The organism is Corynebacterium marinum DSM 44953, assembly GCF_000835165.1.
Taxonomy (GTDB): Bacteria; Actinomycetota; Actinomycetes; order Mycobacteriales; family Mycobacteriaceae; genus Corynebacterium; species Corynebacterium marinum.
Genome location: NZ_CP007790.1, coordinates 960,675 through 1,018,345 on the forward strand (window position 1 = coordinate 960,675; position 57,671 = coordinate 1,018,345).

45 protein-coding genes, 1 tRNA gene and 1 pseudogene (1 of these 47 only partly in view) are annotated in these 57,671 nt (G+C 65.3%); 22 read left to right on the forward strand and 25 right to left on the reverse strand.

All coding sequences use genetic code 11. The features are described 5' to 3' along the window. Positions 1–42: 42 nt before the first annotated feature. A complete protein-coding gene (locus B840_RS04690) occupies positions 43–1,398 on the forward strand; it encodes an NAD(P)-binding domain-containing protein (protein ID WP_042621176.1) in 1,356 nt (451 codons plus the stop codon). A gap of 71 nt (positions 1,399–1,469) precedes the next feature. On the opposite strand, the gene B840_RS04695 is transcribed toward B840_RS04690, so the two are convergent. From B840_RS04695 to B840_RS04715, 5 genes are all read right to left on the reverse strand, one after another. Beyond that, on the reverse strand, positions 1,470–2,525 hold the full coding sequence (locus B840_RS04695; protein ID WP_042622528.1) for a ParA family protein: 1,056 nt from the start codon (positions 2,523–2,525) through the stop codon (positions 1,470–1,472). Between the two features lie 162 nt (positions 2,526–2,687). Continuing rightward, a complete protein-coding gene (locus B840_RS04700; protein ID WP_042621177.1) occupies positions 2,688–5,624 on the reverse strand; it encodes a DEAD/DEAH box helicase in 2,937 nt (978 codons plus the stop codon). After that, complete coding sequence (locus B840_RS04705; RefSeq protein WP_042621178.1) at positions 5,621–6,019, reverse strand: (deoxy)nucleoside triphosphate pyrophosphohydrolase; 399 nt, start codon at positions 6,017–6,019, stop codon at positions 5,621–5,623. Before B840_RS04705 ends, B840_RS04700 begins: the two co-directional genes overlap by 4 nt. A gap of 256 nt (positions 6,020–6,275) precedes the next feature. Then, entirely contained in the window at positions 6,276–6,890 is a 615-nt protein-coding gene (locus tag B840_RS04710; RefSeq protein ID WP_268236876.1) for a right-handed parallel beta-helix repeat-containing protein, read from the reverse strand. A gap of 155 nt (positions 6,891–7,045) precedes the next feature. Beyond that, positions 7,046–8,461 carry an amino acid permease gene (locus tag B840_RS04715; RefSeq protein WP_084602794.1) on the reverse strand — a complete coding sequence of 472 codons (1,416 nt, stop codon included), beginning with the start codon at positions 8,459–8,461 and terminating at the stop codon, positions 7,046–7,048. 190 nt (positions 8,462–8,651) lie between these two features. On the opposite strand from B840_RS04715, the gene B840_RS04720 reads away from it, so the two are divergent. The 3 genes from B840_RS04720 (at position 8,652) to B840_RS04730 (ending at position 13,793) form a co-directional block, all read left to right on the forward strand. After that, positions 8,652–10,844: a DEAD/DEAH box helicase gene (locus tag B840_RS04720; protein ID WP_042621180.1), complete on the forward strand. Its 2,193-nt coding sequence runs from the start codon at positions 8,652–8,654 to the stop codon at positions 10,842–10,844. A 123-nt stretch (positions 10,845–10,967) separates the two neighbouring features. After that, positions 10,968–11,897 carry a hypothetical protein gene (locus tag B840_RS04725; protein ID WP_042621181.1) on the forward strand — a complete coding sequence of 310 codons (930 nt, stop codon included), beginning with the start codon at positions 10,968–10,970 and terminating at the stop codon, positions 11,895–11,897. Between the two features lie 99 nt (positions 11,898–11,996). Then, positions 11,997–13,793, forward strand: a complete 1,797-nt coding sequence (locus B840_RS04730) for a hypothetical protein (protein WP_042621182.1) — start codon at positions 11,997–11,999, stop codon at positions 13,791–13,793. A 52-nt stretch (positions 13,794–13,845) separates the two neighbouring features. Here the strand turns inward: B840_RS04730 and B840_RS04735 are convergent, their stop codons facing one another. From B840_RS04735 to putP, 3 genes are read right to left on the reverse strand one after another with little or no spacing between them, the layout of a single operon-like run. Then, positions 13,846–14,322 (reverse strand): hypothetical protein, encoded by a 477-nt coding sequence (locus tag B840_RS04735; RefSeq protein WP_042621183.1) that lies wholly within the window; start codon positions 14,320–14,322, stop codon positions 13,846–13,848. 36 nt (positions 14,323–14,358) lie between these two features. Beyond that, positions 14,359–15,009: an HNH endonuclease family protein gene (locus B840_RS04740; RefSeq protein WP_052491096.1), complete on the reverse strand. Its 651-nt coding sequence runs from the start codon at positions 15,007–15,009 to the stop codon at positions 14,359–14,361. A gap of 55 nt (positions 15,010–15,064) precedes the next feature. Continuing rightward, positions 15,065–16,642: a sodium/proline symporter PutP gene (gene putP, locus B840_RS04745; protein WP_042621184.1), complete on the reverse strand. Its 1,578-nt coding sequence runs from the start codon at positions 16,640–16,642 to the stop codon at positions 15,065–15,067. A 189-nt stretch (positions 16,643–16,831) separates the two neighbouring features. Here putP and B840_RS04750 point away from each other — a divergent pair, with 189 nt between their 5' ends. Genes B840_RS04750 through B840_RS04765 form a run of 4 tightly spaced genes read left to right on the forward strand, consistent with a single transcriptional unit; the run spans position 16,832 to position 24,569 of the window. Next, positions 16,832–19,930, forward strand: coding sequence for a DEAD/DEAH box helicase (locus tag B840_RS04750; RefSeq protein ID WP_042621185.1), 3,099 nt, complete (start codon positions 16,832–16,834; stop codon positions 19,928–19,930). Then, the gene (locus B840_RS04755; protein WP_042621186.1) at positions 19,931–20,758 is read left to right on the forward strand and encodes an SWIM zinc finger family protein; all 828 of its coding nucleotides are present in this window, start codon (positions 19,931–19,933) and stop codon (positions 20,756–20,758) included. Further along, a complete protein-coding gene (locus B840_RS04760; RefSeq protein ID WP_042621187.1) occupies positions 20,755–21,903 on the forward strand; it encodes a metallophosphoesterase family protein in 1,149 nt (382 codons plus the stop codon). The genes B840_RS04755 and B840_RS04760 overlap by 4 nt, the downstream gene beginning before the upstream one ends. A 5-nt stretch (positions 21,904–21,908) precedes the next feature. Further along, positions 21,909–24,569, forward strand: a complete 2,661-nt coding sequence (locus B840_RS04765) for an AAA family ATPase (protein WP_042621188.1) — start codon at positions 21,909–21,911, stop codon at positions 24,567–24,569. Between the two features lie 7 nt (positions 24,570–24,576). Here B840_RS04765 and B840_RS04770 read toward each other — a convergent pair whose 3' ends face one another. Both B840_RS04770 and B840_RS04775 read right to left on the reverse strand, forming a co-directional pair. Continuing rightward, positions 24,577–25,338, reverse strand: coding sequence for an amidohydrolase family protein (locus B840_RS04770; RefSeq protein ID WP_042621189.1), 762 nt, complete (start codon positions 25,336–25,338; stop codon positions 24,577–24,579). A 75-nt stretch (positions 25,339–25,413) separates the two neighbouring features. Beyond that, positions 25,414–25,950, reverse strand: coding sequence for a YceI family protein (locus B840_RS04775; protein ID WP_042621190.1), 537 nt, complete (start codon positions 25,948–25,950; stop codon positions 25,414–25,416). Between the two features lie 239 nt (positions 25,951–26,189). Between B840_RS04775 and B840_RS04780 the strand changes: the two genes are divergently transcribed. After that, positions 26,190–26,705: a MarR family winged helix-turn-helix transcriptional regulator gene (locus B840_RS04780; protein WP_042621191.1), complete on the forward strand. Its 516-nt coding sequence runs from the start codon at positions 26,190–26,192 to the stop codon at positions 26,703–26,705. 95 nt (positions 26,706–26,800) lie between these two features. Then, positions 26,801–27,007 (forward strand): PspC domain-containing protein, encoded by a 207-nt coding sequence (locus B840_RS04785; RefSeq protein ID WP_042621192.1) that lies wholly within the window; start codon positions 26,801–26,803, stop codon positions 27,005–27,007. Between the two features lie 78 nt (positions 27,008–27,085). On the opposite strand, the gene catC is transcribed toward B840_RS04785, so the two are convergent. Further along, the gene (gene catC, locus B840_RS04790; RefSeq protein ID WP_042621193.1) at positions 27,086–27,376 is read right to left on the reverse strand and encodes a muconolactone Delta-isomerase; all 291 of its coding nucleotides are present in this window, start codon (positions 27,374–27,376) and stop codon (positions 27,086–27,088) included. Positions 27,377–27,430: 54 nt separating this feature from the next. Continuing rightward, the gene (locus B840_RS04795) at positions 27,431–27,997 is read right to left on the reverse strand and encodes a DUF937 domain-containing protein (protein WP_042621194.1); all 567 of its coding nucleotides are present in this window, start codon (positions 27,995–27,997) and stop codon (positions 27,431–27,433) included. Positions 27,998–28,600: 603 nt separating this feature from the next. Between B840_RS04795 and B840_RS13455 the strand changes: the two genes are divergently transcribed. The 3 genes from B840_RS13455 (at position 28,601) to B840_RS04800 (ending at position 30,986) form a co-directional block, all read left to right on the forward strand. Continuing rightward, positions 28,601–28,912 carry a hypothetical protein gene (locus tag B840_RS13455; protein WP_156971843.1) on the forward strand — a complete coding sequence of 104 codons (312 nt, stop codon included), beginning with the start codon at positions 28,601–28,603 and terminating at the stop codon, positions 28,910–28,912. A gap of 6 nt (positions 28,913–28,918) precedes the next feature. Next, positions 28,919–29,764 (forward strand): hypothetical protein, encoded by an 846-nt coding sequence (locus tag B840_RS13460; protein ID WP_156971844.1) that lies wholly within the window; start codon positions 28,919–28,921, stop codon positions 29,762–29,764. 610 nt (positions 29,765–30,374) lie between these two features. After that, positions 30,375–30,986, forward strand: a complete 612-nt coding sequence (locus B840_RS04800; protein WP_229676577.1) for a hypothetical protein — start codon at positions 30,375–30,377, stop codon at positions 30,984–30,986. A 419-nt stretch (positions 30,987–31,405) separates the two neighbouring features. Here B840_RS04800 and B840_RS13465 read toward each other — a convergent pair whose 3' ends face one another. Beyond that, on the reverse strand, positions 31,406–31,585 hold the full coding sequence (locus tag B840_RS13465; protein ID WP_156971845.1) for a hypothetical protein: 180 nt from the start codon (positions 31,583–31,585) through the stop codon (positions 31,406–31,408). Between the two features lie 154 nt (positions 31,586–31,739). Here B840_RS13465 and B840_RS04805 point away from each other — a divergent pair, with 154 nt between their 5' ends. Further along, complete coding sequence (locus tag B840_RS04805; RefSeq protein WP_042621196.1) at positions 31,740–32,945, forward strand: adenine-specific methyltransferase EcoRI family protein; 1,206 nt, start codon at positions 31,740–31,742, stop codon at positions 32,943–32,945. Positions 32,946–32,948: 3 nt separating this feature from the next. Beyond that, positions 32,949–34,208, forward strand: a complete 1,260-nt coding sequence (locus tag B840_RS04810; protein ID WP_042621197.1) for an HNH endonuclease family protein — start codon at positions 32,949–32,951, stop codon at positions 34,206–34,208. Positions 34,209–34,322: 114 nt separating this feature from the next. On the opposite strand, the gene B840_RS04815 is transcribed toward B840_RS04810, so the two are convergent. The 3 genes from B840_RS04815 to B840_RS04825 all read right to left on the reverse strand — a co-directional run bounded on the left by B840_RS04815 (position 34,323) and on the right by B840_RS04825 (position 39,727). Continuing rightward, positions 34,323–34,967, reverse strand: coding sequence for a hypothetical protein (locus tag B840_RS04815; RefSeq protein WP_042621198.1), 645 nt, complete (start codon positions 34,965–34,967; stop codon positions 34,323–34,325). A gap of 102 nt (positions 34,968–35,069) precedes the next feature. Next, on the reverse strand, positions 35,070–37,610 hold the full coding sequence (locus tag B840_RS04820) for a DEAD/DEAH box helicase (protein WP_042621199.1): 2,541 nt from the start codon (positions 37,608–37,610) through the stop codon (positions 35,070–35,072). An 11-nt stretch (positions 37,611–37,621) separates the two neighbouring features. Continuing rightward, a complete protein-coding gene (locus B840_RS04825; protein ID WP_042621200.1) occupies positions 37,622–39,727 on the reverse strand; it encodes a site-specific DNA-methyltransferase in 2,106 nt (701 codons plus the stop codon). Between the two features lie 305 nt (positions 39,728–40,032). Here B840_RS04825 and B840_RS04830 point away from each other — a divergent pair, with 305 nt between their 5' ends. Then, on the forward strand, positions 40,033–41,001 hold the full coding sequence (locus B840_RS04830) for a site-specific integrase (protein ID WP_156971846.1): 969 nt from the start codon (positions 40,033–40,035) through the stop codon (positions 40,999–41,001). Between the two features lie 277 nt (positions 41,002–41,278). Here the strand turns inward: B840_RS04830 and B840_RS04835 are convergent, their stop codons facing one another. Next, positions 41,279–41,605 (reverse strand): hypothetical protein, encoded by a 327-nt coding sequence (locus B840_RS04835; RefSeq protein WP_042621202.1) that lies wholly within the window; start codon positions 41,603–41,605, stop codon positions 41,279–41,281. Between the two features lie 279 nt (positions 41,606–41,884). On the opposite strand from B840_RS04835, the gene B840_RS04840 reads away from it, so the two are divergent. Continuing rightward, positions 41,885–42,505 carry a site-specific integrase gene (locus B840_RS04840; protein WP_156971847.1) on the forward strand — a complete coding sequence of 207 codons (621 nt, stop codon included), beginning with the start codon at positions 41,885–41,887 and terminating at the stop codon, positions 42,503–42,505. A 50-nt stretch (positions 42,506–42,555) separates the two neighbouring features. Then, on the forward strand, positions 42,556–44,364 hold the full coding sequence (locus B840_RS04845; protein WP_042621204.1) for a hypothetical protein: 1,809 nt from the start codon (positions 42,556–42,558) through the stop codon (positions 44,362–44,364). Between the two features lie 280 nt (positions 44,365–44,644). Here the strand turns inward: B840_RS04845 and B840_RS04850 are convergent. Further along, a tRNA-Arg gene (locus tag B840_RS04850) sits at positions 44,645–44,720 on the reverse strand. Positions 44,721–44,802: 82 nt separating this feature from the next. Further along, positions 44,803–46,386, reverse strand: a pseudogene (locus tag B840_RS04855) (alpha/beta hydrolase). 143 nt (positions 46,387–46,529) lie between these two features. Here B840_RS04855 and argS point away from each other — a divergent pair. Both argS and lysA read left to right on the forward strand, forming a co-directional pair. Beyond that, entirely contained in the window at positions 46,530–48,176 is a 1,647-nt protein-coding gene (gene argS, locus B840_RS04860; RefSeq protein WP_042621205.1) for an arginine--tRNA ligase, read from the forward strand. Between the two features lie 4 nt (positions 48,177–48,180). Continuing rightward, entirely contained in the window at positions 48,181–49,509 is a 1,329-nt protein-coding gene (gene lysA / locus B840_RS04865; protein ID WP_042621206.1) for a diaminopimelate decarboxylase, read from the forward strand. A gap of 250 nt (positions 49,510–49,759) precedes the next feature. Here the strand turns inward: lysA and B840_RS04870 are convergent, their stop codons facing one another. Continuing rightward, positions 49,760–50,527, reverse strand: a complete 768-nt coding sequence (locus B840_RS04870) for a hypothetical protein (protein ID WP_042621207.1) — start codon at positions 50,525–50,527, stop codon at positions 49,760–49,762. A 184-nt stretch (positions 50,528–50,711) separates the two neighbouring features. On the opposite strand from B840_RS04870, the gene B840_RS04875 reads away from it, so the two are divergent. Together B840_RS04875 and thrB are read left to right on the forward strand one after the other, a co-directional pair. Further along, complete coding sequence (locus B840_RS04875; protein ID WP_042621208.1) at positions 50,712–52,043, forward strand: homoserine dehydrogenase; 1,332 nt, start codon at positions 50,712–50,714, stop codon at positions 52,041–52,043. A gap of 22 nt (positions 52,044–52,065) precedes the next feature. Then, positions 52,066–52,992 carry a homoserine kinase gene (gene thrB, locus B840_RS04880; RefSeq protein ID WP_042621209.1) on the forward strand — a complete coding sequence of 309 codons (927 nt, stop codon included), beginning with the start codon at positions 52,066–52,068 and terminating at the stop codon, positions 52,990–52,992. A 66-nt stretch (positions 52,993–53,058) separates the two neighbouring features. On the opposite strand, the gene B840_RS04885 is transcribed toward thrB, so the two are convergent. The 5 genes from B840_RS04885 to narJ form a co-directional block, all read right to left on the reverse strand. Further along, on the reverse strand, positions 53,059–53,784 hold the full coding sequence (locus B840_RS04885; RefSeq protein ID WP_042621210.1) for a helix-turn-helix transcriptional regulator: 726 nt from the start codon (positions 53,782–53,784) through the stop codon (positions 53,059–53,061). Continuing rightward, the gene (locus tag B840_RS04890; protein ID WP_229676576.1) at positions 53,738–55,702 is read right to left on the reverse strand and encodes an ATP-binding cassette domain-containing protein; all 1,965 of its coding nucleotides are present in this window, start codon (positions 55,700–55,702) and stop codon (positions 53,738–53,740) included. Before B840_RS04890 ends, B840_RS04885 begins: the two co-directional genes overlap by 47 nt. Continuing rightward, positions 55,699–56,442, reverse strand: coding sequence for a molybdate ABC transporter substrate-binding protein (gene modA / locus B840_RS04895; RefSeq protein ID WP_042621212.1), 744 nt, complete (start codon positions 56,440–56,442; stop codon positions 55,699–55,701). The genes B840_RS04890 and modA overlap by 4 nt, the downstream gene beginning before the upstream one ends. Positions 56,443–56,517: 75 nt before the next feature. Then, complete coding sequence (gene narI, locus B840_RS04900) at positions 56,518–57,303, reverse strand: respiratory nitrate reductase subunit gamma (RefSeq protein WP_042621213.1); 786 nt, start codon at positions 57,301–57,303, stop codon at positions 56,518–56,520. Between the two features lie 8 nt (positions 57,304–57,311). After that, positions 57,312–57,671, reverse strand: partial view of a nitrate reductase molybdenum cofactor assembly chaperone gene (gene narJ, locus B840_RS04905; RefSeq protein ID WP_042621214.1) — the 3' portion only. It continues 330 nt past the right edge of the window; the window shows 360 of its 690 coding nt (coding positions 331–690); its start codon lies beyond the right edge, outside the window — the gene reads right to left on this strand; it ends in the stop codon at positions 57,312–57,314.

Consider the following 57,671-nt stretch of genomic DNA (forward strand, 5'->3'; position numbering starts at 1 on the left):
TTGACTAAGCGTATTGCAATTATCGGGGCAGGTCCCAGCGGAATGGCGCAGCTGCGCGCCTTCGAATCCGCGGCGAAGAAGGGCCACGAGATGCCGGAGATCGTGTGCTACGAGAAGCAGGATGACTGGGGTGGTCAGTGGAACTTCACGTGGCGTAACGGAACCGACAAGTACGGCGAGCCCGTGCACTCCTCGATGTACCGCAATCTCTGGTCGAACGGCCCGAAGGAGGGTCTGGAGTTCGCAGAGTACACCTTCGACGAGCACTTCGGCCGCCCCATCTCCTCCTACCCGCCGCGCGAGGCGCTGTGGGACTACATTGACGGCCGCGCCCGGAAGTCCGACGTGAAGAAGTACGTCAAGTTCGCCCACGCCGTGCGTTGGGTCGACTTCGACGAAACCTCGAAGACCTTCACCGTCAACGTGGAGAACCTGCGCACCGGGGAGACCGAATCAGGCAAGTTCGACCACGTCATCGTGGGCACCGGCCACTTCACCTTCCCCAATGTGCCCGAGTTCGACGGCATGGAGACCTTCCCGGGTCAGATCATCCACGCCCATGAGTTCCGCGGCGCGGAGTCCCTGGCGGACAAGGACGTCCTGCTCATCGGCGCCAGCTACTCCGCGGAGGACATCGGCACCCAGGCCTACAAGATGGGTGCCCGCACCGTCACCTTCTCCTACCGCAGCGCGCCTATGGGTTACGAGTGGCCCGAGGGCATGGAGGAGCAGCCCCTGGTGGAGAAGTTCGACGGGTCCACCGCGTACTTCATCAACGGCCTGCAGCGCACGTTCGACGCCGTCATCCTGTGCACCGGTTACCAGCACCACTACCCGTTCCTGCCCAGCAACCTGGCGCTGAAGTCCCCGAACAACGTCTACCCGGCCAACCTGTACCGCGGCGTGGTCTGGGAGGGCAACAACCAGCTGTTCTACCTGGGCGCTCAGGACCAGTGGTTCACTTTCAACATGTTCGACGCCCAGGCCTGGTACGTCCGCGACCTCATCCTCGGCGAGCGTGAGCTGCCCTCCCGGGAGGAGCAGCGCACGTCCATCGACGCCTGGCTCGAGCGCTTCCACGCCCTGAAGGACTCCGACGACCAGATCGACTTCCAGGCCGACTACATCCGCGACCTCATCGAGCAGACCGACTACCCGATGTTCGACCTGGACACCGTCGCCGAGATCTTCAAGCGCTGGGGCCGCACAAAGAAGGAGGACATCCTCAACTACCGCGACGTCACGTACACCTCCGTGATGACGGGGACGAAAGCCGCCCAGCACCACACCCCGTGGATGCTCGAGATCGACGACTCCCTCGAGCGTTACCTGTCCACCCCGGAGGGCGACGAGGTCCGCGACATCTGGGAGGGCCGCGAGGCCGCTCAGCCCCGGTAGTTTGCTGCGCCCTCTTATCGACGCCCCCTTCTCCCTCACCGCAGATCGTTGCGGTGGGGGAGAAGGTTTTTCTAGGACATCAGACGTTTGTGAACCGTCTCAGCAACATTTTTTATTTTGTCGACGTACCCATCTCGCTGGTTTAGCTGGGTTCCCCGTACTCCGTCTTTGCCAACCAGTCCGGCAATTGGGGAATGGACATCCTGCGCTGTCGCCGGCATGGAGTGCATGTGAGGGATATGTCCGAGGAGGAACTCATCCTCTTTCTGACCCAAGCTACTGGCGATACGTTGAGCCTCTTCCGGGAAACGATCTCGGAATCGCTCGAAAGCGCCCACGAGCTGTTCGCCGCCGCCGGCCTTCTTCTTCATGTACTCAAGGGTGGTGTATCCGAGGTAATTGAGCTGACGGCCTTCATGACCGTGAAGGCGAAGGGTGCGGGATTTCTCTGCGAAGCTATTTGAATACTGTCTCCAAGCCGCGATGTTAGCTTCCTGCATTTCGCTGTATTCAGCGACCCAATTCTCGAACCAGCGGGAGAGGTTGTCAAAAGCGTGAAAGCTGAAGAGATCGGTAGCAGTTGGGGTAACGAAGGCGTCGCAACCCAACAAGACGGTTCGGTTGAAGGGACCCAGGCTCGGGCCGACATCAAACAGGATAATGTCGTAGCGATTTTGGTCCTCCATCGCGGTGGCTAGCTGGCCTGCCCAATGAACGCGTCGAAACGCAGCTGTCTCCCGGCCATGGGCAGATTGCCATGCATTGCTCATGACGTCCTCGATTTTGGACAAGGAAGGGTGCCCAGCCAGGACATCCACCTTGAAACGCTCGGATCGAACAGTGTGAATGTTCTTCTCGATCTCCGGCTCGCCCTCCAGCAGGGGGATAAAAAGCCCGTACACTGTGTTTGCCAGGGAACGCCGCAAAGCACTATCTGGGTCTCTGTCGGGAGCGTAGATCTGGGCGGTCTGGTCTTCGGTGAGCATCAGCTGCGTCGCGTTGCACTGTGGGTCGCAATCGACGTAGAGGACGCGGTAGCCACGCTCCGCGAAATCATGGGCGACATTCGTCGACAACGTTGTTTTACCGACGCCGCCCTTGTTGTTAAAGAAGCTCAGAGTGCGAATTTTAGAGGACATGACCTACCCTGGGGCGAAGTTATTTTACGTGTTTGAGAAAGCAAACCGACGCTCCAACTGTAACTGACGGCTTAGTAAGTCTCGTCGCCGGCGCTGGCAACTCAGAACTAAGCGTCCTCACCTCACCCCATTTCGCGGACCAAAGTGGATTCACGAGGCAGTGGAGGGGGCATTGTTGGTCAGATAATCGTAAAGGCTCTGCTCGACGGGGGTGAGCAGATCAAGATTCATCGTCACAACATTCAACATCTTACCGTCAGTGCCGGGCATCGTCTCGTCCTGCTGGTTGTGAGACTCGACTTTTCCCAAGTAATAAAAATCGTTCCCCTCAGCGTCATCCTTCTTAACGAAAAGGTGGAGGTCATCTTCATTGTTAATGATCGGCCGCAGTTCCGGGCTAATAAGGGTGCGTCTCGACCTGCTATACCAATGCATGGTTTGAGGACTAATGAACTCGTCGCCGTATTTAGTGCTTTCTGCTACATCTGCATGCTTGTGGTAAGTGACGAAGATTGGGCAGGTCGAAGTGATATTGTCCCGCTTGTATCCGTACAGAGTGCTTTCATGATTGCTCGGCCAGTTGAGAAGTCGGCAAACTTCACGCCGGGAGTACATTGACCCTTCCTTGAGATTTCCTGACCAATAACCCCTCTCGCGCGAGAGGAAAAGGCCAGTTTCGAGGATGTCATCCACGTGGCTCTTGAAGATCTCCGTGGGCATGCGGTCGTCGACTGATTCACTCTCATAGAGACGGCGGAAATCATCGCTGAGGCGGTATCCGCTCGCATCGGAGACTATGAGCGGGGAGCCCCCAAACTTCTTAACCTGGGCCTCGGTATAAAACGCTAGTGAAAGAACACGTTCGACAGATCGGAGTGTTAAGGCATCGGAGTTCACTCCCTTTGTATCAAGGAGGTTAACAAAATCCTCCCGGGACACGACCTCGTTAGCAGTGAGCTTCTGAAGCAAGAGGAGTTCATGAGGCCGTTTCCCGCTTAGTATCTCCGCCGAAAGGAATGTTAAGAAGGCTGCTTCTTCTGACGTGGGTGCTAGATCAACGAACTTGAGATCTTTCAGCAGTTGCCAATAACTCTTCGGCTTGGAAGTGTTGTCATAAGCCGATGCGAGGAGGACCGGATCGACCGTGTCGAAACGAGCGAAGTCAAAGAGCGTCGGTATCCGGCCCAAGCGGTTTATAAGCTGCTTGATATCGTTCTTGAAGATATGCTTCCCCACGAGACGCGCCTGGCTCAGCGATTCCAAAATTCTATTTTGAGAGATCTTATCGAAGTTCACGCTGGAAATGCCGGCGATGGTGTTTGTAGAGTTGCTTTCCAGTAGGTTCTTTCGAATCGAATCTTTATTCCGTGAGTTGTCACCGAAAAGTGCAACCGGAATGAGATAGTTGTTTGCATAGTTGCCGATGAAGTCAATGACCCGAAGGTGGTCTTTACCCGGCGTTTTTCGAAGGCCTCGACCAAGTTGCTGAGTGAAGATGATGCTGGATTGAGTCCTGCGAAGCATGACTACCTGGTTGACCGCTGGTATATCGATTCCCTCGTTAAAGATATCGACGGTCAGGATGTAATCGATCTCGCCGTTCTCAAGCTCCTCGATAACCAAGTCGCGTTTGTCAGCCGAATCCTCGCCGGTGAGCACCTTCGTCCGAAGCCGGCGATCGTTGAGGTAAGACTGATTGAACAAGCTAGAAAGTTCCTCGGCTTCGTCTTTCCGGCTGCAGAACATTAGCCCTTTCACATCAAGGGGGTGGCCGTACTGTCGAAGCATCTTGAGAATGTGCTTTACGCGCTCTTCGGCAATGAGTTTTCCCAGTTCAGCGAAATCGTCGATCGTCTCGTTTTCTGCGTTAACGAAGTCGGTTACACCGTAGTAGTGAAAAGGTGCGAGCATCTTTTCTTCGAGCGCCTCGTGCAGACGGATCTCGAAGGGAACGTTGTAATCGAAAAGCTCGAAAACGTTGAAACCATCAGTGCGTTCGGGCGTCGCGGTCAGGCCCAGAAGAAAGGACGGGGTGAAATGGTCGATGATTCTGCGATAGGTGTCAGCACCTGCGCGATGGACCTCATCGATGACGATGTAGTCGAAGGCGTCAGGGGGGAATGCCTCGAGAGCCGTTTCGCGAGACAGGGACTGCACTGTGGAAAAAAGGTACTTTCGATCCGTCTGACGCGTATTGCCGACGAGTTTTCCGAACTGGTTTGAATCTTTGTCCAGGACCCGTTGGAATTCGCTCCTAGCCTTATTAAGGATCTGTTCTCGGTGAGCGAGGAATAGGACCCGCTTTGGCTCTGCCGCACGAACAGCGAGGGCTGCGAGAATCGTCTTTCCGGTCCCCGTGGCGGAAATGATGACTGCTTTGTCTTCCCCCAGTTCTCGGCACTCGCGAAGTGCCTCGAGCGCTCGAGCCTGCATGTCGTTCGGATAGATCGGCCCCCCTGCAGGTGTTGTGACGGGAGAGTCTCCACCCGGGACGAGAACGGGGCGGAACGTGCGGTTCTTCTCGTAACGGGATATCCACTCTTCGGTGAGTTTGACGGATCGTCTCTTCTGCCGTTTAACTGCATCTTCCAGTTGCAGGGCGACGTCGCCGTCCGGGAAAGCAGAAAAGCGAAGGTTCCACTCTTGGTTAACCAGAAGAGCGTTGTCGGTGAGGTTTGAGCTTCCAACGATCGCTGTGATGCCGTCTTCACGGTGGAAGATGTATCCCTTGGCGTGGAATCCACGATCAACGTCTTCGTGGATGACGGTTCGAACGTTTTCAAGGAGCAGGAGCTCGTGGAATACAGCCGGGTCGTTGAAGTCTAGGTAGTTGGAGGTGATGATTTCTCCGGTTCCTTCGAACTGGAGAAGGGCCTCCTTCAGTAGTGCAAGGCCGCGGCTGCTGATAAACGCGACGGAAAATATGAAGTGACTGGCTCGAGACAGTTCCTGTCGAATCGCATGCAACATCTTCTCCTCATCGTTATTGGCGATGAGGAGCGGGTTTAAAAGCTGATCCGATCGGGTTCTGGCATCAAGAAACCCAAAAGCGGTGTCCTGTCCGAGCGGGGTGTTCAGGCGGTTCATCCGCCGAGCTGCGCGGCAATGATCTCGACCGCGGGAACGTCTGCGGGAGCCCAATTCAGCGTGTGTAGCTCAGCGGCCGGAATCCATCGAATCTCCTCGTGCTCGGTGAGCTGCGGATCCCCTTCGATGAGGGTGCAGAAGTAGGTAGAAAGAATGACGATGCCGAAGTCATACTCGTATTCAGTAGTAGTGATGTAGTCGCCGACGGCTGCCTGGCAGAGAAGTTCCTCTTTCAGTTCTCGAGCGAGTGATTCTTCGGGGGTTTCTCCGGCTTCAATCTTTCCACCGGGGAACTCCCAGAAACCGGGAAGCGCTTTATCCGGACCGCGCCGCGCTGCGAGGACCTTGTCGCCATCAGTCAGAACTGCCCCTGTCACGTTAATGCGCTTCTTCACCACTGCTCCTCGGCTCACACTGTTGGATCGGCTCATGCTAACACGGTGAGCAGGCCTTTCTTTCCGTATCACTTGTCCTGCCCCGCGCGTGGGTCGGTGATAAGCGTCTAGATACTTCAACCCCATCCTCCCGTAGTGCGCAGGAGAGAAGGGGGCGTCGAAAAGCAAGGCCCAGCCGCGGCGAATCCTTTAGGAAGATAGCCCCATCAACGACTGCTCGTACTTACGGTCGGACGCACAGCCGCCGTCGGTACGCTCAGCCCCCTTCAACCCGTTGAGGGTGCCCGCCGGTGGAGCAGGACATTCCGTAGTCACGGTTGGGGGTATTGGTGGTGTTGCCCTTGATCTGGGAGGGGGCCTCGTTGTTGATCGGATCGAAGTTGGCACTCGAGCCGTTGGCCACGTTGATGCCGTCGCCGGCATTGGCACTGATCTCGTTGTCGGAGACCTCCGCGGTGGAGGAGCGATCGACCTGGATGCCGTGGCCGGCATTGTTGGAGATGTCGTTGCCGGATATCCAGGCACCGGACCACTGCTTGACGATGATCCCGGGGCCCTGGTTGTCCTTGATGATGTCGGGCAGGTGTCCGCGGGTGGGGGCGGTGAACCCGATGCGGGCGTAGGAGTTCTCCTGAATGTTGATGCCGTAGCCGAGGTTGCCGGTGATGTTATTGCCGCCGATCTGCCCGGTGGGGTCCTTGTCCAGGTGGATTGCGCCGGCGCGGTCGATGATGGTGTTGTCGACAAGGGTGGCTGAAGCCGGGCCGGAGAGGTGCACGGCGTGGGCCCCGCCGGTGATCGTCAGTCCCTTGAGGGTCAGTCCCGTGCCCTCGACGAAGAAAGTGAAGAATGCGGGTCCGGTCGGTGGAATAGTTGACGGTCACAGGTAGGGGATACGGAAAAGGGCGCGTTCTCAACACCGCGATCACGGCCAGAAAGCTCCATATGTTCGAGAGCGTGTACTTGTCTGGTTGATCGCCTCGTTGAGATCGCGCCCTTTGGCTGCAGAGCCCGCAGTTCGAGGGCCTAAACCCGAGCCACCCCCTGCACCTTCGGCCTCCCCGTGGCGTAGTAGAGCGCCGTCATCAGCACCAGGAAGCCCACGCCGACGCCGAGCGCCAGGTGGTACTGGTCAAGCCAGGCCATGATGCCGAAGGTGAAGATGATGAAGGCGATAGCGAAGTACTGGCCGTAGGGCCAGAAAGGGACCGGGAACTTGAGCTCGGCCACTTCCACCGGACTCATGTGGCGTCGAGAAGCGACCTGCGCCAGCAGGATCATCAGCCACACGTAGATGGTGGCGAAGGTGGCCAGCGAGGCGACGATCTCGAAGACGCGGTCGGGCAGCATCGCGTTGAGGATGGTGCCCAGGACGAGGGTGAGCAGCAGGATGGCGGTGGTCATCACGGGGATGCCGCGCACGGTGCGGGCCATGGCGCGCGGAGCGAGGTTCTGCTTCGCCAGGCCGGTGAGTACGCGGCCGGCACCGAAGAGGTCGGCGTTGATGGCGGAGAGTGCGGCGGTGATGACCACGACGTTGAGCAGGGCTGCGGCCCAGTTGACGCCCAGGGTGTCGAAGATCTGGACGAAGGGGGACTCCTCACCGGTGATGGTGCGCCACGGGTTCAGCGCCAGGATGACCAGGATCGCGCCGACATAGAACAGCAGAATGCGGGCGGGGACGGTGTTCACGGCTTTGGGGATGGCCTTCTCCGGGTCCTCGGCCTCGACGCCTGCCACGCCGATGATCTCGGTTCCGCCGAAGGCGAAGAGCACGAGGATGAACGCGGCGATCATGCCCTCGACGCCGTTGGGGAGGAAACCGCCGTCGTTCCAGAGGTTGTCCAGGCCGACGTTCTGGGCGGAGTCGCCGAGGCCGAAGGTGAGGATGGCGGCGCCGCCGATGATCATGCCCACCACGGCCGTCACCTTGATGATGGTGAACACGAACTCCAGCTCGCCGAAGCTGTGTACGCTGGCCAGGTTCGCGGCGCCGACGATGAGCAGCGTCGCCGCCACCCACACCCACTGCTGCGTGTCCGGGAACCAGAAGCGCATGTAGATGGCGATGGCGGTGAGGTCCGCCAGACAGACGATCATCATCTCGAAGGCGAACATCCAGCCCGTGATGTAGCCGGCCCAGCCGCCGAGATGCGCACGGGTGTACTCGGCGAAGGAGCCGGTCACCGGCATGTGCACGGCCATCTCGCCGAGGGCGCGGAGCATGAAGTACACCACCGCGCCGCCGAGCAGGTACACCAGCAGCACGGAGGGGCCGGCCGCCTGGATCGCGCCGGCGGAGCCGTAGAACAGCCCCGTGCCGATCGCTGATCCCAGCGCGATGAAATGGATGTGCCGGGCTTTGAGGCCTTGTCGCTTGACGACGGTCGTGGACCTCGCCCCAGCGGGTCCGGCGGCGGGGACGGCAGTTGATTCGGTCACGGATGATCCTTTGCCGGAACAGGTGTCGGATACGGGGGATTTGCAGGTGACACCTTACGCCCGGACGAGGGTGGGGCGGAATCTGCCGGTGCGCGGGGACGATGGAGGGGGCGTCGATAAGCGGAATGCGACGTAGAACACCCCGGTGAGAATGGTGTTTCCTCTCGAGGTCGCGTACTCTGATCAGGCAATGAGCATCACCGATAACGCCACCGGCGGCGTAAATGAGCCGGATGACATGAATCTGTCGGAATTTCAGAAAAACCCGCAGGGTGACGCAGCGCAAGCTGTCTCCGCCTCCACCGGGCCGCTGACTGTCGAGGATCTGATTGATCCCGACGTCCCGGCTCAGGCGGATATGGACACCAGGGACGCGGATAATTCTGAGGCCGCCGACTCTGAGACCGAAAACAAGGTCCCGGACAACGCTGACAACGAAACTACTGCTGAAGCAGACAAGAAGAACGCCTCAGAGGATAAGACCGAGGGCAACGGGTTCGACAACCTGGGCCTGCCGGACGCCGTCCTCGCCGCGGTGAAGAAGGTGGGTTACGAAACCCCCTCCGCGATCCAGGCGCAGACCATCCCGGTCCTGATGCAGGGCAACGACGTCGTCGGCCTCGCGCAGACCGGCACCGGCAAGACGGCCGCATTCGCGCTGCCGATCCTCGCCCGCATCAACCCCAAGGAGCGCTCCCCCCAGGCGCTCGTGCTGGCCCCCACCCGCGAGCTCGCGCTCCAGGTGGCCGACTCCTTCCAGTCCTTCGCCGATCACCTCGGCGGGATCCAGGTGCTGCCGATCTACGGCGGCCAGGCCTACGGCATTCAGCTCTCGGGCCTGCGCCGCGGCGCCCAGATCATCGTGGGCACCCCGGGTCGAGTCATCGACCACCTGTCCAAGGGCACCCTGGACATCTCCAAGCTGCGCTTCCTCGTCCTCGATGAGGCCGACGAGATGCTCAACATGGGCTTCCAGGAGGATGTCGAGCGCATCCTCGAGGACACCCCGAACGACAAGCAGGTCGCGCTGTTCTCCGCGACGATGCCCAACGGCATCCGCAAGATCTCCAAGCAGTACCTCAACGAGCCGCGCGAGATCTCGGTCAAGTCCGAGACCCGTACCGCCACCAACATCACGCAGCGCTACATCAACGTCGCGCACCGCAACAAGTTGGACGCGATCACCCGCATCCTCGAGGTCACCGAGTTCGAGGCCATGATCGTCTTCGTGCGCACCAAGCACGAGACCGAGGAGATCGCCGAGAAGCTGCGCGCCCGTGGGTTCTCCGCGGCCGCCATCAACGGCGACATCGCGCAGAACCAGCGCGAGCGCACCGTCGATCAGCTCAAGAACGGCAAGCTGGACATCCTGGTCGCTACCGATGTCGCCGCCCGCGGCCTGGACGTCGACCGCATCAGCCACGTGCTGAACTTCGACATCCCGAACGACACCGAGTCCTACGTCCACCGCATCGGCCGCACCGGCCGCGCGGGCCGCAGCGGCGAGGCGATCCTCTTCGTCACCCCGCGCGAGCGCCGTATGCTCCGGGCCATCGAGCGCGCCACCAACGCGCCGCTGGCCGAGATGGAGCTGCCCTCCGTCGACGACGTCAACGAGGCCCGCAAGGAGAAGTTCGCCGACTCCATCACCGAGGCGCTCGAATCCAAGCAGCTGGATACGTTCCGCAAGCTGATTAAGCGTTACGCCGACGAGAAGGACGTCCCGCTGGAGGATATCGCCGCAGCCCTGGCCGCACAGGCCCAGGCCGGCGCCGACTTCCTCATGAAGGATCTCCCGCCGGAGCGCCGCCGCGAGCGCACCGACCGCTTCGAGCGCGAGGACCGTGGCGGCGACCGCCGCGGCGGCCGCTTCGAGGAGCGCGGCGAGCGCCGTGAGCGTGCCCCGCGTCCCGACCGTGACGGCGACTTCACCACCTACCGCCTCGCGGTGGGCAAGCGTCAGCACGTCCGCCCGGGTGCCATCGTCGGCGCCCTGGCCAACGAGGGTGGCCTGTCCAGCAAGGACTTCGGCCGCATCACCATCGCCGTCGACCACACCCTGGTCGAGCTGCCGAAGGACATGGACCCGTCCGTCCTGGACCGCCTGTCCGACACCCGGATCTCCGGTCAGCGCATCGACATCGAGCGTGACGCCGGTGCCGTGCACCCGCCGCGTGAAGAGCGCGGTGGTTTCCGTGGCGGCGATCGCGGCGGAGACCGTGGTGGTTTCCGTGGCGGCGATCGTGGCGGTGACCGTGGTGGTTTCCGTGGCGGCGATCGCGGCGGCTTCCGCGGCAACCGCGATGATCGCGGCGGTGACCGTGGTGGCTTCCGTGGCAACCGCGACGACCGTGGCGGTCGTGGCGGCGGCTGGCGCGACTAGTCCCACCTGACTCGACCCCCGTTTCCTTCCTGGTGGAGGAGACGGGGGTTTTGTCGTCCCGTTGTTCGACTCGGCGGGGGTCGGTGCCGGCCGGGTGTCGGGGGCGTGTGCTGGAATGGGCCCATGAATCTGCTGGACCATCTCCTGGAGGCCGCCCACGAGGTCGGCGGCATCGCGCAGCCGCGGCGGCGCGCCGCGGTAGAACGGTGGCTGCTCGAGTTCTCCGCCGTCAACGTCCAGCTCAACGCCCTCCAGGCGATGGTGGTGGCCGAGCAACTGGCGCGGCGCTACGGGTACTGGGCCATCATGGACGAGCGTTCCTGGGACCGGCTGGTCCGGGTTCCGCTGCGCACGGAACTCGAGTGGTCCTTCGGCGGGATGTGGCCGGCGGATTTCGCCCGCCCCCTCGCCGTGCCCGGCTCGCACGGGGACGAGGTGGCGCTCTTCCTGCCGGAGGACGTCCCGGGCGCAGCGCTGGATGAGCGGATCGAACCGGTGGAGCACCGCGAGGTCGGCCCGCCGGAGTTCGAGGTGCCCGAGTTCGAGGACTTCGCCGGCCACCTGGGGGAGCGCGAGCGGGCGATGCTGGGGAAGGTGGTCGAACTCCACGGCCTGGTGCGCTGGGACATCGACCTGCCGGAGGGAGTGGACTTCTTCCTGGATCTCAGCGACCCGGAGATGACGGAAACCTACGGCGGAGAGATCTATTTCCACCTCAACATCAGCCCACTGGCCGCCGAACCGGACATCATGGGCATGGTGCTGAGGATGACCGCCGAGCTGCTGCTCCTGTACATGGTCGGGGCGCTCGAGGATCCGGAGTGCGGGGAACCCGAGTGGGCCGACTGGGCCAGCCCCCTGGAGCTGGAGCTCGCCGTCTGGCTCGCCGCCCGGCGGCTGCGGCTGGACGTCCGGCCGGGGCGGGCGGCGGCGGGGTGGTTGATCTCACCGGAGCTCCCCGCCCCCGGTGAGCTGCGCTGGGCGCTGGTTTACGATGTGGCTGATGGGGTCGAGGGGGCGATGCTGGGGCACCGCTATCAGGTCAACGATTGACCCCGGGGGTGGGATAGGGCTCTTGTTCGGGGTAGGGCACATTCATGTCCCGGGCGCATGGTCCACTGGAATGAAGCAAGTTAACATGAGGAGTTTCCGGTGAATGTTTATGACGTGTTCCACGCGCAACTCAACCACTTCGTCCTGCCCGGGCAGCGGGTCCTCGTAAAGCGGTGGTTCGTGGATTTCCTCGTGGCCAACCCCCGCCTTCCCGCGTTTGCGGCGGCCCAGGCGGCAAGCCAGTTGCTCAGCCGGTGGGGGGCGGACGTTCTGACGGAGAGCCTCGGGGAGACCTGGACCACCCGTCCGCTTCCCGCCACACGCAGCGAATGGCAGGCCGACGGTTACCGGGTGCCCGATGACGCGCAGCCCCTGATGCTCTCGCATCTGGACGGCTCCCGGACGGAGATGTTCCTGCTTTTCGACGTCGAACTTGTCGACGAGCAGCTCGTGGGCACCATCGACCATCTCTCTCCGCGGGAACCGGCCGCCCCGTTCGGGCTGTCGCCTTCGTTGTCGGAGTTCTCCTTCCACCTGGGGGAACGGGAGCGGGTGGCGCTGTCGAATCTGTGGCGCATCTGCACCGTCCTCGAATGGTCCGCAGACGTAGATCCCGTTCGGGAGGGCCAGATCGAAAAGGCTGGCCGGCATCTGCGCTGCCGGCCGTGCTCGCAGCTGCGGAGCGAGGACGCCTGCTACCGCCTCCTCATCCACCCCGATGTCGGGCGATCCCGGGCCATGCCTCTGATCCTGGGCCTGATGGCGCGCCTGCTGGGCAGTTGGATCCAGGGGCGCCGTGAAGGAATCCCCCGGCGGAGCAACCCCGTCGAGCAGGTGTCGGATGCGGAAGTGGCCGTGGTGAGCCATATCGTCGGCCGGCGCCTGGGGCTGGGCGAACCACACGTTCGCGGGGCACCGGATGTGCCGGAGGACATTGACTGGGGAAGGGTGGTGGAGACCACCCAGGTCATGGAGGACCTGCTGGAGGGGAAGCAGAATCCGCTGCTGCCGGTCGGGACGACGGACGGGCAGACGCCGGTCACACCCCGTCTACTGGTGAAGGACCCGTACCGGGAGGTGGCCCGGGAGTTGAACGAGATAAGAGATGAGGGGGAGCGGCAGGTCGCGGAGCGCTGGCTCCTGGATTTCGTCGCCGGGAACGGCCGCTTCCCGGTGTCCACCGCGCTGGCACTGGGTAGCCAGCTCTACCACCGCTGGGGTGCGGACGTGGTCGGTGATCCCTCACGGCGTGACTGGTTGGACACCATCGAGCTGCGGTCGGTGGAGGAGTGGCGGGCCCGCGGTTGGGTGCCCCGCCCGGAGGCGGCGGAACTGCTGGTCCCGAGCGGGCAAGGACGGGAAGCCCACTACTTCCTGCGGGATGACGTCCTGGTGGCAGACCGTCTCGCCGCCCTCGAATCTGAGGCGGAGGCGGAACCGGACAACGTGGCGCTGTTTCGGCCGGGCCCCGCGGACGCGCCCGCACTGGCGGAGTTCGCGGAGCTCATTCCCTGGCGCGAGGTGGAGATGCTCCGAAACCTGTGGCGTTACCGGCTCGTGGTCAGCCTTCCCACCTCGGACCCGGGGGCAGCCGACCCGGACGTGACGCACCTGCGCTTCTCCGTCGACCAGGTTGAGGGCGAGAGCGTCACCGTCGGCCTGATCCGGATGATCGCCACCTCCGTCCTGACCCACGAGATGGGGACCGCCCCCGTCTGCGGATGGGAGGCCGCCCTGGTGGCGGAGGTGGCGGCCCGCCGCCTGGGGGTGGAGTACCACCCGGCTTCGCTCTTGGAGGAGGCCCTCACCCGCGAAGAGGGCATACAGTTCCGCTGGGACGTGATCTACCAGACGGCCGCGACGGTGGAGAGCATGCTCTCCGGGTTTCCCGGCTGAGGCACGAAAAATGCCCCACCGTGGCGGGGCTTCGGGAATGGGGCGGCAGTTCCTAGACGTACATGAGCACGAACATGATCAGCCACAGCAGGGAGAAGATGCCGCCGAACATGGACAGCTGCTTCTTCGTCTTGACCCACTCGCCGTCGGCGAGGGTGTCGGTCTCGGGGTCGTGGTCGGCGGCGTCGAGAAGCCCGAGCGAGCCCATCATCTTCTTCTGACGGGGGATGATGAGCACCAGCAGGATGATCCACGCGATGACCGCCAGGGCCAGGGCGACATGGAACTGGCCCTGGCTCCAGTACGCCGGGTTGGTGAACATGACGGACACTCCCAGCAGCGGGACGAGGGCGGCCAGCACACCGTAGGTGCTGGACAGCTTGTGCAGGACCTGGGCGGCTCCGGCTGCGCGAGGGTCACCTCCGCGGGCGTTCAGGGCCTGGACATGGAAAGTGGAGACGGCGAAGGTCACCGGTCCGATGAACAGCACGGCGGCGAGGACGTGCAGGGCGATCAGGATCGTGGTCATGCGGGGTGTCGTGGCCTTTCGGGCGGGCGGTGTCGGTCAATGGTCCACGGACCACCCTAACCAGTCCCCGGTGAAGTCGTTCATCCGGCAGGCCTGCCGCATGGCCCGGACATCCCCGGCCGGCAGCGGCAGCTCGTGGGTGACGGCCACGAGGGCCAGTCGGCGGGCGTACCAGCAGCGCGAACCCCGGTCGGTGGGCTGCCAGGCCGCGGGTAGGAGGTCGGATTTCTCACGGTTGGCGGCGCGGGAGGTGGCCACCAGGTTGACCGGGTCGTTGGCGAAGGCCGACCGGCGCCCCGGGGTCCACCCGTGCGCCCCCAGGTCCCACGCCGCGGAGAGCGGGAGGACATGGTCGATCTCCACTTCCCCGCGCAGGTCCAGCACCTCGCCGGTGTAGGGGTCGGAGACCGTGCCGGCGGTGACCCGGCAGTTCTCGAGGCGGCCGCCGGCCCGGGCGAGCGCGGCCTCGCGGACGGTGCAGTCCGCCTGCGGGGACCACCCAGGGCCGAAGGCGGCGCGGTCGTAACCCAGCACGCGGTGGCGCTGCGGCACCTGTTTGATGCGGGGGAGCAGGGCGTCGAGCGCCGGCAGTCCGGGATCGTCGCGGTGCGGGGACAGTGCCCCCGGCAGCGCCAGGGCAATGGTCGCGCAGATGAGCAGCAGCAGATAGATACGGAAAGGCCTCACACCAGTATTGGACTGGTGTGAGGCCTGTGCGGTTCCCGCGGGATCCGGGGCGGGATCAGACCCCGCTGCCCTTGACCTGGGCGGCGGCGGTCTCGATGTCCACGTCCTCGTCCTCCTTGAACACCTTCGACAGGCGGACCGCCTGGTCGAACTCGTCGGTGACCTCATCCTTCGGCGGGGAGGTCAGCAGAGTCACGGCGACCATGACCACGGCGGCGGCGATGAAGCCCGGGACCATCTCGTAGATGATGTCCGAACCGCCCAGGTTGCCCCAGGCGAAGACCACCACGGCGCCGGTGACCATGCCGGCGATGGCGCCGGGCGCGTTGAGGCGCTTCCAGTACATCGAGGCCAGGACCAGCGGACCGAAGGCGGAGCCGAAGCCCGCCCACGCGAAGCCCACCAGGCCCAGGATGGAGTCGGAGGGGTTGACGGCCAGCACGCCGCCGATGACAGCGACCGCGACGACGGCGGTGCGCGAGAGGTTGATCAGCACGTTCTCGCTGGGCAGCTGCTTGGCCACGATCTTGTACAGGTCCTCGATGAGGGAAGAGGACACGACCAGCAGCTGGGAGGACATGGTGGACATGATCGCCGCCAGGACGGCGGTGAGCACCAGCCCCGCGAGCAGCGGGTGGAAGAGGATGCGGCCCATGTCCAGGAAGATCGTCTCGAAGGCGAAGCGGTCGGTCACCGCGATGTCCGGGTTCTGGGAGAAGAAGACGGTGCCGATCAGCGCGGTGAAGGTGGCGCCGACGATGCACAGGAACATCCAGCCGATGCCGATCCAGCGGCCCTGCTTCGCCTCGGCGGGGCTGCGCAGCGCCATGAAGCGCACGAGGATGTGGGGCTGGCCGAAGTAGCCCAGGCCCCAGGCCAGGTTGCCGATGATGGCGGCCACGGAGACCCCCGCGATCATGTTGAAGTAGTCCGGGTTGCCCACGCCGTCGGTGTAGGGGCCGTAGTCGTTGCTGGCGGCCCAGGTCCAGATGTCGGAGGGGTTGTCCAGCGCGATCAGCGCCATGATCGGCACGACGATCAGCGAGGCGAACATGATCATGCCCTGCACGGCGTCGGTGTAGGACACGGCCAAGAAGCCGCCGATGAAGGTGTAGGCGACGGTCACCGCCGCGACGATGAGCAGGCCGTTGATGTACTCGCCGCCGAAGGTGGCCTCGAAGTAGCGGCCGCCGGCGACCATGCCGGAGGAGACGTAGAAGGTGAAGAAGAAGATGATGATCAACGCGGAGATCACGCGCAGCGCCCGCGAGCGGTCGCGCAGGCGGTTCTCGAAGAAACTCGGCATGGTGATCGAGTTGTTCGACACCTCCGAGTAGGAGCGCAGGCGCGGGGCGACCCATTTCCAGTTCGCCCACGCGCCGAGCAGCAGTCCGACGGCGATCCACAGTTCGGACAGGCCGGTGACGAACAGCGCGCCGGGCAGGCCCATGAGCAGCCAGCCGGACATGTCCGAGGCGCCGGCCGACATCGCGGCCACGAAGGGGTTGAGTCCGCGGCCGGCGAGGACGTAGTCGTCGTATTTATCGGTCTTGGTGTAGCTCCAGTAGCCGATGGCGAGCATCACGGCCATGTAGATAACGATGGCGGCGATGAACCAGGTTGTCTCTGACACGGGTCAGGTCCTTTCAATTCTGGGGTGCTGAACCGAAACGTAGGCGAAGGACGGGTGCGTCCCAAATCACAGATGACCCGATTCTACTGTGATTGCCGTCATATTATGGGGGTTTGCCCAGACCAGGCTGGACGTTCCATGTGTCTAACGAAAGGGTAACGATCAGCCCCAGATGGTAGAACTGTCCTTATGCCTTCGTTCCTCCTGCACGGTCTCTGGATGCCCTCCGGGCTGCATCTGTGGGTCGAGCAGGTCGAGGGACGCCGGGTGGTCCTGCCGTCCTCGGCGCCCGAGGACGCCTTCCCGCCCGCCGCCCGCTCGCTTCTCGACGACCGCTCCTACCGCCACCGCCTCGAGGTCGAACTGCGCACCCCGCGCGGCAGATCCGTGAAGCTGCGGATCCCCACCGCCGCGTACGCCCCCGAACAGGCCGTCGCGGTGCTCAGCCAGCTCTCCTTCCTCCTGCACCCCGGCGCCGCGGCGACGAAGGACCAGCGCGCGGCCATCGCGCCGGACCTGATGTGGTTGATCCAGATGAACACCGGGTTGACCCGGTTCGTCCGGGCCGGCCGGGTGGTGCCCAAACTCGTCTTCGAGGACGGACAGTGGTGGCCGCACTGGCAGCTGGCCTCCGGGCTGGGCGAGCGCGGCTGGCTCGCCGAGATGATCGCGGCCGCGCCCGGCATCCTCACCGCCAACAACCGTGCGCTGGAGGAGATCGCCGACCACCTCGTCCACTGGATCGCCTCCGGCCTGCTGGCCGATCTCGCGCAGTCGACCCGGCCCTACCCGTGGCACGACTTCGCCTCCTCCCTGATGAACTCCGCGCCTCTGCGCCGCGGCGGGCCCGGCCTGCTGCGGGCGATCAACGACTGGAAGGATTCGATCACCGCCGTCGACCTCCAGATGGTGCTCATCGTGGAGGAACCTCCGCGCGACGACCCCGCCTCCGAGGAAGGCGGCGACCCGGACGACGCCACCTGGCCCGTGCGGGTGCAGGTCCGTTCCGGCACCGACGCGCCGGTGCCGATCAGGGGCGAGGACCTGGACCGGTCGAGCGTCGAGAAGCTCCGGATGGCGCAGCGCCGGGCGGTCGGCGTCACCGACCTGCTCGACCCGGACCTGCGCACCCGGCGCGCCACGCGGGGGGAGGAACGCAACGGCGACTGGGACGTCTACCTCTCCACCAGCGAGATCGTCGACTTCATCGCCACGGCCGTGCCGAAACTGCAGTCCCAGGGCTTCACCGTCATGCTCCCCAAGGCGTGGTCGGCGTACGAGACGAAGGCCAGGCTGGAGACCTCCGAGCTCAAGGACCCGGCCGTCGGCGCCACCCAGTCCCACTTCGGGCTGGACAAACTCGTCGAGTACAACTGGCGGATGTCGGTCGGCGACATCGAGCTGACCGACGAGGAGATGGAGCAGCTCGTCAAGTCGAAGTCCGGGCTGATCAAACTGCGCGGCGAGTGGATCATGGCGGACACCTCCGCGCTGAGCAAGATCAACTCCTACATGGACCAGCTGGCGGAGACGTCGAGGAAGCGGCGCCGGAAGGAACTGGAGAAGGCCGCCGCGCTGGCCGAACGCGCCCGCGCCCAGGGCCAGCCGGGCTGGGAGGCACTCGTCGACGACGTGGAGCGCCGGCGCGAGGAGTTCAACCGCGAGGTCGCCGGCCCACAGGGCCTCGGCGAGGTCACCCTGGCGGAACTGCGCCAGCTCGCCCTGGAGTCGATGGCGGAGGAGCCGGTCGAGTTCACCGGCTCCACCTGGCACACCGCGCTGCTCGGCGGGACGGATGCGTTGGCCACGAAGGCCCCGCAGCGGGTGGACCTGCCCGACACCGTGCACGCCGAGCTGCGGGAATACCAGCGCCGCGGCGTGGACTGGCTGTACTGGATGTCACGCAACAACCTCGGCGCCGTGCTCGCGGACGACATGGGCCTGGGGAAAACCCTCCAGCTGCTCGCCCTTCTGGCCGTGGAACACGAGCGCGGCGAGGCGGCGGCACCCACCCTCGTCGTGGCGCCGACGTCGGTGGTGGGCAACTGGGCCCGCGAGGCGGACAAGTTCGTGCCCTCCCTGCGGGTGCTGGTCCACCACGGCTCGGACCGGCTCCGGGGTGAGGAGCTGGCCGCCCGGGTCGCGGAATCGGACCTGGTGGTCACCAGCTACGGCATCGTCGGCCGCGACTTCGACGAACTGGGGAAGATCCCCTGGGACCGGGTCGTGCTGGATGAGGCGCAGGCCATCAAGAACTCCGCCACCCGCGCCTCCCGCGCCGCGCGCTCCCTGCCCAGCCGGCACCGCGTCGCACTGACCGGCACCCCGGTGGAGAACCGCCTGTCGGAGATGCGTTCCATCCTCGACTTCTGCAACCCCGGCGTCCTCGGCTCGACGAGCTTCTTCCGCAACCACTTCGCCAAGGCCATCGAGCGCGAACACGACGAGGTGATGACCGAGCGGCTGCGCCTGCTCACCGCCCCCTTCATCCTCCGCCGCCTGAAGACGGACCCCACGATCATCGACGACCTGCCGGAGAAGAGCGAGCAGATCATCACCGTCGAGATGTCCGCAGAGCAGGCGGCCCTGTACAAGGCGCTGGTGGAGGACGTGCAGAAGCGCCTCGAACACCGCGAGGGCATCGCCCGCCGCGGCCTGGTGCTGGCGACCATCACGCGGATCAAGCAGATCTGCAACCACCCCGCGCAGTACCTCGGCGACGGCTCTCCCGTGACCATCAAGGGCCGGCACCGCTCCGGCAAGGTGGAGGAGCTCATGCGGCTGCTCGACGAGGCCACCGAAACCGACCAGCGCATGCTCATCTTCACCCAGTACAAGGCCTTCGGCGACATCCTCGTGCCCTACCTCTCGGAACGGCTCGGCGAGCGCGTGCCCTTCCTCCACGGCGGCGTGACCAAGACGGGCCGCGACACGATGGTCGCCCACTTCCAGTCCGGCGACGGCCCCCGCGCCATGATCCTCTCGCTCAAGGCGGGCGGCACCGGCCTCAACCTCACCGCCGCGAGCATGGTCGTCCACATGGACCGCTGGTGGAACCCGGCGGTGGAGAACCAGGCCACCGACCGTGCCTTCCGCATCGGGCAGCAGAAGGACGTGGCGGTGTACAAGATGATCACCGCCGGTACGCTGGAGGAATCCATCCAGGACATCCTCGACGGCAAGACCGAACTCGCCGGTGCCGTCATCGGCGAGGGCGAGGGCTGGATCACCGAACTGGGCCCGGAGCAGCTGGCCCAGCTCATGAGCTACCGCGGGAGGGAGAAGTAGATGCCTACGCGCCCCAGCGACGACAACGTCATCTACGCCAACTTCGGTGCCCGGACCCGCGTCAGCGGACCCGAGGAGGTCACCGCCCCGCCCGCCCGGCGCCGCGCGTCCCTGTCGCCAGCCGCGGAGATGCTCATCGACGTCGCCGCCTCCCGCGCCGACCGCGGCCGGATCACCCGGGGGCGGCAGTACGCGGAGGCCGGCCACGTGGTCTCCCTGGAGGTCCGCAACGGCCGGGCGCACGCCCAGGTCGCCGGCTCCCAGAACGACCCCTTCACCGTCACCGTCCAGCTGCCCTACCGCTCCGCCGACGACCTCGCGGTGGTCTCGGCGGAACTGGCGCGCACCCCCAACGGCATGCGCGCCGCGCGCCGCGGCGAGATCTCCGGGAACCTGCTGCGCGTGCTGCTCGCCGACGACGCCAACGACATCCGCCTCGTCTGCGACTGCCCCGACCCCGCGCCCGTGTGCAAGCACGAGGTCGCCGTCCTGGAGAAGCTCGCCGCCAAGATCGACGCCGACCCGTTGGCTCTGTTCACCTTCCGCGGCCTGGACCTGACCACCCTGGAACACGCTGTCATGGCGCAGGCCAAGGAGACCTCCCGCGAGTCCGAGACCGACCCCGAGCTCTTCTGGACGGGCCGCCAACTGCCCGACCTGCCCACCCCGCGGGTGTCCCCGGCGCTGGATGATTCGGACCTGGACCTGCTGCACAAGGCCATGCGCGCGATCTCCTACACCAACGTCGACCAGCTGCGCGCCGTCTCCGACATCGAAGACCTGTACGACCACCTGTGTCGGGATGCCGTGCTAGACAATGAGTCATGACCTCCACGACCTTCGTCCACACCTCTGACCTGCAGCTGGGAATGACCCGCTGGTTCCTCGATGCGGATGCCCAGGGGCGTTTCGACGACGCGCGGCTCCGCGCCGTCGACCGCCTCGGGGAGGTGGCCGCACAGCACGGCGCGGAATTCATCGTCGTGGCCGGGGACGTGTTCGAGCACAACTCGCTCTCCGACCGGGTGACCGGCCGGGCGCTGGAACGCTTGAGATCCCTGCCGGTGCCGGTGTACCTGCTGCCCGGAAACCACGACCCGCTGGTGGCGGACTCGATCTTCCGCCGCACCGACGGGGTGGCCGGCGTGCACGTCCTGGGGGGCGCCGCACCGGTCGAGGTGGCCCCGGGGGTGGAGATCGTCGCCGCCCCCCTGCTGGCCAAGCACGCCACCACCGACCTGGTGCGGGAGGCGCTCGAACCGCTGGCGCCGACCGACGGCGTCCGGATCCTCGTCGGCCACGGGCAGGCCGAATCCCGCTCCAACGAGGCCGCCCCGGACCTCATCGACCTGGCGTACCTGGAATCCCGGGTCGCCGACGGCACCGTGGACTACGCCGCGCTGGGCGACACCCACTCCGCGCAGCCGGTCGGGGACACCGGCCGCGTCTGGTACTCCGGCGCCCCCGAGAGCACCGACTTCCACGAGCCCGGCCTCGGCGACCTGGCCGGGGAGCACAACTCGGGCAACGCGCTGGTGGTCACGGTGTCCAAGACCGCGGCAGGGGACGCGGCGGTCGACGTCGCGGAGGTGACCGTGGGGGAGTGGACCTTCGAGGCCATCGACCGCGAGCTGGCCTCGGGGGACGACGTCGAGGAGTTCTTCGCCGCCCTGGACGCCTTCCCCCACAAGGACCGCACCGTGGTCAAGTACGGCCTGCGCGGCACCCTGAGCATGTCCGCCACCCGCCGCCTGGAAACCGGGCTCGCCGAACGCCGCCCCGTCTTCGCCGCCCTCTACGAACGGGAGCGGCTGACCGACCTGCACCTGGAACCGGGTGCCGAGGAGCTCGCCGCCCTCGGCGTCAGCGGTTTCGCCGCCGCCGCGCTCGGGGAGCTGGTGGAGGCCGCGGAGGCCGACCCCACCGCCCGCGACGCCGTCAACCTGTTCTTCCGCCTGTCGAAGGAGTCCTAGAGACCGTGCGTATCCACTCCCTGACCATCGACAACGTCCGCGGCATCGAGCATCTGGAACTCCACGAGCTCCCGGAGACCGGCGTCATCGTCATCCACGGCGACAACGAACAGGGCAAGTCCACCATCATGGACGCCCTGCACGTGGTGCTCAACCAGAAATACGGCGCACAGAACAAGGTCACCAGACCGCTGCGTCCGGTCCACCGCGACGCCTCCCCGTCGGTCTCCCTCACGGCGACGATGGGCCCGGTCACCTTCACCATCGAGAAGACCTGGTTCCGCGGCCGGAGCGCCCGCCTGGCGGTCACCGCCCCGCATCGCGAAACCTTCACCGGCGACCAGGCGGAGGCCAAACTCGACGAGATCAAGAAAGACCACCTCGACGCCGACCTCCTGCACACCCTCTTCCTGCGCCAGGATGATCTGGGCGGCAGCGTCGACGCCGTCGGCATCTCCTCGCTGACCAGGGCGCTCGACGGCGCCTCCGGCACCGAGGGGGCGCCCGGCGCCGAGGACACCGGCCTGCTCGCCGCCGTGGAGACCGAGTACGCCCGCTACTTCACCGCCGGTAAGGGGGATGAGACGAAGGAACTCAAAGAAGCCCGCACGGAACTCGAGACCGCCGAGGCCGAGCAGACCCGGGCGCAGGCCGCGGCCGCCGAACTCGACTCCTTCGTCTCCTCCTACGACCGGGCCGTCGCCGAGCGCGACCGCGCCCGGACGGAGCTGCCTGCGGCCGTGGCGGAGGAGGCGGATCTGGCGGACAAGGCGCTCCTGGCCGCCGAGGCCACCGAGAAAGCCGCACGTCTGCGGGAGGAACTTCAGCGCGCTGGGGAGGACCTGGCCCGCGCCACCGGGGCGGTCGACGCACGCCGTGAGCTTGCCGACGCCGTCACTGCCGCCGCCAGCGAACTCGGCCGGCGCCGCGAGGGCCTCGAGGAGGCCACCGCCGCCGCGGAGCACGAGAAGACCCAGTTGACCGAGCAGGGTGAGCAGTTGGAGCAGGCCCGGATCCGGCACCGGGAGGCGGGCGAGAGCTTCCGCGCCGCACGCACCGCCCTGCGCCTGGTGGAGTCCGCCGCGCGCCGGGACGACCTGGCGGCGCAGCTGGACAAGGTCGGCGACCTCAACGAGCGGATCCGCGCGCTGCATGAACGGGCCGCCGGGCGGCAGATCACGGACCGGGATGTCCGGGCGGTCGAGGACGCGGCGGCCGAGGTCACCCTCCAGCGGGCGCTGCGCGGGCAGGCCTCCGCCAAGCTGCGGCTGACGGCCGTTCCCGGCACGACCGTGGTGGTCGACGGGCAGACCGTGTCCCTGGGCTCCGAAGCCGTGGCGGTGGAGCTGCGCGACGGCACCGAGGTCACCGTCGGTGACGTCACCGCCCGCTATATCGCCGGATTCTCCGACACCTCCGACTCCGCCGCCGGGGAGGACAAGGTGGCCGCAGCGGAGCTGACACTCGATGATCTGCTCGCCGATCTGGACTGCGCTGACCTGGATGCGGTGCGTGCCGCCCGGGACGCCGCCCGGGAGGTGGCCGACGAGCTCGCCGCCCTCACCCGTGAGCGCGTGACCATGCTCTCGGGCGCCGACCCCGACACGCTGGCCGCCGAGCACGCCCGCCTGAGTGCGGAGCTGGCCGAGGCCGAGCTCCCCTCCGGCCTCGACATCCCCACCGCCGCGGCGCGGCTCCGGGACGCGGAGGAGGCGCAGGATGCAGCGGCCGAGGAGGCGGCCACACTCGACGCCGCCCTCGCCCCGTGGCGGGACCGGAAAGCCACCCTCGCCTTCGCAGAGTTGAGCGCCCGCATCGAGGCCGCCGAGGCGGCTCTCACCCGGGCGCGGGAGAACCTGGCCGCCGCGGAACAGAAGGGGAGCGAGGCGGACCTCGCGACGGCCGTCGAGCAGGCCGCGGATGGACAGGCGGCCGCCGCGGAGCGGTTCCGCCGGGCCGAGTCCGAGGTGGCACGGGTTGATCCGGACCTGGCGGCCAGACTGCACGAGGGGGCCGTCGCGCGGGTGGAGAGCCTGCGGGCCGCGGCCACCCGTGCGGACACGCAGCTGGCCGAGCTCAAGGGCCGCATCGAGATGGCCACCGGCGCCGCCGAGAAGCTGGAGAAGGCGCAGGCCGCCCGGGAGGCCGCGAGCCACCGGTTGGATTCGGTGGACCGCCGCGCGCAGGCGGTGCGCCTGCTGCGCGAGACCCTGCACCGCCACCGCGACGTGGTGCGCGCCCGCTACGCGCAGCCCTTCGCCGACCAGCTCGGCCGCCTGGCCCGCACCGTCTTCGGCCACGACGTCGAATTCGCGCTTTCCGACGGGCTCGAGGTGAGAAGGCGCAGCATCGGCGACAGCACGGTGCCGCTGGAGGACCTCTCAGGTGGGGCGAAGGAGCAGCTGGCCATCCTCACCCGCTTCGCCATCGCCGGCCTGGTGTCGCAGGACTCGGGCGACGGGCAGGTGCCGGTGCCGGTGGTCATCGACGACGCCCTCGGATCCACGGACCCCTCCCGGCTCCAGCTGATGTCGACGTTGATCACCGAGATGGGGAAAAACTGCCAGGTCATCGTCCTCACCTGCATGCCGCAGCGCTACGAGCGGGTGGCCGGACGCACCGAGTTCCCGATCTCGGAGCTGAAGTCGACGGGCCGGCTGCTCTAGGGGACGCTCAGGCGGGGCGTGGCTCCCGGAGGTAGAACTCGGCGGCGTTGTCCCGGAACACGGCGTTGAGTTGCTCGGGCTCCACCGCCTGCCGGATCAGCTCCAGATCGGCGTTCTCGAAGGGGCGGCGCGCGCGTGTGGAGGGAAGATCGGTGCCCGCCATGAGCGCGGTGGGGTCCACCGCCATGATCGCCCGGATGGCTGCCGTGGGGTCCAGGTCGACCCGGCCGAATCCGGTGGCCTTCACTTTCGCGCCGTGCTCGACCAGCCGGAGGAGCTGGGGGAGCCCGTCCCGGTGCAGCCCCATGTGGTCGATGCTCACCGCCGGGAGGGTCGCGACCTGTTCCCATGTGTTCGCCAGGAAGCGGGCGTCGATGTAGAGCTCGACGTGCCAGCCCGCGAGATGGTGCACCCGCCGGGCGAGCCGGTTGAGGTCGTCGAGGGAGGCGGACCCGCCGCGGGCGGCATTGAAGCGGACCCCGCGCACGCCCGCCTCGTGCAGGGACAGGATGTCCGCGTCGCTCGTGTCCGCCGGGATCTGGGTCACGCCCACAAACGCGGGGCCCAGCGCAGCGAGGGCGTCGCGGAGGTAACCCTGGTCGAAGGCCTGGAAGGAGCCGGAGACCACGGCTCCGCCCCGGACGTCGAGGCCGTCGACGCGGGCGCGGTAGTCGTCGACGGTGAAGGGCTCGGGCAGGTAGCCGTTGTTTTCCACGAGGGGGTGGGCCGGGTCGATGATGTGCAGGTGGGCGTCGAAAAGCGGGGGCATGGCCCCAGATTAACCGCCCGGGCATGCCGGAGCCCCCGGTCCCGGGGAGGGGAACGGGGGCTGCGGAGGAGAAGCTTAGGCCTGCTTGATGCCGGAGCCGTCGATCTGGATGGTGATCTGCTCGGAGACCAGCACGCCGCCGGAGCCCAGCGGGGCCTGGAAATCGACGCCGAAGTCCTTGCGGTTGATCTTGCTGGAGGCCTCGAAGCCGATGCGGACGTTGCCGAAGGGGTCCTCCTCGACACCGAAGACCTCGACGTCCAGGGTGACCGGCTTGGTGATGCCCTTGAGGGTCAGGTCGCCGGTGACGGTGCCGGACTGGCCGGAGATGTCGAAGGAGGTGGACTCGAAGGTCATCTCCGGGAACTGCTCGACAGCGAAGAAGTCGTCGCCGCGGACGTGGCCGTCGCGGTCGGCGTTGCCGGTGTTGACGGAGGCGGTCTTGATGACGGCCTTGACGACGGAAGCAGCCGGGTTGGCCTGGTCGACGACCGCCGAACCCTCGAACTCCTCGAAGTTGCCGCGGACCTTGGTCACCATTGCGTGGCGGGCCACGAAGCCGATCTCGGTGTGTGCGGGATCCAGAACCCAGGTGCCGGTGTAGTCAGTCATGTTTGTCTCCTCAGGAAGTCTCTCGATTCTCAGCCGCACCCCGTAGACCGGAGTGCGGTTCGAAACCCACTCTAACACCGTTTGGTGACTTGTCAACATATGGGATAATATTCATCGTCGTGAAGGGTGAAAGGGCAGGTGGCGACATGGGTGGACTCCGCAGTTCCGGACCGGGGAGCGGGGTGGACGGGTCCCCGGGGATTAGTGACACGACATATGACGGCGCTATAGTCGATGACATGGCAACCGAGGCTCGTTGGCTCAACGACGAAGAGCAGGCGCTGTGGCGACTCATTCTCGCCGGAATGCGCAAGATCGACCGTGTGATCGATGAGACGCTGCTGGCAGGTAGTGACCTGTCCAGCTCGGAGTTCTCCGTGCTCGTGTCCCTCTCGGAGGCGGACGGGCAGTGCCTGCGCCTGCGGGACCTGTGCGCCGGACTCAACTGGGACCGTTCCCGCACGTCGCACCAGATCACCCGCATGGAACGCCGCGGGCTGGTGACCAAGCGCAAGAGCGAGGGCGACGCCCGGGGAGTCGTCGTCTCCCTCACCGACGAAGGCATGCGCCGGCTGCAGTCCGCCGCGCCGGACCACGTCGAGAGCGTGCGCCGGGTCGTGTTCGACCACCTGGAACCCGAGCAGTACGCGCACCTCAAGGCCTTCATGGAGGGCGTCATAGCCGTGGACAACGTCCCGGGCCACCCGGACTTCGTCGGCGAGCTCAACGCCCCCGACCGCACGGATGCCCAGTAAGTTCAGGGTTTTATCGGGGCTTGCCCCTATGGGAATTCCTACCGTCGGCTGACATCATGGGAGATGGCAGGACACGACACCACTAGGAGCCCCACATGACCGACTTCAACCCCCCGATGTCCCAGCGACGCCTCCACCGCTCGCTGACGGACCGCTACGTCGCCGGCGTGCTCGGCGGCATCGCCGAGACCTATGGCTGGAACCCCACCCTGGTGCGACTCATCTTCGTCGCATCGTTCCTGCTGCCCGGCCCGCAGTTCCTGGCGTACATCATCGCCTGGTTCATCATGCCCAACGGCTGAGGCGGTAGGAGAACATCGCCCGCCCCCTGCGCGAGAACGCGGGGGACGGGCGGTGTCGTGTCTTCGTCCGGGAACGGCCTAGAAGAAGTCGCTGCGGGTGGCGTTCGGGTGCTGCGCCAGCGGAGTGGCCTTGATCGTCATGTACTTGTACATCGGGAAGCCGGAGAGCACCTCGTGCAGGTGGTCGTTGTCGCGCACGTCGTAGATCGAGTAGTTCGAGTACTCGCCGACCACGCGCCAGATGCCCTTCATGACACCCTCCTGCTGGAGGTTGCCGGAGTACTCCTTCTCACGGACCTGGAAGTCGGCGACCTGCTCGGGGGTGAGGGACTCGGGGAACGTGACATCCATGCGTGCCAGAAACAGCATTGCGCGGCCTTTCAACATCGGGGATAGGTGACACCTCACCCTACCTGCTGCCGCTTATCGACGCCCTCCTCCCAGCAGCCCGCCCAGCAGGTCGCCGAGGATGCCGCCGCCGGAACCGCCGGCCGGTGCCTGGTTCTGCTGGGATCCGCCCAGGACCTGGCCCAGGATCTGTTCGAGCACGCCACCCTGGGAGGACGGCGCGGAAGGCGAAGTCCCGCCGCCGCGCTGCTGCATGCGGCCGGCCAACCAGGACATCGCCAGGGGGGCGAGAATCGGCAGCAGCTGCTTGACCAGACCGCTGCCCGCGCCGAGACCCCCGAGCTGCTGCGCGACCTGGTTCTCCTGGGGGCCGAAAATATGGTGGGCGATCTTGGCGCCGTCCTCAGTGTCTATGGCGTCGACGTCGACGCCGCCCTCCACCAGGGAAGGGTCGTGCTGGTTGAGGGCCTGGGCCAGGGAATCTCGGCCTGCGGGGTCCTGCGCGTTGGCACCCATGCCGGCGAGCAGTGCAGGGAGAATCTGCTGTGCGGCGGCCTGGACCTCGGCGGGGTCCTTGCCGAGGCGACCGGCGATGTTGTCGATGGGCAGGGAGGACAGGAGCTGGTTGATATTCTCGGTCATGAACTCCAGGGTAGACGCGGGGAGGGAAGAGCGACGGGGAATCCGCCGTCGGGTGGACCTCGGGACCGGAACCGGCCGGTTTCGGCCCCGATGTCAGTGCGAGCGCCGATTCCTGCCCCCGGGGCGGCACAGGGCATGGTCTGGGGCGGAGTGGCAGCGGGGCCGGAGGTCAAGGGAGAGCACATGCTGGACTGGCAGGCAGGCCACCCCGAAGTGAAAAGGTTCTTCGGCTGACGTTGAGGGGCTTTGACGAAAAAATCTCGCGACACCGTAGGAACGATGTCGCGAGACTTCGGCGGTCTTGGCTTATTGGGTTGAGCTTGGTGAACGTCTTCCCCCTGGGACAAAGAGTCCCCTCGGAAATCTCGGAAAATCCCCTGAGGGGCGAGGCGTGGGGCACGTAGCACTAATGGTGGGAATTGCTGGAAATCATAATCACTGAAGGTCCGTCACCTGGTCCGTAGCGGCTCGCCACAAACACATCACAGATCAGCCCCAATGGGTAGTGGCTACCTGCTTACAGTCTATGCTGACGGTATCGGGAGCACCATCTTAGGTGATCCGCTTAGGTCTAAACAAGACACTTCGAGGAGGTCTGAAGCAATGTCAAACGGCGGCTATCAGCAGTTTGCGTTCAGAACATACCTGTATGTGACCCCACCCGAAATGGATGGTCAGGCGGTTCGAGATCTGATTCGGCTCTGCAGAGACACCCCCGCACTTCATTCGCTAAATCCAAGCATTACGACGACTCAGCATCAAGGAAAAGTGCAGCTATCCATCAGTTTTGCGAGCCTCGACATCGAGGGAGCCGAATCTACTGCTGACGGATTCTTAAACCTTCTACTGAAGACGATCGATGCAGATCATAGTGAGAAGTTTCGCGAAGGCAGCAACCTCTTAACCCTCGCTTAATTTATTATGATCGGGCCATTCAAGAAATCGGTGGAGCAACGTTCCAGCGGCTGGTTAAAAGCCGGGCATTGGGCGAACGAATGGTGGCCAAGAGTGGCTCTGGGCTTGGTTACCATCGCCGCAATCGTAATCTCGGCATTCCCCAGCTGGAAGATTTCATTTTTCGGTTGCGAACTCTTTGCAAGACATATTCTCGCGCTTCTGTCGGCATTATTGCTGATCATAGGCGGGATTGGCTCTATCAAGCATGGGAAAAGCCTGGCAGAAGCTGAGTCAAACAAGGCGCTTTATAAAGATTTGGCGAACTCCTACAGGAATGATGTCCACGAGATTCTAAAATTCTCCCTTACTAAGCTCGTCGCGGAATGTGATTTGTTGGACGGAGATTACTGTAAAAGCGATGTTCGGGTCACCTTGTACTGCCATGACAAGGAGAGGAGAGACTTTATTCCTGCTGCTCGAATATCGGGAAACCCTCTGTTTGAAGAACAAGGTCGAGACCGTTACCCGGATGACATAGGAATCATCAGCCTAGGATGGCAAAAGGGTGTAGCAAGTCTCCAGAGCAATGCAAAAACCTCTGATGAGTGGATTCAAGAGCAAGAGGAAGAATGGAACCTTCCTAGGGAAACAGCTGAGAAAATCTCTATGCAGTCAAAAAGTATGGTGGCGGTAAAGCTAGTCCATCATGGTAATGCGATCGGAGTAGCTGTGGCAGAAAGCACGACTAAGTCGAGAGTACCGGCTAGACTCCATAAACAAATCAAGGAGGCTGAGTGGTTCGATCCTGTAGCTCGTCTTCTGACAACGGTACGCCCATCGCTTCTGCCTCACATTTCAAAAGGTCCTTAACCCTGCTTCCTTTCCTACCGCGGTCATGCCGGCATCTTCTCCTAGGTCCTTCATCTCCGGATCGTCTGACGTGGGGGCTGTTTCCGCGCCTATCGTCCGCTCGCCCATCGAGTACGTGGTCGCGGCCGTGGTCTCGTCGGGTGACATGTCTGCGTCAGTACTGTCCGTACCGCAGGCACCTAAGGCGAGGGGCAGGCCAAAGCCTCACAACTCCCTAGTGAAGGGCCGCAAATATGCCAACGGCCAGCGGTGTCTTGAGCCTCATGAGGGATCATTATCTTTCAGAAGCGCGAATATAACAGGGGAAACAGCGAGTCTCTCGGAGCCCGTGCATGTCACATATTGCAGACATGACCGACATACGCCCCTACAAATACGAATGACAGTTCGGCGAATGTAGGTCCTGAGACAACGCCTCGACGTTGATCTGCCCTGAAGCCGAGGCATCTTGGACACGGGTGTCCTTGTGGTCGATGTGCGATTAAGCCTGGATCCGCCGATGGTCCTTCGGTGAATCCAGGCTAAATACTGGAGACAGATCAGGCTGCCCGGGAGGGACCTCACTGGCAATACTCGTCGGCGCGGCGCCTTCCCTGGATACAGTGAGCTCATGGATGAAGAACGCCGGATCGCCTCACTCACCGCCTTCTACTTCGGTAGGAAGGTTGCCCGAGCCCCGCACCGAGATGAAGTCATCAAGTCTGCTGCCTATAAGGCTTACCCAGATGTGCGGAGAACTATCTGGGGAATGGCGTCACACCCTCAGGCATCGGAGCTGAAAGAGGCGACCCGCGACAAAATCGTGAGTTTCGTCTACTCCCTCGAAGACATTCGGTCCCAGGAGCAGTTCGACCAGCAGCATCAGGCATGGTGTGAGGACGTGGTTGCCTACTACCAGGCGCACCCCCACCGGGACCGTCCGTCATTTCAGTTCCGCTACGGCCATGCCCAGAAGTGGCTGAACATGACGCTGAAATATCTGGCAGTGCTCGGCCACCCGACGGTGGAAAGGGTCTACGACTTCCTGCACGCCCCAGTGGATAGGGACGTGTACGCGCGTGCGGAATCCCTGCTCGGGGTCCGCCGGCCGAAAGCGGCGTGGTCACGGCTCGACGGGGGTGCCTATCGGGACTATCAGGCAGAGATCCGGCGGGCCATCCAGGGGCAGGACGGGCGATGCGTTATGGATTGGGAGACCGACGAATGGATCGCAGCTCGGTGACGTCAGGTGCGGGCATGTCCCGCAGATTGATCGAAGAAGAGGTGACCTCAATGGCGAAGAAGCGTAAGCGTCGTAAGGGGCAGAACGGCCCTCGTAGCGAGTTCGTGGAGGCGATGGTCAAGAAGTATGCGGTGAGGCCTCCGGAGAACACCGACGAGTCCGCAACCCCCAACGTTCAGTCGCTGAGTCGAACAGGCTCATTCAGGTCGAGGGCGGGCAAGAAGCGCAACACCACGGCTCGTCCGGGCCTGGATGTCTCGGCCACGGACTGGGACTTCCTGCATGAAGACACTCCGACTCCGCCGGGCGGTTGGCACGCGCACAACCGACGGCCTCAAGAGGGGAACTCCGTCAGGGCGAAGTCGGGCGGACTGCCTGGGAGTAGCCGGCGGAGGTTCTAGGCAGGGAATGTCGGAACTCTACCGCTCCTGCACCCACATCCGCCGAAACACTGGCCCACCACCTGTCCGGCCGGCCAGCTCCTGGGCCTCCTCGAGAGAAGTGCAGTCTTCGGAGAACGCGCCCCAGGAGCGGTCGTAGACGATCCAGTCCACGTAGCCGTCGAGCTCAGGGTCTGAGGATGAAGGTTTCTGTGTCATGCGGGTGATGGTAGCTTCGAAGCCAGTGGGGGGGGAGAAGAGCCTGCACACTGTGGTGGGGGCGGGGTACACAGTGACGTTGCTATGGGTAAGTGCCTGAACATGCAGGTGATGCCCTAGAATTACACTGGAGTGATTAGAGGAGAACCTGAAAATGGGCAACACGAGTCTCACCACCGCTAAGCGCAACAAGAATGATGAGTTTTACACGATGTATCCCGACATCGAGCGCGAGATGGTGGCCTACTGGAACTTCAACAAGAATGTCTTCCGGGACAAGGTCGTACTATGTCCTGCCGATGATCCTGAGTGGTCCAACTTCCGGAAGTTCTTTGCAGATGTGTTCGAGGAGTGGGGACTCAAGAAACTGATCTGTACCAGCTATGCCCCGCGGTCGAACCAAGATGCGTTGTTCGCTGTGGACATCGTTGAAGAGCGGAATGATCCAAAGTACGACCCGAAGCTGTCCGAAGAACGTGGCCGCGTCTTGGTGCTGGAGCGTGAAGATCTCAACGATGACGGCCGGATCGACCGTGCTGATATGAAGTGGGAATACCTCGAAGGCGACGGCGACTTCCGAAGTGCAGAAGTTACGGCGCTGCGTGATGAAGCCGACATAGTCGTTACCAATCCCCCTTTCAGCTTGTTCCGGGAGTTCCTCGCCTGGCTGGAGGACGGGGGCGTGCAGTATTCGATCATCGGAACGATCAATGCGACGACGTACAAGGAGACCTTCGCGCTGATTCGTGAGAACAGACTGTGGAAGGGCGCTACCGCCAATAGCACTGACATGATCTTCCGAGTCCCGAAGGGTGCTGAAGTTAAAGCTGATGACCGGGCGAAGGCGATTCGAATGCTCAGGAAGATCGGCGGTCAGTATGCCGACCTCCCAGACGACGCTGATTTCACGCGACAGGGTAGCTCGTGTTGGTACACGAACATCGATCACGGCGTTCGTCACGAATGGCTCGAGCTTGACACGATGGAGCGGAATCAGACTAAAAGAAATGCGAAAAAGAAGGTGCGGGAGCACGGATACCTGAAATACGACAACTATGACGCGATTGAAGTCCCTTTCACGGATGCCATCCCTTGTGACTATGACGGCGTGATGGGCGTTCCGACGACCTTCCTCGATAAATACAACCCTGATCAGTTCGAGGTAATTGGTACGACAGAATCGAACGATCCAGAGAACCCCTGTCGAACTCGCTGGTACTCATCAGAAGAATGTCGAGCCGCATATCTAGACAGATTTGGTAAACCAGGGTCTTATGACTTAAATGCTTCCGGCGTTGTCAACGGTGTGAAGGTTTTCAAACGGGTGCTGATTCGTCGTCTAAACGGAACGGAGGGCTAGATTATGAAGACGACGCTTTTGACGGACACTACCGTCGGTGAGATTTTGTCCGGATTCGAATGGGACGCTATCGAGGCTAAGGGTCTCTACGGATGGGACGGGGCACTCACAATCCAGCCCGAGTACCAACGTAACTATGTATATGGACTCGATGGAGGAGCCAAAGAGGCCAAAGTAATTGAGTCTTTGCTGAATGAGTATCCACTGGGATTGCTCTACTTCGTCCATGATCCAAAGAAAACCGATCACCCTTACGAGGTTCTCGACGGGCAGCAGCGAATCACGAGTGTGGGCCGGTTCCTGCAGGGGCAGTTCTCTGTCCTGGTGAATGGCTACGAGAAACGATGGGCGAGCCTGGACCCAGCGATTAAGGATCAGATCCTCAATGCACGTCTGCTTATCTATGCGTGTGAAGGCACTGAGACTGAGATCAAAAGGTGGTTTGAGACCATCAACATCGCCGGTGAACCGTTGACCAGGCAGGAGTTGCGCAACGCGGTTTATGCTGGTCCCTTTGTTACTGCTGCGAAGCAGGTGTTCAGCAAGACCAATAACAACAAGCGGTTGGAACGCTGGCTTGAGTGGATGCCGTTCAAGGCTGAGGATGCGACACGTCAGCGAGTGCTGGAACGAGCTCTGGAATGGGTAAGCCTCTTAGATAGCTCCGAAGAGGAGGATGCCGACCGTCGCGTCAACCTCTACATGGATGAGCACCAGGAAAGTGATGACGTGAGTCAGGTCATCAATCATATGAACACGGTGATTGACTGGGCTGAGTCATTGTTCCCTTCGGGCGGGTCGCCCAAGCTGAAACTCTCTACCCAGGACTGGCATAGTTTGTGGAGCCAGTATCGTTCGGTGGTTGGCAGCGGCACCAACGCCGAGATGACGGCCGATGAGTTTGAAACAACGTGCTTGAAACTCCTGGCTGACGATGAGATTAAGGGGGAATCAGGGATCGTTGAGTTCGTGCTCGGAGGTCAGACAGACCATCGTCTCTTGAACCTGCGCGAGTTTGAAAATGTGGTCAAGAAGCGTGTCTACAATCGGCAGACGCATGAAGCTAATTTGGTTGACGTATCGAATTGCCCTGACTGCGTGAAATACCCCGAAAATCGAAACGATGCCGGTACAAAGACCTGGGCTCTCAAAGAGATGGAAGGTGATCACATCAAACCATGGTCGCAGGGCGGTAAAACTACCGAGGATAACTGTCAGATGTTGTGTAAACGGCACAACAATGCCAAGAGTAATATTTGGTAATTAAGTAATCTCCCTGGAATTACTCACTGGCGATGGGATTACGTCCTCTAAAGGTCTTTGAACGCGCAGGCACCGTTAGCAACGGGGCCATCTACCTGGCCCCGTCCCCCGGCTCTACAGCCCCTGAATCTGGTCAGCGGAGAAGGACCAGCGTCCTCCTGACTGTGTTTCCGTCAGGCGCAGTTCCTCGGTGCCGACGGGCAGGTCAGCGTAGTGGACATGTCGGACGGTGTCACCGACACGGATCCTGCTCGACCAGTGTGTTTCTTCCCGCGGCTCAGCGCACCACGTAGACCCGTCCAAAGGCTGGTTGATGCCGTCCGCGGTCAGCGCCGACCAGTCCGACCACACAGCGAAAGTACTGGGGTCATAGTCGAAGTCGGAGGGCTTCGTCTTGATGAGCACCGGGATCCTCAGCAGCTGGGTGTCCGCCGGCTGCTCGTTGTATGCACTTCCCGGGCAGCTATCCAGGATTTCCAGTGCCTCCACGGTGAACAGGACCGAGCAGTCCCCGTACTCAAGGCAGTCGAACCCTGCTTCCTTTCCCACAGCCGCCTCACGGACCCCCTCACCGGGTGTCATCATCTCCGTATCCTCCGCTGCGCGCGTTTCTTCCGCAGACGTCGACGGATCACCCGTCGAGTACGTGGTCGTGGCCTCGTTGGGCGAGCTGCCGGTGTCAGCACTGTCCGCGCTACAGGCACCGAGAGCGAGCGACAGGGCAACAGCGCCGGCAACCAGAGGTGTCGTGATCTTCATGAGGGGTCATTCCTTTCAGGAGTACGCGGCTCTATCAGGGGAAACAGCGAATCCCCGGAGCCTGTGCATGTCGCATACTACAGACATGCCGCACATGCGTCCCTACAGGTTCGAGTGCCAGTTCGACAGCCGCTCATCCTGGAACAGGGCCTCGACGCTAACCTGCTCCGCGACCAGGGCCTCCTGAACGCGAGCGTCCTTGTGGTCGATAGCACGCAGCGTCTCACCAACCCGGGCAATGGAGTCGATGCGCGAGTAGAGGTGACCGTGCTGCTTCGCATAGGCCGACAGCCCCCGCAACTTGGGCAGGGCATCGGTCAGGTGAGTGCCGTGCGGGTCGATGATCGACACCCCGACGTCATCGCCGGAGCGGGAGAAGACGAGGAAGTCCGGACGCAGAATCGCCTCCGACCCGTCCTCCCGCACCCACGGCACACCCAGGGACTCCCGACCGGAAGACGACGGGTTGCGGTACCAGCCGACCGTGAAGTCATGAGCCAGCTCCGCCTCGATGACCGTCTGCTCCCAGGCGTTGAGCTGCACCGGGGCCTGACCGTGGCTGTCCGCCAGCAGGTGCTTGGCAAAGGTCGGCACCGGCACCTCCGACGAGCCGCGCCCTGCGACCAGGGAGGTGGGAAGACTCAGCCCGACCGGCTCGGGACGATCCGACATGAGCCGGATCGCGTCGTACTTCTCGCGCAGCTCCGGCCGGGTGGTGATCCGCGCCCGGTTCTTCTCGTACAGGGTGGTCACCTGGGCACGTGCCGCAGCGTAGACGGCGTCGACAATCCCGCGGATGCTGGCAGCGGCGGAAATCGTCGCCACGGCCTGACGGATACCCTCCTCAAGTCCCTCCGGGGCCTGGCTGTCATGGACGAGCAGATACTTCACATAACGGTTCGCCAGCTCCGGGAAGACCCGCTTGGCACCGGAATACGCAGCGTCCACCGCCGCGGCATTGGCACGCCGGCTGCGTGTCGTGCTCCGGGTCTGGCCTGTCATCCGGTCCACGAAGGTGGTGTGCACATCGACGTGCAGAACGTCATGGAGGGCCGCATCGAACTCCTCGCGGTGTGACTCGATCTCAAAATCGACCACCCGGCACAACGCGGCGTTGACCTCGGCAAAGGGCGCTACGTCGGGGAAGTCGATGGCCAGCTGCGAGGCGAGCGTGTACATCCGGGTCAGCGGGTGACGCTGCACGCCCGGCAGACGGTAGCTCGGCAACGTCTCAAGAACCTCGACCACCTGATCACAGTCCTCGATGTGCTCGTTGCGGGTGAGCGTGACCGGGTTGAGGACGACGTCGCGGCCCGGGATCTTCTCTCCCGTTTCCGCGTCGACGGAACCGTGTTCGAGTCGCTGGACGATGCTGTCCAGGGTGTCCGCGTCGAACCGGGGCAGGACCGCGAACGCCGCATTGAGCACATCGTCACCGTCAATCCGACGGGCAAGCGGAGTCCGCAGCAGCCGACCGATGAGCTGGGTGATGTAGGTGTGCTCCGCGGCGGTCTTCAACGACACGAGCACCTCCGCCCGCGGGCAGTCCCAGCCGGTGGTCACCGCCTCCTGGACGAGCAGGACACGGACGTCGTTGGCGTGCTGCACGGAGGTCGGCGCGATATAGGGCACGCGGTACCGACCCAGATCCCACTCGGTGTGCGTCTGCCGGGCATGTGCGAAGGAGCCGGCGTGAAGGTCGGGGTAGGTGGTGATAAGCGCGTCCATGAGGCCGGCAACCTCATCAGGCTTTGGTGTGGCGGGCAGCTGCAAGACCATAAGCGGAATGACCACACGGTCCCCGGTACGTCGGCTGTGCTGCTGCCAGGCACGGGTCACCTCCTTGAGACGCTCCGCACCGAGCTGGACGAAGCTCAGATCATAACGCCCCTCCTCGCCGCGGGTATCGAGCACTATGGTGTCCTTGAGCAGGCCGGATGCCTGAACCTCCTCGACCGGCACCTCGACGGCCTTGACCGGCAGGCGCTCACTGGTGCTACGCATCGCCTGCTCGAAACGCTCAGCGGTAGCCGACATGCCGAGCACGACGGGCATGGCCGGGGCCTTCCCGTGACCGTTGATCAGCCGGGAGACGATGGTGTCAGAGTCCTTGCCGGCCGCGGCCTCCCGCTGACCCTGGTGGGCCTCGTCCACGACGAACAGCAGATTGGTGTCCGGGTCAGCCAGGGTGTTGTCGAGGATGTCGTAGATCGTGTAGCCGGTGTTATCGCCCTTCTCCCGGACCAGGTGGTTGCCTGCGCTGAGCTTCTGGGCGTTGAGGAGGTAGACGTGGCCGGGGTCCAGGCGGGCCGCGGAGAAGTGGGAGTCGATGATCTTCACCCGCCCGTTGAGCACCTCGGAGTGGGCTTCGAGGCGCTCGCGGGTCTGACGGTTAAGCTCCGGGTCATGGGAGAACCAGAGGACGACGGGGCGGCTCACCGGAGCCAGGTCGTAGTCGGGGGATCCGGCGACCAGGGCCTCGAGGACAGCCGCGGCGATAACGGTCTTGCCGGCACCGGTCGGGGCGATCAGCGGGATGGAGGTGGTGACCTTGGCGGAACGGTAGCGGTCGAAGGCGGTGGTCACTGCCTCAAGAGTGGCGCGGGCGGCGGTGTGCTGGAAATCGAATAGGTCGAGTTTCATGGCGGGGAGTCCTAGTCGTTGGCGATCTTGAAGGTGGTCAGGTAGTCCTCGTAGAGACGCGTCGAGGCGACTCCTGGGGGAAGGTGGTCGTTGACCTGCCGGAAGGTGGCCTGGCTGTCGGTGATGACGAAGACGTGCCTAAGGTCAGGGCGGTCCTTGAGGTTGTCCAGGAAGGCCGCGGTCTGGTCGGTATCGCGCAGCACGGCATAGGTGTCGGTCGCAGCCCATCCGTGGTCAGGAATCTCGGTGATGACCTCGCCTCGGGAACCGGCCTTGAGCCAGAGGGCGGGGGCGACTTTGGCGAAGGCGAGGTCGTGCTGGATAGCGGCGGGGGCCTCGTAGGTCAGCGTGAAGAAGTTGACGCGGCCGGCGGTGGGGTTCGTGTACGGGGTGCCGTCGACGCGGGTGCCGGTGAGGATCGTTTCGATGCGCGGCTTGGTCACATGCCGGTAGACCCCGTGCTCCTCCCACTGAGGGTCCCCTGGGCGCAGGCCGTCCTTACGCAGCTGCTGTGCATCCTTGTGGTTAAGTTCGTTGTTCGTGACGAGGATGCAGGTGCGCTCCGAGGTGGCGTTCTCCTCATTGAGGCGCAGGACGGCCTCCATCGTGGACCCGGAGCCGCCGAAGAAGTCGAGGATGACGCCGTCGCGCGGGGTCATAAGATCCAGCCACTCCATGAGGACGGTGTGGTCCTTGGGGTAGGGGAAACGCGCGTCAGGGAACACGCCGCTGTCGTTCTGCGGGTAGTGCAGGTGACGGGTGCCGTGGGTGCGCTGACGGTCGAAGACGGACAGAGCGACCTGGCCGGTGACACCCTCCAACGGGCGCTTCTCACTGATCGGATCCGTGTGGTCTTCCCGGAACAGGATCCGCCCCTCAGCGATCATCTGCCGCATCCCGTCCTCGGTAGAGCGCCATCCCCTGCTGGGTGCAGGGACCGGGAGGTTAGTCACTGGGTGAAGAACGTCGTAGCGGAAACCGTTGCCGCCCGGCGCGGAAATATCCCCGTCACGCGCCAGGGCTCCATCAGGGAGGAAGTAGATGTTTCGTGCCATCTTCTTCTCCGGAGCGTCCCCGGGAAGGGACTTGAACCAGGCCCGCATCAGCGCCGTAGCTTTCTCCTCGTCTCCGCCGGCCTCCTCCCATGCCTTGCGGCCCTGGGCCAGGACGTTGTCGACACCCGGCTTGGGAACCCGCCACTTCGCACCGCGCTCCTGAATCTCGTCCGCGCGGATCGTGGAGACACTGGGAGCTTCCTTGAGCGGCACGCCCGGCTTCGACCAGGTCGAGAGGTTCTTCGCGTAGGCGAGCATGTAGTCCGCGCCGTTGGAGATGAAACGCGCGTTGTTCTTCCGTCCGCCCTGCCAGACGACGCTGGAAATGAAATTGTGCTCCCCGAACACCTTGTCCATGAGCATGCGGAGGCGGTGATGCTCGTCGTCTCCGATAGCCACGACGATGACACCGGTCTCCTTGAGCAGGTCGCGGGCCAGGGTGAGGCGGCGGTCCATGAAGCTCAGCCACTTGGAGTGCCGGAAAGAGTCGTCACCGGAGACGTAGCGGTCGTTGTAGATCCAGGAGTTTGAGCCGGTGTTGTAGGGCGGGTCAATGTAGATCGTGTCCACGGATTCGCGATGGGTGAAGCCGAGCATGCGGAGGGCGTGGGAGTTCTCGGCGTTGATGACCGCGTGCACCGGTTCCTTGGTATCCTCCGTGTCGACCTGCCCGTCGAGGCACAGGCCGGGGTAGACGGTGTCCTTGTAACGGGCCACGGCCACGACGTCCTTGCGGGAGGCGGTGACCGTCTCGATGACTTCCCCGCCGGCCTCGTCGGTGTCCGCGCCCTGATTCTCAGGGGTCAGGAGAAACTCGTCGTCGGAGACCTCAACGACCTCGTAGACGTCCGGCTCCGGCTGGGTGGTCGAGCCGCGGGGCGGGAGGATGCGGACAAAGGAACCCTCCTGGACAGGCACCATCGGCATCTCCACGGCCTCGGGTAAGTGGTCCTCGAAGACCAGCCCAAAGGAGGTGCGTTCCTTGATTGCCGCGGCCAATTCCCGTCCGAGAGCGGGGTCGAGAGCGCGTGCCTGGGAGAGAAGGTCGTCAATGCGTGCCATGGGAGAGTGTCACCTTTACGGGGTCGATACATAAATGTAGAAAGAGACACTAGCTGATTTTCGAGTAGGCAAATGTCAAGTCGTTCGGTAGGCGAATGGCAGGCATTGTCGCTTGCATGTGCTAGATCAATGTCCCCATGTGCAGGGAGAAGCTGACGTTGCAAAAACCGCTTGCATCTTCCCTCCCGGTGATACATGATTAGCGTTACTGGATGTTAAAAGAAACATCGTGTTTGGTCACCGTCTCCCTGGTGGCGCTCGAAGCCTGAACCCCCGTTGACTCCCGCAACTTGGAAGGTTTCCCCATGTCAACTCCATATTTTGTCTCCCGGTACCGACCAGCACCGGAAACCGTGTCGCCCCGCCGGTGGGCGGATGTCGCTGACTTCTCCCGTAACGCAGTTCTCGAAGCTGTCGACATCGAGCACTACAGCGACGACCAGACCCGCGCCTACTTGGGTTATGTTGCGCGCCTGGCCTCCTATGTCCACCACATCTGCGGCCGACCCCTGACCTACGAGGACGTGTTCACGCAGGCAGCGGTGCATAACCTCTTCGAGTTCCACGTCGATGCCGGAGCCCGGGCCAGAGGCTCACGCCGCTCCATGCTGGAAAGTGTTGGCCGCTACCTCAATCCCGCCGGCTTCCCGCTCGACGTCGAGGTTCGCTACGGCTATGAGCCGCCGGCCGGTCCCTATACGCAGGCTGAGGTGCGCGCCCTGCATGAGTGGAGCCGCAGTCAGGGCGACGCAGGGCGTAACGCAGATGCACGCATGATCCTTGCTCTGGGGCTCGGGGCGGGGCTGCGGGCATCGGAGATCATGTCCACGGTCGGTTCGCACGTCACGCGCGAAGGTGAAGCTGTCATTGTCCTGCCTCGCGGCTATCGGAATACCGGCCCGCGGCACACGGTGGTCACCGCGGATTTCGAGGAAGATGTCCTGCGCCGCGCCGAGCAGGTGGGTCAGGACGGGCACCTCTTCCGCCCGGACAGTGAGAACCGGACGACGTCGGTGCTGACGACCTTCATGAAACGCACCCACGCTGACCGGAGGATCCGCCCTGACACGCGCCGGCTCCGGAGCACCTGGATCGTGGACCACATTCTCGAAGGGCTGCCGGCCGCGGTCATTGTTGAGATGGCAGGCCTCGCTGACCTCCAGCACTACCGGGCCTGGGTTCAGCGCGCCGGGGCGGAGCGGGCATCGCTCTACGTCGAACGCAGTCGAAGGCTCGGACAGGTGCACGGACTTCCGCCGGAGAGGAAGGGGTGAGCCTCATGGGCCAATAAGGGGCATAAACGTGGCGTTGTGAGCAAAAGGCATTTATCTTTCAATAGTCGTAGATAAGTTTCCATGCATACTGAAAGACCAGATCAGAGATGTTTTTGGTGAGGAAGGGGTGAAATATAGGGGTAATTATAGTATTTACTAATGGATTACCACGGAAATCTGCAAAAGATGATCCAATACGTCCATGCAAAAACGACCAGCTCAGGACCGCGATCAGACCACTCTCGAATCAGGGGAGGGGTGGGCGAGTGTTACCCACCTATTCCAGATCCCCGAAGCCAAGTTCATTCGGACTGGGCCACAGACTGATTCCCAGCTCGACTTCGAGACGGGCAATAGTCATCGAGTCGAGGATGCTGTCGCCTCTGAGGGCTTTCTGCAGGATCGCGTGATTCATGTCGATTTCCGCCGCAAAGCTACGCACACTGCCCCGGCCCCGCATCGGGGACTCGAGGATGACGTAGCGGAGGTTCAGCGTCAGCTGCCGGAGCTTCTCGAAGACCGGGTCAGGGACCGGAGTGTCGGGCCAGTCCGGGAACAACTCCCGGGGAGTCTCACGGGCAGGGCGGCCGATGGGCTTGGACATGCTGTCGACCCTACTTCCACGGCGTCGGAATCCACCGCTCGCCGCGAACTGAATACCCCCGTTCATCGGGTCATTTACGGGTGGAATCCGCGGAATATTGACCAGAAGGGATGGAGAATTGTGAGGCCGAAGACCATTGAGATCCTGGAATGGTTGCACACTGAGCGCAGCTGGGGTGCCAAAGGTCTTAGCAGTATCCGTGGCTACATAGCCACCTTCCTCCTGCATTGCCACACCCGATTCGATGCAGAGCCGGACATCTCACTTTTCCGTCCTGACATGCTCGAGAGCTACTTCACGGAGCGCCGCGACACAGCGGACGCCCGCCAACGCCTGACGTTCATCTCCGAGCACTTCTACCCCGAACTCTGGGAACGGGTTGGTCCTCGCCAACGTCAGCACAACCCTCCCTACACCGCAGCGGAGGACCGGGCATTTCTCGAGTGGGCACGCTCGCAGTCCACCGCGGAACGCCGCCACTACTGCACTCTGATCCTCGCCCTGGCACGGGGTGTGGGGCTGCGGGCGCAGGAGATTGAGGGGCTACAGGCCGACGACGTCCTGGTCACCGGAGACGGTGTGTATGTCGAGACGGGCAGACTCCGCGGGACCGATGCCGTCCTCGTGCCGGTGGCGGAGCCGTTCGCGGGCATCGTGGCAGACGCCGCACGGGGCGCGCTCCCGGATACCCGCATCAGCAAGCCGGGCCAGCAGCGACTGAGCGTCTACCTGCGCCGCGGTAAAAGCGTCCACGGCGGCGTCCCCCTCCTCCAGCGGCTGCGCAACACCTGGGTGGTGGAACGTCTCCGGGAGGGCATGGACGAGGACGTTATTTCGCGCTGGGCGGGTTTGAGCCATGTCACCGACTACCGGGACTGGGCCGCGGACACACAGTACTAACAGACGACACCACAGAGCAACGAGCAGAAGAAGAGGAGGTGACCAGCGTCATGAGCCGACACGTACAGAAGGCACCCGGTATTCTCGGCCTGTCCCTGGTCACCCCTGAGCACGTCAAAGTCGCACTCCAGGTGGTCGAAGCAGCCGGAGTCATGGAGCTGTGGGAACAGTGGCGCCGCGAGGATGGCTACCGCGATGCCCGCCCCGGCCGGCCCAAGGAGGTGGACGAGAAGACCATGCTCGTCCTGTTCATTCTCCTGGCTATCGAGGGGTCGGCGCTGCACATCACCCGGGCACGCGACGTCATCGTCTACCGCGCGACCCCTGAAGCCCTTGCCATGCTCGGCCTGCCGCAGCGTGACGACTGGAACTTCTGCTGGCACGACGAGCTGCGTGACCGCCGCTGGGATAATCGCCTCTACGCGGCCCTCCGCCGGCTGATCGCACCACTTGACCTCTACCCGGATAACTCCTACGCCCGGCGCTACACGAAAGAGGAGTTCGCTCAGGTCGAGTCCGCGCGTGACCCGGAACTGATCGCACAGCGCCGCCGTCGCAGCCAGGAGTTCTACGGCCCCATTCTCATGGAGTCCGCGAAACTGCTTGGCACAGACTTCTCCCGCTGGACCGGGGACATCGTGGTCGACGGCACGCCGATCCCGGCCTCCGGCACCGGTACCGCTGCCCGCTCCACGCGGGTATCGAGTGAGCCGGACGCGGGATGGTACCGCCGCGGCGGCGACCACAACGGTGACGACGCGAACGGACGCGAGGCGATTTTCTGGGCGTTCGAGGCCTCGTTGATCGCCATGTCCGGCAAGGACTTCGGTAGTAGTGGCTTGCCGGCACCGATCATCGGTCTCTCGCTCGATAAGCCCGGGCACAGCATTTCTGAGCGTGCCCTGGATGCCCTCAGCCACGTCACCTCTGACCCGTCTACGCCGCGCGGCTTCTTCATCGGAGACCGTGCCTACACGCCCGGTGCCAAGGCGGAGAAGCTCCAACAGCCCATCCGTCAGGCCGGCTACCGCATTGTCGGAGACCTCTACGAGGAGCAGAAGGGCCAGGTCACCGCCGTCTATGAAGGGGCACAACAGGTCGACGGTTCCTGGTTCTGCCCGGCCTTACCGGACAGCCTCGTCGGCTTCACAGCCGGTCGCGACAATAAGGCCCTGCTCGATGACCCCGAGGCGCAGCGGATGCTCAAAGAGCGAGACAAATACCGCCTGCGGATCAAGGAGGTCACCCAGGACGGATCGGTGAAGTTCATGTGCCCGGCCCGCGGCCCCGGCGCCACGGTGACCTGCCCTATTGCCTCTGGTCAGATGCCGGACAAACCGGTACTCGGAATGAAGCGTCGAGGTCCGCGTCTGCGCCCCAAGACAGCAACGCCTCCTGCGACGGGGAAGAAGTCCTCCCGGCTCACGCTTGTCCCAGAGCAGCTGCCCAAGGGCAGTGCCTGCGGCAAAGTCTGCTCGAATAAGTCATCGCTGACGATTCCCCTGCATGTCGCCTCCAAGCAGGCACATCAGGGACCGTCCTGGGCGACGAAGGCCTGGGGCGAGGTGTATCACCGCGGCCGAAACATCATCGAGTCCCGTAACGGTCTGCTCAAGAACGCCTCGGGTGTCGGTATCGGTGATCGCACCGGCCGGCTGATCCGCGGCTTCTCGAAGCAGTGGTTCCTCGTTGCTGCCGCGGCGGTCGCCGTCAATATCCGTCTGGTTGACGCTTATCTGCGTCGCACGGGACAGGAGCTGACCCCCGTTCCTCCACCGCCGACCCCGCCGGTACGTAAGACAAACCGTGACGCTGAGGCTGAGCCGTACTGGTCGAACGCGCCTCCCGCTGCCGCCTGATTGGACGACTCGTGGTGGGTCGTCCCTGAGGAGCTAATTAAAGAGAATGTCGCGTGGGCAGCACCACGGCTACAGGCTGACGCGAAACACCCTGCGAGAAGAACCCTCTCGACAGGGTTACACACCATCCGGGAGTCGATAATCGGGGACCTGGTGGACGACGAAAAACGACACCGATCCAGCCTCATTACGAGGACTGATCGGTGTCATTTTCTGGGGCGCCGGTCAGGGTAATAAACCAAGTATGTGCTGGTCAATAAGCCAAGACCGCCACTTCACCTGGTGTCCCCGACAGGATTCGAACCTGCGACCTTTGGTACCGGAAACCAGTGCTCTATCCACTGAGCTACGGAGACATCGCGGTCATCCCTCAGCGGGGATGACAACGGTGAAAGTCTAGCACCTCCCCGGGTGGGAGTCCCAAATCACCCCGGTTGATCAGCGGTTGACGCCGTCGACGTCGGTGGTGGCTGTGCGGCCGGTGCGCAGGTACTCCACGACGGCCTCGTCGACGTCGGCGTTGCCCAGCCCGACGTGGCCGTGGCCGTTGCCGTGGACGGTGATGACGTGGGCGTCCATGGCGCCGGCGAGGTTGGTGTGGTGGGCGTAGGGGGTCTGCGGGTCGCCGGTGGCCTGGACGAGCAGGGGACGGGTGTCCAGCCGGGAGCCGTCGACGGCGGGCAGGGCGGCGACGGGCTCGGCGCCCGCACAGGCCGCGCCGGAAGTGAACATCGCGTTGGGTGCGGTGAAGATGTCGCCGGTGACGTAGTTGGTCCAGGCGTACCTGGGGGCGTCGGCGAGGTTGGCCGGATACTGGTTCTCGTTGCACATGATCAGCCGCTGTATGAACTGGGCGTTCACGGTGGCCAGGAGCTCATCCTCGGGCATCTGATCGACGAGTGCGTTGAAGTCCGGGAGGGCTTCCGTGCCGTTGATGGTGCGGGCGAGGGTGTCCCATGCGGTGGCCGTCGGCAGGATCTGGCGGGTGAGGCTCAGGGTGGGGGAGTTCGCCTGGTTGCCGCCGGTGGCGGCCTGGGAGCTCAGCCCCTGGGAGGAGACCGCGAAGGGGTTCACGGCGTTCATGACGTCCACGCCGGCGCTCTGGGAGGACTCGAGACCGGGCGGGAGGTCGCCGACGCGGGCGGGCGGCGGGACGACGGTGGGGTTGGTGCCGGACTCGGCGACGATCTTGCGCGACCAGGCCTGGTACACGGCGAGCGGGGTGTCGCCCAGGCCGTAGATGTCGTTGCGCTCGGCGGTCCAGGCCATGAAGTCGTGGAGGGAGTTCTCGTAGCCGGCCTGCTGGGAGCCCATGATGCCGTTCCAGGCCAGGCCGGGGTCCATGGCGGAGTCGAGGACGACACGGTCGGTGTTGCCGGGGTAGCGGGTGGCGTAGGCGGAGCCGAGGAAGGTGCCGTAAGACAGGCCCATGACGGAGATCTTGTCCCGGCCGAGGGCGTTGCGGACCCACTCCCAGTCGTCGACGGTGTTGTCGGTGGTCAGGGACGCGGTGTAACCGGGGGTCGCGGTTTCGCAGGCCTCGCGGATGAGTCCGCCCTAGCGGACGAAGAGATCGACGGGGTTGGCGGCGGCCCGGGCGTTGAGCTCGTCGTTGCAGTTGACCGGGGTGGAGCCGCGCAGGCCACGGGGTTGGACGGCCACGCGGTCCCATTCGTCGGTGATGCCCGCCGGCCAGGACATGGCCTCCGGGTTACCGAAGTAGGAGTACGCGTCGCCGCCGGGGCCGCCCGGGTTGCCGAAGAGGGTGCCCCGCGCGGTGCCGGAGGCGGCCGGAACCCGGACGAAGCCGACGGAGATGGTCGGGCCGGCCGGGTCGGAGTGGTGCATGGGCACGTCGATGCGCCCGCACTCGGCGGACGGGTCGGCGACCTGGGCGGGGCAGTCCTCCCACGTGATCGGCGGGGCTGATGCAGGGGCCGGGGCGGCGGAGCCCACCGGTGCCAGCCCGAGCAGTGCGACGGCGGTCAAGGTTGCGGCGAGGGGGCGGGTGAGGGTGCGCATGGGGGAAATCATCTCTTCGGCGGCATGAGGTACGACGAAACTTCAGGTCGGGGTACATGCTAACCGGGATCGGCGTGCTCCGGGCGGGTATCGGCCGGACGTCAGTGGGAGGGTCGTGCGTCGGTGCACTAGACTTTCTGCCCATGACACCTGCTGATCTTGCGTCCCTCATCCGGGAGACGGCCACCGGAGTGCTGGCTTCCCGTGACCTCGACACCTCCGTTCTTCCTGATCAGGTCGTGGTCGAGCGTCCCCGCAACCCGGAGCACGGCGATTACGCCACCAACCTGGCCCTGCAGGTGGCCAAGAAGGTGGGCGCCAACCCGCGCGAGTTGGCGACCTGGCTCGCCGAGGCGCTCGCGGCCGACCCCGCCGTCGACTCAGCGGAGATCGCCGGCCCGGGCTTCCTCAACATCCGCCTGGCCGCCGCGGCGCAGGGCGAGATCGTGGCGAAGATCCTCGAGGCCGGGGAGGAGTTCGGCCACGTGGACAGGTACCAGGGGCAGAAGATCAACCTGGAGTTCGTCTCCGCGAACCCGACCGGCCCGATCCACCTGGGCGGCACCCGCTGGGCGGCCGTCGGTGACTCACTGGGCCGCGTGCTCACCGCCGCCGGCGCCCAGGTCACCCGCGAGTACTACTTCAACGACCACGGCGGCCAGATCGACCGCTTCGCCCGCTCGCTGCTCGCGGCGGCGAAGGGTGAGCCCACGCCGGAGGACGGCTACGGCGGCGCGTACATCGGCGAGATCGCGCAGGCGGTCGTCGATAAGCAGCCGGACGCCCTGACCGGTTCGGACCCGCAGGAGACCTTCCGCGCCCTGGGCGTGGAGATGATGTTCGAGCACATCCGCGAGTCCCTCCACGAGTTCGGCACCGACTTCGACGTGTTCTTCCACGAGAACTCCCTGTTCGAGTCCGGCGCGGTCGACCGGGCGGTGCAGAAGCTGAAGGACAACGGCAACCTCTACGAGTCCGAGGGCGCGTGGTGGCTGCGCTCCACCAACTTCGGCGACGACAAGGACCGGGTGGTCATCAAGTCCGACGGCGAGGCCGCCTACATCGCCGGCGACATCGCCTACGTCGCCGACAAGTTCGACCGCGGCCACACCCTGGCCATCTACATGCTCGGCGCCGACCACCACGGCTACATCGCCCGCCTCAAGGCCGCCGCCGCGGCGCTGGGCTACGACCCCGACCAGGTCGAGGTGATGATCGGCCAGATGGTCAACCTGGTCCGCGACGGCCAGGCGATGCGCATGTCCAAGCGCGCCGGCAACGTGATCACCCTCGACGACCTCGTCGAGGCCATCGGCATCGACGCCGCCCGCTACTCCCTCATCCGCTCCTCGGTCGACTCCTCCCTCGACATCGACCTCGCGCTGTGGGCCTCCCAGTCCTCCGACAACCCCGTCTACTACGTGCAGTACGGCCACGCCCGCCTCTGCTCGATCGCCCGCAAGGCCGCCGAGCTCGGTGTGACCTACGACGGCGCGGACTTCGCCCTGCTCACCCACGAGCGGGAGGGCGACCTCATCCGCACCCTGGGCGAGTTCCCGGCCATCGTGCTCGGCGCCGCGGAATTGCGTGAACCGCACCGCGTGGCCCGCTACGCTGAAGAACTGGCGGGTGTCTTCCACCGCTTCTACGACAACTGCCAGATTCTGCCCAAGGCCGACGAAGAGGCCGCACCAATCCACACCGCCCGCCTCGCACTCGCCGCAGCCACCCGCCAGACCCTGGCCAACGCGCTCGGCCTGGTCGGTGTCTCTGCTCCGGAGAGGATGTAAGTCGATGACCGACTTCAACAACCTGCCTGCCCACGTCTGGCCGCGCAACGCGTGCCGCCAGGAGGACGGCGTGGTCACCATCGCGGGCGTGCCCCTGCCGGAGATCGCCGAGGACTACGGCACCCCCGTCTTCGTCGTCGACGAGGATGACTTCCGCTCCCGCTGCCAGGACATGGCCCGCGCCTTCGGCGGCCCGGAGAACGTCCACTACGCCTCCAAGGCGTTCCTGACCCGCACCGTCGCCCGCTGGGTCGACGAGGAGGGCCTCTCCCTCGACGTCGCCTCCCTCAACGAACTGAAGATCGCCCTGGCCGCCGACTTCCCGGCCGGGCGTATCACCGCACACGGCAACAACAAGGGCACCGCCTTCCTGCGGGCCTGCGTCACCGAGGGCGTCGGCCACGTCGTACTCGACTCCGAGCAGGAGCTCGTCGACCTCGACCTCATCGCCGCCGGCGCCGGCCGGGTGCAGAAGGTGATGATCCGCGTGAAGCCGGGCATCGAGGCCCACACCCACGAGGCCATCGCCACCAGCCACGAGGACCAGAAGTTCGGCTTCTCGCTGGCCTCCGGATCCGCGTTCCGCGCCGCCGAGGCCGCCATCCGCGCCGAGAACCTCGAGCTCGTGGGCCTGCACTGCCACGTCGGCTCCCAGGTCTTCGACGCCGAGGGCTTCACCATGGCCGCCGACCGCGTCCTCGGCCTGTACTCCAGGATCCACCGCGAGCTCGGCGTGCAGCTGCCCGAGCTCGACCTCGGCGGCGGCTACGGCATCGCCTACACCGAGGACGAGCAGCCCCTCAACGTCGACGAGGTCGCCCACGACCTGCTCACCGCCGTGGCCAAGACCGCCGCTGAGCTGGGTATCGACGCCCCCGTCGTCCTCGTCGAACCCGGCCGCGCCATCGCCGGCCCCGGCACCGTCACCGTCTACGAGGTCGGCACAGTCAAGGACGTCACCGTCGACGAGGGAGTCACCCGCCGTTACCTCTCCGTCGACGGTGGCATGTCCGACAACATCCGCCCCGCCCTCTACGGCTCGCTTTACGACGCCCGCGTGGTCAACCGCTTCACCGAGGCCGTCCCCGTCTCCTCCCGCCTGGTCGGCGCGCACTGCGAGTCCGGCGACATCCTGGTGCGCGGCGCCTCCTACCCGGCCGACATCGAGACCGGCGACCTGGTGGCCCTGGCCGCCACCGGCGCCTACGCCTACGCCATGTCCAGCCGCTACAACGCCTTCGGCCGCCCCGCCGTGGTCACCGTCCGCGCCGGCAAGACCAAGCTGATGCTGCGCCGCGAGACCGTCGAGGACATTCTGGCGCTGGAGGCCTAGCCTGCCGCCAAATTCTGGCGGGGCCGGACGGGTTAGCGGCCACCTGGGCCCTGGTCCAGGGCGACGTGCTGCGGTTGCCCGCCCGTGGAACGGCCGTGGCGGCCACACGGTTGCTCTTCGCGGCGCTGGTCGGCGTGGGCCACCCGTCTACTGGTGATGGAGCTGTCGGGCACCCCGCACTTCGACGTTCCCGGACTTATGGGGATGAGCACCCGGGGTCTGCGCCTGGGCGAGAGTCACCGCGTCCGGATCAGCGGCTGAGGACGCCGACCTCCCGGAACAGCTCCAGGACCGTAGTCAGGTGGATCTGGCCCAGGGGCAGGCCCAGGACGAGCGGGGGAAGCTCGGGGGAGGGCGACGGTTGTGCCGTGGCGTTCGCCCGGTCCACCGTGCCGGAGGCCTGCTCGGCGCACAGGCGCAGCTCGGCGCCGGCGGCGGCGGTCTCCGCGCTCGCCCCGGGGGTGCGCTCCCACGCCCGCTGCCAGGATTCCTCCGCCGGGACGGACAACTGCTCCCGGAGGTCGGCGAGCATGGGCGGCGCACCGGTGCGCAGTGAGGTTTCCAGGTCGGCCGCGGCGCGGTCGACGCTCATGGTCAACGGGGCGGTGCCCGCCCGGCGGAGGTCGTTGCGTTCCACGAGCACGCGCAGAGGGGCGGTGGCCTCATCCCCCCGGTAGCCCACGCGCTGGCCGGCGGCGTTGACCCAGTCGACGGCCTCCCGCACATGGACGGGCATCTCCGCCGATGCTTCGGAGGTCTTGTCCGCGTGCCAGCTCCGGGCCACAGCCATCTCCTCGGCGGCCGCCGGGATGTCCCGCAGGATTTCCGCGGACCAGTTGGCGGCGAACACGCCGGACAGCGCGAGGACGTCCTCCTGCTCGGTGGCGGTGCGCAGCACGGTGCACCTGGAACCGGCCGAGATGACCTCGGAGGCGGAGGCGGAGGGGACGTCGGCAAGCGGGGCGGCGAGCGGCGCGGTGAGGATCAGCGCCGCTGCGAGAGTGGTGCGGGCGGACACAGGGCGGCTCTTTCCGGGGCGGGAGAGGAGGTGGTGGCACCAGAATAATTAATCTCCGCAGATATGTCGAGAGGTGTGACCTATTTGAAACGCGACCACCCGCGGGCTGAGGGACCACCTCGCCCCCGGTAGGCTGGTCGGAGAAAGTTTCCGCCCCGGACCTGCGACACACCCCAGGAGAACAATGACCGAGAACAAGCAGCCCACGTACAACCCCGGCAAGGGAGCCGGCGAGCCGGTCGGCGTCGCCATTCTCGGCCACGGCACGGTCGGTTCCGAGGTGCTGCGGCTCATGGAGGAGAACTCCGACGCCTTCGCGCACCGCATCGGCGGCACGCTGGAGATCAAGGGCGTGGCAGTGTCCGACCTCGGCAAGCCGCGCGAGGGCGTGGACCCGGCGCTGCTCACCGACGACGCCATGGCCCTGATCAACCGGGACGACGTGGACATCGTGGTCGAGGTCATCGGCGGCATCGATTACCCGCGTGAACTGGTGCTTGCCGCGCTGCGTGCCGGGAAGTCCGTGGTCACCGCCAACAAGGCGCTCGTCGCGGCGCACGCCGACGAACTCGCCGCCGCCGCGGACGCCGCCAACGTCGACCTCTACTTCGAGGCCGCCGTCGCCGCCGCCATCCCGGTGGTCGGCATGCTGCGCCGCTCCCTGGCGGGCGACAACATCCTGCGCATCTCCGGTATCGTCAACGGCACCACCAACTTCATCCTCGACGCGATGGAGTCCACCGGCGCCACCTACGACGACGCCCTCGCCGAGGCCACCCGCCTCGGTTACGCGGAGGCTGACCCCACCGCAGACGTGGAGGGCCACGACGCCGCATCCAAGGCCGCGATCCTCGCCTCCCTGGGCTTCCACACCCGCGTCAAGTTCGACGACGTCCACTGCGAGGGCATCTCCAGCATCACCGCCGAAGACATCCAGGCCGCCCGCGACGCCGGCTACGTGATCAAGCTGCTGGCCATCTGTGAGCGCGTCACCGACGAGCAGGGCAACGAGTCCGTCGCCGCCAGCGTCCACCCGACCCTCGTCCCGAAGGAGCACCCGCTGGCATCCGTCAACGAGTCCTATAACGCCATCTTCGTCGAGGCGGAAGCCGCCGGGCGCCTCATGTTCTACGGCAACGGCGCGGGCGGTGCCCCCACCGCCTCCGCTGTGCTGGGCGACCTGGTCGGCGCCGCCCGCAACAAGGTCCACGGCGGCCGTGCCCCGGGCGAGAACACCTACGCCAACCTGCCCGTGGCGGACTTCGGCGACGTCACCACCCGCTACCACATCGACATGGAGGTGGAGGACCGGACGGGCGTGCTCGCCGAACTCGCCGCCATCTTCGCGGCGCGCGGCATCTCGCTCAAGACCATCCGCCAGGAGGAGTCCGGCGACAACGCCCGCCTCATCGTGGTCACCCACTCCGCCCGTGAGTCGAACCTCGCGGCCACCGTCGAGGAACTGCAGAAGATCTCCGCCGTCAAGGCCGTCAACAGCGTCATCCGCCTGATCTAGCGCAAAGGACACCGAGTCACTCATGAGCATTGAGCTCGAGGTGGGCACCAAGGCCACCGTCACCGTCCCCGGCTCCTCCGCGAACCTGGGGCCAGGTTTCGACACCCTCGGTCTGGCCCTGGGCATCTACGACACCGTCGAGGTGGAGGTCACCGAGTCCGGCCTCGAGGTGGAGGTGTACGGGGAGGGCGAGGAGGACCTTCCCCGCGACGGCTCCCACCTGGTGGTCAAGGCCATCCGCTCCGGCCTGCACGCGGCCAACGCGGAGGCCCCCGGGCTGCGGGTCGTCTGCACCAACGCCATCCCGCAGTCCCGCGGCCTGGGTTCCTCGGCGGCCGCCGCGGTGGCCGGCGTCGCGGCGGCGAACGCGTTGGCGGGCAGCCCGCTGACCTCCGAGCAGATCGTCCAGCTCTCCTCCGCTTTCGAGGGGCACCCGGACAACGCCGCCGCCTCCGTCCTCGGCTCGGCGGTCGTCTCCTGGACCACCACTCCCGTCGACGGGTCCCAGCCCGGGTACCGGGCGGTTGCCGTCGATGTCGACCCGCGTATCAGGGCCACCGCCCTCGTGCCGGATTTCCACGCCTCCACTCAGGCGGTCCGCCGGGTCCTGCCCAGCCACGTCACCCACACGGACGCGCGTTTCAACGTCTCCCGTGTGGCGGTGATGACCGTGGCGCTGCAGAACCATCCCGAGCTGCTGTGGGAGGGCACCCGCGACCGGCTCCACCAGCCGTACCGGGCCGACGTCCTGCCGGTGACCGCCGAATGGGTCAACCGCCTGCGCAACCGGGGCTACGCCGCCTATCTCTCCGGCGCCGGCCCGACCGTCATGGTGCTGTCCGTCGATCCGGTGGAGGGCAAGATCCTCGACCAGGCACGGGAGGACGGGCTGAAGGTCCACGAGCTCGAGGTCGCGGGCCCGGTGCGGGTGGAGACCTCCCGCGCCTGAGCGGCGCGGCGCCCCAGTTCCCGGTGAACTCCCGGGAATCCGGGTGGGGTGGGTGGGGCGCCCGGATCAGGAATCGGCGGTGTCCCGGTCCTTGTCCACCCTGATCACGCACGCGCCGTTGTCGGCGTAGGGCAGGAGAGTCAGCTCCGCCGGCCCTGGTCCGCCGCCCGGGCGTGAGCCGGTGGCCTCCCGGAGGAAACCCTCGTGGATCGCGCAGATGAAGGGGCTGGGCCGCTGGTCCCCGGTGACGAAGGGACAGGCGTGCAGCGAGAGCTGGGCGGCCTCGTTCTCGGGGGCGGAGACGACGGGATCGAAGCCCAGGTCCCGGAGCTTGACGTAGAGGAGGTCCACCACGTCGGGGACGCTTTCCGGGGCCCGGCCGGACACCTCCATCTTCCGGGCCCAGGTGCGGCCGATCTCCCTCGCCTTGCCCAGGGTCTCGGGGGTGAGCTGTCCGGTGTCGGCGACGACACCGGCCAGAACCTCGACCAGGGTCACATACTCCTGGGCGACGGCACGGTTGTCGGGCACCCGGACCCGGAAGACGAGGGAGGGGCGCCCCCGTCCCTCGGCCGGGGTGGTGGAGACGCGCACGGCGCCGCGCTCGATCAGTTCGTCCAGGTGTCCCCGGGCGGTGTTGACGTGCATCCCGAGTTTTTCGGCGATCTCGACGGAGCGGGCCCCCTGCGGGAAAGCCTGGAGGGCGTCCAGGACCTCCCGCTGTTTGAGACTCAGGGGGAGTGCCTCAGGGAAGAGGTCGAGGGCCGGGCGCGGTGCGGGAGCGTCCGTCATGGTGATCTTCTTCTTTCTGTCTCCGGTGTACCGGGTGGACACGAATCGCCAGGGCTTTGGTCACGCAGTCGACTGCCATTCCCGGTACCAGACCGAGATCGAGCACGGATCTGCGGGTGACCGGGACGGTGAGCCGGGTGTCGCCGATCGTCACTGTGACGATAGTGCCCGAGTGGGTCACTGATGCTACCACTGATTCTACGACCCCACGCCAGACGTTGCGCGCGGACTCCCTGGGTTCCTGTTCTCCGCCGGGCAGGCGGAGGGTGGTGGCCTCGGGAGGGAACACCGCCACCGCTGTGTCCCCCGGCAGGAGGGGGTCCTCCTCCGAAGCGGCGGGAATTCCCGTCACCGCCAGATCCTGCCCCTGGATACTGACCGTGTCAACTTCTCTGGTACTCACTGTGCCGGCGATCCGGGCCAGTCCGGCCAGCTCCGCGACATAGTCGTCCGGGGGGAGGTTGAGCAGCGTCGCGGTCGGGCCCGCGGCGCTGACCGCGCCGTGGTGGAGGACGACCAGGTGCTCGGAGAGCGTCGCGACGTCGACGGCGTCGTGGGTAACCAGCAGGGTGGTGCGGTCCTGGGCCGCGGCGCGCAGGACCCGCCGCCAGCGGGTGGCGGAGGCGGCATCGACGGCCGCCAGCGGCTCGTCGAGGATGAGGACCGCCGGCCGGGTGCCCAACGCGCGGACCAGGGCGACCTGCGCCGCCTGGCCGCCGGAGAGCGCGGGGACAGGGACGTCGGCGAGGGCGGCGAGGCCGGCGGCGTCGAGAAGCTCCGCGGTCAACGACCGGTCACGGGTGGCCATGGTGACGGCCCCGGCGACGGTGGCGGTGCGGGGCAGCCCCGGACGCTGGGTGAGCAGGACCACGCCGCGTTCGGACGCCGGGACGAAGCGGCTGCCGTCGACGGAGCGACCGCCGATGGCGACCTCCGCGCCCTGCAGCCGCCCGGCCACCAGCCCCATGAGCGTCGTCTTGCCGGAACCGTTGGGGCCCACCACAGCGGTGATGCGTCCGGCGGGGAAGACGGTGCCGTCGATGGTCACGGGCAGCCCGCCGGCGGGCGGGGAGGTCAGGGAGCGCAGCTTCTCCGTGTCCAACGCACCGATGGCACGGGCGCGGGGCCGGGGGGTGCGGCGAAGAGCGGAGGGTAGGGCGGCCAGGGCCAGCACCACGACGGCGCAGCAGATGAGGATCACGCCGAGGGCGTTGGCGCTACCCGGGTCGGTCTCGCGTTCCAGGTAGATGCCCAGCGGCATGGTGCGGGTGACTCCGGGCATGGATCCCGCAAAAGTCAGGGTGGTGCCGAACTCGCCGAGGGAACGGGCGAACGCGAGCCCGGCGCCCGTGGCCACGGCCGGCCCGACGGCGGGGAGGAGGACTTTGCGCAACACTTCCCCGGGACGCATCCCGAGGCCGGCGGCGCTGGCGGGTATCTCCGGGTCGACCTGACGCAGCGCCGCGTCGACGGCGACCACCACGAAGGGGAGAGCGATGAAGACGTGGGCGAGCACGACGCCGGGGAAGGCGAAGGCGAACTGGAGGCCGAGGACGTCCAGGAGCGGGGCGGTCACACCCCGTCTGCCGACGGCGGCCGTCAGCGCCAGACCGGCGACCACCGGCGGCATGGCCAGGGGGAGCATGACCAGCAGCCGGACCAGGCGGCCGCCGCGCGGCCACGAGCGGATGGCCAGCGCGAGCGGCACACCGAGCAGGGTGGTCAGCAGCGTCGCCCACGCGGCGGCGAGGAAGGTGACGCGCAACAGCTCGGCGGTGGCAGAGTCGCGCAGCACCTCGCCGAAACGTTCCCAGGGGACCCGGATCCCCAGCGCCAGGAGCGGACCGACAATGACCACGAGGGCGACTGCGCCGAGCACGGCCACCACCAGGGGGGTGCGGGCGGGCGCGGTTCTCACGGCTGCCCGGCCGGAGACCACCCGAACCGGGCCCAGATCTCCCCGGTCTCCTCGGCGGCGAGGGCGTTGACGAAACCGCGGGCGGCCTGCTTGTCGACGGCCGTCGCGGTCACCGCCGCCACCACCTCGTTCGGGTGCGCGGCGCTGCCGGGGATCTCGATGACATCGACCCCGTCGCCCGCGGAGAGGGCGTCGGTGCGGTAGACCCAGCCGGCGTCCGCCTCGCCGGAGACGACTTTGCCCAGGACGTCGGCGACCTGGTGCTCGAGGGAGGCGGGCTCGACCACGAGACCGGTGTCCGCCATGATGGCCTCCGCCGCCGCTCCGCAGGGGACCTGCGGGTCGCACAGGACGAAGGTGCTGCCCGCCAGATCAGTCACGGAGGTGATATCGGCCGGGTTACCCGCGGGGACCACCATGACCAGCGCATTGAGTGCCACGGACCGGGGGTCCTCGACGAGCCCCCGTCGCGCCGCTTCGTCCATGTTCTCCCGGTCGGCGGTGATGAGGACATCGCCGGGGGAACCGTCGGCCAGTTGCTGCACGAGGGTGGAGGATCCGGCGTAGACGGTGTTGAGCTCCGAGCTGCTCAGCTCGCGGAAGTCCGCGTCGAGCACGCGGGTGGAGGATGCGGAGAGCAGGGTCAGCGAGTCCGCGCCGGGCCCCGGGGCGCAGCCGGCGGGCAGCAGGCCCGCCCCGGCCAGGAAGACGGCGGCGGCGGTGGCGCGGGTCGGGCGCATGGTGGGAGACCTCCCGGGTCAAGGACAAAGGCCGGTACGTCAGACGTTAACGCACCGGCCCCGGTTGAGCGTGCGTCAGGCTCCGCGGGACGGGGTCTGGTTGCGCTCGTCGAGCTGTTCGGTGTGGGAGCGGATCGGCTCCCACGCGACGTGCTCCTTGACCGGCCCGGTGCGGGTGTCGCGGGAACGGTAGACCACGTACGGGCGGGTGGTGTAGCCGAGCGGCGCGGAGAAGGCGTGCACCAGACGGGTGAACGGCCAGAGCGCGATGAGCGTGAACCCGGCGATGACATGCACCTTGAACTCCCAGGGGACGTCCGCCATCAGCTCGGGCCGGGCCTGGAAGATGAACAGCTGGCGCAGCCACGGCGAGATGGTCTCGCGGTAGTCGTAGCCGTGCGGGCCGCCCAGCAGCTGCAGGGACACGGTGGCGAAGAAGCCCGAGAGCAGCGCCCCGCCGAGCAGGACGTACATGACCTTGTCCGACCTGGAGGTGGCCAGGAAGACCGAGCGGTTGACCACGCGGCGGTAGATCAGGCCGGCCAGTCCGAGGATCGCGGCGATGCCGGCGATCGTGCCGGGGTAGGTGGCGATCACGTGGTACATCTCGTCGCTGATGCCCACCGTCTCCGTCCAGGACTTGGGGATGGCCAGGCCCATGACGTGGCCGATGAACACGAAGAGGATCCCCCAGTGGAACAGCGGGGAGGACAGCCGGAGGAGCTTTGACTCGTAGATCTGGGAGGAATGGCTCGTCCACCCGAACTGGTCGGTGCGCCAGCGCCAGATGATGCCGATGACGAAAGCGGCGGCTGCCAGCCACGGGAAAGCCACCCACAGGAATTCATTGAAGTTGTCCATGGTGTGTCCTAAGTGATGTCCGGTTGAGCGGTGGGGAAGGGCAGGGGGGTACCGATGCCGACGAGTTCCGCCGGCGGGCCCGAACGGATGAGGTCGAGGTAGTTGTGGGTGGTCTCGGCGTCGATCTCAGGCAGCGCCATCGCGACCGCGACGACGAGGTGCGCGAACGGCGAGCCGATGCCGCTCAGGGCGGCGCGGAGCACCTCGAGCCCGTCGCGGTGCGCGGCGAGCAACTCGACGGTCTGCGCATGCTGATTACCCTCGGACAGCGCCACCGCCTCGAGGACGACGCAGAGGTGGTCGGGCAGTTCTTCGCGGCGTTCCTCGAATCCCAGCTGGGCCAGCGCCTGACGGAAGGCCAGGATGGC

Coding starts and splice junctions, on each gene's coding strand:
- B840_RS04690 (WP_042621176.1), top strand. CDS start 43: ATGGCGCAGCTGCGCGCCTTCGAATCCGCGGCGAAGAAGGGCCACGAG.
- B840_RS04700 (WP_042621177.1), bottom strand. CDS start 5,624: ATGAACCGCCTGAACACCCCGCTCGGACAGGACACCGCTTTTGGGTTT.
- B840_RS04720 (WP_042621180.1), top strand. CDS start 8,652: ATGAGCATCACCGATAACGCCACCGGCGGCGTAAATGAGCCGGATGAC.
- B840_RS04725 (WP_042621181.1), top strand. CDS start 10,968: ATGAATCTGCTGGACCATCTCCTGGAGGCCGCCCACGAGGTCGGCGGC.
- B840_RS04735 (WP_042621183.1), bottom strand. CDS start 14,322: ATGACCACGATCCTGATCGCCCTGCACGTCCTCGCCGCCGTGCTGTTC.
- B840_RS04750 (WP_042621185.1), top strand. CDS start 16,832: ATGCCTTCGTTCCTCCTGCACGGTCTCTGGATGCCCTCCGGGCTGCAT.
- B840_RS04755 (WP_042621186.1), top strand. CDS start 19,931: ATGCCTACGCGCCCCAGCGACGACAACGTCATCTACGCCAACTTCGGT.
- B840_RS04760 (WP_042621187.1), top strand. CDS start 20,755: ATGACCTCCACGACCTTCGTCCACACCTCTGACCTGCAGCTGGGAATG.
- B840_RS04770 (WP_042621189.1), bottom strand. CDS start 25,338: ATGCCCCCGCTTTTCGACGCCCACCTGCACATCATCGACCCGGCCCAC.
- B840_RS04775 (WP_042621190.1), bottom strand. CDS start 25,950: ATGACTGACTACACCGGCACCTGGGTTCTGGATCCCGCACACACCGAG.
- B840_RS04780 (WP_042621191.1), top strand. CDS start 26,190: ATGGCAACCGAGGCTCGTTGGCTCAACGACGAAGAGCAGGCGCTGTGG.
- B840_RS04785 (WP_042621192.1), top strand. CDS start 26,801: ATGACCGACTTCAACCCCCCGATGTCCCAGCGACGCCTCCACCGCTCG.
- catC (WP_042621193.1), bottom strand. CDS start 27,376: ATGCTGTTTCTGGCACGCATGGATGTCACGTTCCCCGAGTCCCTCACC.
- B840_RS04795 (WP_042621194.1), bottom strand. CDS start 27,997: ATGACCGAGAATATCAACCAGCTCCTGTCCTCCCTGCCCATCGACAAC.
- B840_RS13455 (WP_156971843.1), top strand. CDS start 28,601: ATGTCAAACGGCGGCTATCAGCAGTTTGCGTTCAGAACATACCTGTAT.
- B840_RS13460 (WP_156971844.1), top strand. CDS start 28,919: ATGATCGGGCCATTCAAGAAATCGGTGGAGCAACGTTCCAGCGGCTGG.
- B840_RS04800 (WP_229676577.1), top strand. CDS start 30,375: ATGGATGAAGAACGCCGGATCGCCTCACTCACCGCCTTCTACTTCGGT.
- B840_RS13465 (WP_156971845.1), bottom strand. CDS start 31,585: ATGACACAGAAACCTTCATCCTCAGACCCTGAGCTCGACGGCTACGTG.
- B840_RS04805 (WP_042621196.1), top strand. CDS start 31,740: ATGGGCAACACGAGTCTCACCACCGCTAAGCGCAACAAGAATGATGAG.
- B840_RS04810 (WP_042621197.1), top strand. CDS start 32,949: ATGAAGACGACGCTTTTGACGGACACTACCGTCGGTGAGATTTTGTCC.
- B840_RS04815 (WP_042621198.1), bottom strand. CDS start 34,967: ATGAAGATCACGACACCTCTGGTTGCCGGCGCTGTTGCCCTGTCGCTC.
- B840_RS04820 (WP_042621199.1), bottom strand. CDS start 37,610: ATGAAACTCGACCTATTCGATTTCCAGCACACCGCCGCCCGCGCCACT.
- B840_RS04825 (WP_042621200.1), bottom strand. CDS start 39,727: ATGGCACGCATTGACGACCTTCTCTCCCAGGCACGCGCTCTCGACCCC.
- B840_RS04830 (WP_156971846.1), top strand. CDS start 40,033: ATGTCAACTCCATATTTTGTCTCCCGGTACCGACCAGCACCGGAAACC.
- B840_RS04835 (WP_042621202.1), bottom strand. CDS start 41,605: ATGTCCAAGCCCATCGGCCGCCCTGCCCGTGAGACTCCCCGGGAGTTG.
- B840_RS04840 (WP_156971847.1), top strand. CDS start 41,885: ATGCTCGAGAGCTACTTCACGGAGCGCCGCGACACAGCGGACGCCCGC.
- B840_RS04845 (WP_042621204.1), top strand. CDS start 42,556: ATGAGCCGACACGTACAGAAGGCACCCGGTATTCTCGGCCTGTCCCTG.
- argS (WP_042621205.1), top strand. CDS start 46,530: ATGACACCTGCTGATCTTGCGTCCCTCATCCGGGAGACGGCCACCGGA.
- lysA (WP_042621206.1), top strand. CDS start 48,181: ATGACCGACTTCAACAACCTGCCTGCCCACGTCTGGCCGCGCAACGCG.
- B840_RS04875 (WP_042621208.1), top strand. CDS start 50,712: ATGACCGAGAACAAGCAGCCCACGTACAACCCCGGCAAGGGAGCCGGC.
- thrB (WP_042621209.1), top strand. CDS start 52,066: ATGAGCATTGAGCTCGAGGTGGGCACCAAGGCCACCGTCACCGTCCCC.
- B840_RS04885 (WP_042621210.1), bottom strand. CDS start 53,784: ATGACGGACGCTCCCGCACCGCGCCCGGCCCTCGACCTCTTCCCTGAG.
- modA (WP_042621212.1), bottom strand. CDS start 56,442: ATGCGCCCGACCCGCGCCACCGCCGCCGCCGTCTTCCTGGCCGGGGCG.
- narI (WP_042621213.1), bottom strand. CDS start 57,303: ATGGACAACTTCAATGAATTCCTGTGGGTGGCTTTCCCGTGGCTGGCA.